The 57,671-nt window shown below is 59.9% G+C and carries 41 protein-coding genes and 2 rRNA genes (2 of these 43 cut by a window edge); 30 read left to right on the top strand and 13 right to left on the bottom strand.

Annotated elements, in window-relative coordinates; translation table 11 throughout:
• The 8 genes from HKK55_RS00020 to HKK55_RS00055 form a co-directional block, all read left to right on the top strand.
• Positions 1-467: ribosomal RNA gene (locus HKK55_RS00020) — 23S ribosomal RNA — on the top strand; it begins 2,423 nt to the left of the window's first position.
• A gap of 144 nt (positions 468-611) precedes the next feature.
• Positions 612-727, top strand: a 5S ribosomal RNA gene (gene rrf / locus HKK55_RS00025).
• Positions 728-861: 134 nt separating this feature from the next.
• Positions 862-4,308 carry an exodeoxyribonuclease V subunit gamma gene (recC, locus tag HKK55_RS00030; protein WP_169352810.1) on the top strand — a complete coding sequence of 1,149 codons (3,447 nt, stop codon included), beginning with the start codon at positions 862-864 and terminating at the stop codon, positions 4,306-4,308.
• Positions 4,308-7,988, top strand: a complete 3,681-nt coding sequence (gene recB, locus HKK55_RS00035) for an exodeoxyribonuclease V subunit beta (RefSeq protein WP_169352811.1) — start codon at positions 4,308-4,310, stop codon at positions 7,986-7,988. Before recC ends, recB begins: the two co-directional genes overlap by 1 nt.
• Entirely contained in the window at positions 7,985-10,036 is a 2,052-nt protein-coding gene (gene recD / locus HKK55_RS00040; protein WP_169352812.1) for an exodeoxyribonuclease V subunit alpha, read from the top strand. The genes recB and recD overlap by 4 nt, the downstream gene beginning before the upstream one ends.
• Before the next feature lie 161 nt (positions 10,037-10,197).
• Positions 10,198-10,773, top strand: coding sequence for a YfiR family protein (locus tag HKK55_RS00045; protein ID WP_169352813.1), 576 nt, complete (start codon positions 10,198-10,200; stop codon positions 10,771-10,773).
• The gene (locus HKK55_RS00050) at positions 10,770-12,038 is read left to right on the top strand and encodes a diguanylate cyclase (protein ID WP_169352814.1); all 1,269 of its coding nucleotides are present in this window, start codon (positions 10,770-10,772) and stop codon (positions 12,036-12,038) included. Before HKK55_RS00045 ends, HKK55_RS00050 begins: the two co-directional genes overlap by 4 nt.
• 55 nt (positions 12,039-12,093) lie before the next feature.
• On the top strand, positions 12,094-12,546 hold the full coding sequence (locus HKK55_RS00055; RefSeq protein WP_169357748.1) for an OmpA family protein: 453 nt from the start codon (positions 12,094-12,096) through the stop codon (positions 12,544-12,546).
• Positions 12,547-12,732: 186 nt separating this feature from the next.
• On the opposite strand, the gene HKK55_RS00060 is transcribed toward HKK55_RS00055, so the two are convergent.
• Complete coding sequence (locus HKK55_RS00060) at positions 12,733-13,680, bottom strand: LysR family transcriptional regulator (RefSeq protein ID WP_169352815.1); 948 nt, start codon at positions 13,678-13,680, stop codon at positions 12,733-12,735.
• Positions 13,681-13,811: 131 nt separating this feature from the next.
• Between HKK55_RS00060 and HKK55_RS00065 the strand changes: the two genes are divergently transcribed.
• The 7 genes from HKK55_RS00065 to HKK55_RS00120 all read left to right on the top strand — a co-directional run bounded on the left by HKK55_RS00065 (position 13,812) and on the right by HKK55_RS00120 (position 28,766).
• On the top strand, positions 13,812-15,338 hold the full coding sequence (locus tag HKK55_RS00065; protein ID WP_169352816.1) for a CoA-acylating methylmalonate-semialdehyde dehydrogenase: 1,527 nt from the start codon (positions 13,812-13,814) through the stop codon (positions 15,336-15,338).
• Between the two features lie 14 nt (positions 15,339-15,352).
• Positions 15,353-16,240 (top strand): 3-hydroxyisobutyrate dehydrogenase, encoded by an 888-nt coding sequence (gene mmsB / locus HKK55_RS00070; protein WP_169352817.1) that lies wholly within the window; start codon positions 15,353-15,355, stop codon positions 16,238-16,240.
• Between the two features lie 1,078 nt (positions 16,241-17,318).
• Positions 17,319-22,877 (top strand): BapA/Bap/LapF family large adhesin, encoded by a 5,559-nt coding sequence (locus tag HKK55_RS29185; RefSeq protein WP_202020918.1) that lies wholly within the window; start codon positions 17,319-17,321, stop codon positions 22,875-22,877.
• 186 nt (positions 22,878-23,063) lie between these two features.
• A complete protein-coding gene (locus HKK55_RS00105) occupies positions 23,064-24,461 on the top strand; it encodes a TolC family outer membrane protein (RefSeq protein ID WP_169352818.1) in 1,398 nt (465 codons plus the stop codon).
• Positions 24,458-26,641, top strand: a complete 2,184-nt coding sequence (locus HKK55_RS00110) for a type I secretion system permease/ATPase (protein ID WP_169352819.1) — start codon at positions 24,458-24,460, stop codon at positions 26,639-26,641. Before HKK55_RS00105 ends, HKK55_RS00110 begins: the two co-directional genes overlap by 4 nt.
• A 29-nt stretch (positions 26,642-26,670) precedes the next feature.
• A complete protein-coding gene (locus tag HKK55_RS00115; protein WP_178128867.1) occupies positions 26,671-27,858 on the top strand; it encodes an HlyD family efflux transporter periplasmic adaptor subunit in 1,188 nt (395 codons plus the stop codon).
• Between the two features lie 95 nt (positions 27,859-27,953).
• On the top strand, positions 27,954-28,766 hold the full coding sequence (locus HKK55_RS00120; protein WP_237151304.1) for a S9 family peptidase: 813 nt from the start codon (positions 27,954-27,956) through the stop codon (positions 28,764-28,766).
• A 16-nt stretch (positions 28,767-28,782) separates the two neighbouring features.
• On the opposite strand, the gene murF is transcribed toward HKK55_RS00120, so the two are convergent.
• The 3 genes from murF to HKK55_RS00135 all read right to left on the bottom strand — a co-directional run bounded on the left by murF (position 28,783) and on the right by HKK55_RS00135 (position 33,099).
• Positions 28,783-31,662, bottom strand: a complete 2,880-nt coding sequence (murF, locus tag HKK55_RS00125) for a UDP-N-acetylmuramoyl-tripeptide--D-alanyl-D-alanine ligase (protein ID WP_237151305.1) — start codon at positions 31,660-31,662, stop codon at positions 28,783-28,785.
• A 411-nt stretch (positions 31,663-32,073) separates the two neighbouring features.
• Positions 32,074-32,274 carry a hypothetical protein gene (locus HKK55_RS00130; protein WP_169357751.1) on the bottom strand — a complete coding sequence of 67 codons (201 nt, stop codon included), beginning with the start codon at positions 32,272-32,274 and terminating at the stop codon, positions 32,074-32,076.
• A 480-nt stretch (positions 32,275-32,754) separates the two neighbouring features.
• Positions 32,755-33,099 (bottom strand): cupin domain-containing protein, encoded by a 345-nt coding sequence (locus HKK55_RS00135; RefSeq protein ID WP_003212331.1) that lies wholly within the window; start codon positions 33,097-33,099, stop codon positions 32,755-32,757.
• 356 nt (positions 33,100-33,455) lie between these two features.
• Between HKK55_RS00135 and kynB the strand changes: the two genes are divergently transcribed.
• Together kynB and kynA are read left to right on the top strand one after the other, a co-directional pair.
• Positions 33,456-34,106, top strand: coding sequence for an arylformamidase (gene kynB, locus HKK55_RS00140; protein ID WP_169352822.1), 651 nt, complete (start codon positions 33,456-33,458; stop codon positions 34,104-34,106).
• Positions 34,103-34,960 (top strand): tryptophan 2,3-dioxygenase, encoded by an 858-nt coding sequence (gene kynA, locus HKK55_RS00145; protein ID WP_169352823.1) that lies wholly within the window; start codon positions 34,103-34,105, stop codon positions 34,958-34,960. The genes kynB and kynA overlap by 4 nt, the downstream gene beginning before the upstream one ends.
• Before the next feature lie 158 nt (positions 34,961-35,118).
• Here kynA and HKK55_RS00150 read toward each other — a convergent pair whose 3' ends face one another.
• The 4 genes from HKK55_RS00150 to antA form a co-directional block, all read right to left on the bottom strand.
• Positions 35,119-36,519, bottom strand: coding sequence for an amino acid permease (locus HKK55_RS00150; RefSeq protein WP_169352824.1), 1,401 nt, complete (start codon positions 36,517-36,519; stop codon positions 35,119-35,121).
• Positions 36,520-36,587: 68 nt separating this feature from the next.
• Complete coding sequence (gene antC, locus HKK55_RS00155) at positions 36,588-37,595, bottom strand: anthranilate 1,2-dioxygenase electron transfer component AntC (protein ID WP_169352825.1); 1,008 nt, start codon at positions 37,593-37,595, stop codon at positions 36,588-36,590.
• A 266-nt stretch (positions 37,596-37,861) separates the two neighbouring features.
• The gene (gene antB / locus HKK55_RS00160; protein ID WP_169352826.1) at positions 37,862-38,353 is read right to left on the bottom strand and encodes an anthranilate 1,2-dioxygenase small subunit; all 492 of its coding nucleotides are present in this window, start codon (positions 38,351-38,353) and stop codon (positions 37,862-37,864) included.
• A 2-nt stretch (positions 38,354-38,355) separates the two neighbouring features.
• Positions 38,356-39,744 (bottom strand): anthranilate 1,2-dioxygenase large subunit, encoded by a 1,389-nt coding sequence (antA, locus tag HKK55_RS00165; protein ID WP_169352827.1) that lies wholly within the window; start codon positions 39,742-39,744, stop codon positions 38,356-38,358.
• Positions 39,745-40,072: 328 nt separating this feature from the next.
• Between antA and HKK55_RS00170 the strand changes: the two genes are divergently transcribed.
• Positions 40,073-41,074, top strand: coding sequence for a helix-turn-helix domain-containing protein (locus HKK55_RS00170; protein ID WP_169352828.1), 1,002 nt, complete (start codon positions 40,073-40,075; stop codon positions 41,072-41,074).
• A gap of 147 nt (positions 41,075-41,221) precedes the next feature.
• Here HKK55_RS00170 and HKK55_RS00175 read toward each other — a convergent pair whose 3' ends face one another.
• Positions 41,222-42,097 carry a LysR family transcriptional regulator gene (locus tag HKK55_RS00175; protein WP_169352829.1) on the bottom strand — a complete coding sequence of 292 codons (876 nt, stop codon included), beginning with the start codon at positions 42,095-42,097 and terminating at the stop codon, positions 41,222-41,224.
• 114 nt (positions 42,098-42,211) lie between these two features.
• On the opposite strand from HKK55_RS00175, the gene HKK55_RS00180 reads away from it, so the two are divergent.
• The 3 genes from HKK55_RS00180 to catA are packed head-to-tail and all read left to right on the top strand — an operon-like array spanning position 42,212 to position 44,615.
• Positions 42,212-43,336 carry a muconate cycloisomerase family protein gene (locus HKK55_RS00180; protein WP_169352830.1) on the top strand — a complete coding sequence of 375 codons (1,125 nt, stop codon included), beginning with the start codon at positions 42,212-42,214 and terminating at the stop codon, positions 43,334-43,336.
• 16 nt (positions 43,337-43,352) lie between these two features.
• A complete protein-coding gene (gene catC, locus HKK55_RS00185) occupies positions 43,353-43,643 on the top strand; it encodes a muconolactone Delta-isomerase (protein ID WP_169352831.1) in 291 nt (96 codons plus the stop codon).
• Between the two features lie 42 nt (positions 43,644-43,685).
• Entirely contained in the window at positions 43,686-44,615 is a 930-nt protein-coding gene (catA, locus tag HKK55_RS00190) for a catechol 1,2-dioxygenase (protein WP_169352832.1), read from the top strand.
• 77 nt (positions 44,616-44,692) lie between these two features.
• On the opposite strand, the gene HKK55_RS00195 is transcribed toward catA, so the two are convergent.
• Positions 44,693-45,166: an Lrp/AsnC family transcriptional regulator gene (locus HKK55_RS00195; RefSeq protein WP_003212305.1), complete on the bottom strand. Its 474-nt coding sequence runs from the start codon at positions 45,164-45,166 to the stop codon at positions 44,693-44,695.
• Between the two features lie 155 nt (positions 45,167-45,321).
• Between HKK55_RS00195 and kynU the strand changes: the two genes are divergently transcribed.
• Both kynU and HKK55_RS00205 read left to right on the top strand, forming a co-directional pair.
• Positions 45,322-46,572 (top strand): kynureninase, encoded by a 1,251-nt coding sequence (kynU, locus tag HKK55_RS00200; protein WP_169352833.1) that lies wholly within the window; start codon positions 45,322-45,324, stop codon positions 46,570-46,572.
• Positions 46,573-46,692: 120 nt separating this feature from the next.
• Positions 46,693-48,099, top strand: coding sequence for an amino acid permease (locus HKK55_RS00205; RefSeq protein WP_169352834.1), 1,407 nt, complete (start codon positions 46,693-46,695; stop codon positions 48,097-48,099).
• On the opposite strand, the gene HKK55_RS00210 is transcribed toward HKK55_RS00205, so the two are convergent.
• Entirely contained in the window at positions 48,045-48,944 is a 900-nt protein-coding gene (locus HKK55_RS00210; RefSeq protein ID WP_169352835.1) for a LysR substrate-binding domain-containing protein, read from the bottom strand. The two genes, HKK55_RS00205 and HKK55_RS00210, sit on opposite strands and share 55 nt — an antisense overlap.
• A 210-nt stretch (positions 48,945-49,154) precedes the next feature.
• Here HKK55_RS00210 and HKK55_RS00215 point away from each other — a divergent pair, with 210 nt between their 5' ends.
• The gene (locus tag HKK55_RS00215; RefSeq protein WP_169352836.1) at positions 49,155-49,919 is read left to right on the top strand and encodes a sulfite exporter TauE/SafE family protein; all 765 of its coding nucleotides are present in this window, start codon (positions 49,155-49,157) and stop codon (positions 49,917-49,919) included.
• Here the strand turns inward: HKK55_RS00215 and HKK55_RS00220 are convergent.
• A complete protein-coding gene (locus tag HKK55_RS00220; RefSeq protein ID WP_169352837.1) occupies positions 49,909-50,223 on the bottom strand; it encodes a putative quinol monooxygenase in 315 nt (104 codons plus the stop codon). The two genes, HKK55_RS00215 and HKK55_RS00220, sit on opposite strands and share 11 nt — an antisense overlap.
• A gap of 158 nt (positions 50,224-50,381) precedes the next feature.
• Here HKK55_RS00220 and HKK55_RS00225 point away from each other — a divergent pair, with 158 nt between their 5' ends.
• The 4 genes from HKK55_RS00225 (at position 50,382) to HKK55_RS00240 (ending at position 54,691) form a co-directional block, all read left to right on the top strand.
• The gene (locus HKK55_RS00225) at positions 50,382-50,972 is read left to right on the top strand and encodes an NAD(P)H-dependent oxidoreductase (RefSeq protein WP_169352838.1); all 591 of its coding nucleotides are present in this window, start codon (positions 50,382-50,384) and stop codon (positions 50,970-50,972) included.
• A gap of 134 nt (positions 50,973-51,106) precedes the next feature.
• Entirely contained in the window at positions 51,107-52,003 is an 897-nt protein-coding gene (locus tag HKK55_RS00230; RefSeq protein ID WP_169352839.1) for a LysR family transcriptional regulator, read from the top strand.
• A gap of 103 nt (positions 52,004-52,106) precedes the next feature.
• The gene (locus HKK55_RS00235) at positions 52,107-53,000 is read left to right on the top strand and encodes an NAD-dependent epimerase/dehydratase family protein (protein WP_169352840.1); all 894 of its coding nucleotides are present in this window, start codon (positions 52,107-52,109) and stop codon (positions 52,998-53,000) included.
• Positions 53,001-53,245: 245 nt separating this feature from the next.
• Positions 53,246-54,691 (top strand): SulP family inorganic anion transporter, encoded by a 1,446-nt coding sequence (locus HKK55_RS00240; protein WP_169352841.1) that lies wholly within the window; start codon positions 53,246-53,248, stop codon positions 54,689-54,691.
• Positions 54,692-54,877: 186 nt separating this feature from the next.
• Here HKK55_RS00240 and HKK55_RS00245 read toward each other — a convergent pair whose 3' ends face one another.
• Positions 54,878-55,270 carry a lysozyme inhibitor LprI family protein gene (locus HKK55_RS00245; RefSeq protein WP_169352842.1) on the bottom strand — a complete coding sequence of 131 codons (393 nt, stop codon included), beginning with the start codon at positions 55,268-55,270 and terminating at the stop codon, positions 54,878-54,880.
• 249 nt (positions 55,271-55,519) lie between these two features.
• Here HKK55_RS00245 and HKK55_RS00250 point away from each other — a divergent pair, with 249 nt between their 5' ends.
• Together HKK55_RS00250 and HKK55_RS00255 are read left to right on the top strand one after the other, a co-directional pair.
• The gene (locus tag HKK55_RS00250) at positions 55,520-56,869 is read left to right on the top strand and encodes a gluconate:H+ symporter (RefSeq protein ID WP_169352843.1); all 1,350 of its coding nucleotides are present in this window, start codon (positions 55,520-55,522) and stop codon (positions 56,867-56,869) included.
• A gap of 15 nt (positions 56,870-56,884) precedes the next feature.
• Positions 56,885-57,671 carry the 5' portion of a MurR/RpiR family transcriptional regulator gene (locus HKK55_RS00255; protein WP_169352844.1) on the top strand. Its footprint extends 74 nt past the window's final position, so 787 of the gene's 861 nt are visible here — the first part of the coding sequence; the start codon lies at positions 56,885-56,887; its stop codon lies beyond the right edge, outside the window.

The following is a 57,671-nucleotide window of genomic DNA, read 5'->3' on the forward strand; positions in this document are numbered from 1 at the left end:
TACTCCGGGGATAACAGGCTGATACCGCCCAAGAGTTCATATCGACGGCGGTGTTTGGCACCTCGATGTCGGCTCATCACATCCTGGGGCTGAAGCCGGTCCCAAGGGTATGGCTGTTCGCCATTTAAAGTGGTACGCGAGCTGGGTTTAGAACGTCGTGAGACAGTTCGGTCCCTATCTGCCGTGGACGTTTGAGATTTGAGAGGGGCTGCTCCTAGTACGAGAGGACCGGAGTGGACGAACCTCTGGTGTTCCGGTTGTCACGCCAGTGGCATTGCCGGGTAGCTATGTTCGGAATAGATAACCGCTGAAAGCATCTAAGCGGGAAACTAGCCTCAAGATGAGATCTCACTGGGACCTTGAGTCCCCTGAAGGGCCGTCGAAGACTACGACGTTGATAGGTTGGGTGTGTAAGCGCTGTGAGGCGTTGAGCTAACCAATACTAATTGCCCGTGAGGCTTGACCATATAACACCCAAGCAATTTGCGTCGAAAGGCCAGATTGCGGTGTGTGAAGACGATACAAACCGAAAGTTTGCACAACACACAAATCTATTACATACCCAATTTGCTGAAGCGAGGCCAACAGGCCACGACTCAGTACCCGAATTTCTTGACGACCATAGAGCATTGGAACCACCTGATCCCATCCCGAACTCAGTAGTGAAACGATGCATCGCCGATGGTAGTGTGGGGTTTCCCCATGTGAGAGTAGGTCATCGTCAAGATTAAATTCCGAAACCCCATTTGCGAAAGCAGATGGGGTTTTGTTTTGCGCGATCGGAAAGTATCCCTGGAGCCTACCTGTCGTCTTCAATGCTAAAGTCCCTCCCTCGATTTTGCTTTTCCCAAGGAAGCCGTTATGCCGGATGCGACGTCCCTCAGCGCTGGATTCATGGTGGTTCATGGCAATCGCCTGGATGAACTGCGCAGCCTGGTGGTCAGTTGGATGCGTCGTTATCCCCTGGCGCCTCTGGAGAACGAAATCGCGCTGGTGCAAAGCAACGGCATTGCTCAATGGCTCAAGCTCGCGCTCGCCGAAGATCCAGAAGATGATGATATGGGCGGCTGCGGCATCGCGGCCGCTATCGATGTGCAACTCCCCGGTAGCTTCATGTGGCAGCTCTATCGCATGGTCTTGGGGCGGGATGAAATTCCTGCCAAATCCCTGCTGGATAAAGCCCCGCTGACCTGGCGTCTCATGCGCCTGCTCCCCGAGCTGATCGATCAGCCGCACTTCGAGCCGCTGCAACGCTTTCTGACCCACGACACCGACCTGCGTAAACGCTATCAACTGGCAGAGCGCCTGGCTGATCTGTTCGACCAATACCAGGTCTACCGCGCGGATTGGCTGGAGGACTGGGCTGCAGGTCGCCATCAACTGCGTAATGGCCGAGGCGAATCCAAGTCTCTGAGTCCCGCCAACTGCTGGCAAGCAGAACTATGGCGTGCGTTGCTGATGGACGTAGGGGAAGAGGGCATGGCCCAAAGTCGCGCCGGCGTTCATCAACGTTTCATCGAGCGCATTAACAGCCTTGATAAGGCGCCTCCGGGCCTGCCTTCCCGAGTGATTGTTTTCGGTATCTCCTCCCTGCCAGCCCAGGCCTTGGAAGCACTCGCCGGTCTTGCTCGTTTCAGCCAGGTACTGCTTTGCGTCCACAATCCTTGCCGGCATCATTGGTCCGACATCGTTGCGGATAAAGACCTACTGAGAAACGAATACAAACGCCAGGCCCGCAAGTCTGGAATGCCCGTCACCATCGACCCGCAGACTCTGCACCAGCACGCACATCCGTTACTCGCAGCCTGGGGCAAACAGGGTCGTGACTACATCAACTTGCTGGACAGCTACGACGACCCCAACAGCTACCGTTCGGCATTCCGTGATGGGCGGATCGATTTGTTCAGCGAAAGCGAACCTACTACATTGCTGAACCAACTGCAGGACGACATCCTAGAATTACGGCCACTCAATGAAACTCGTAACTTGTGGCCCGCAGTCGACCTGGAGCAAGACACGTCAATCCGCTTCCACATTGCCCACAGCGCCCAGCGAGAAGTGGAAATTCTGCACGACCAATTGCTCCAGCGCTTTAGCGAAAACCCTGAACTGCGCCCAAGGGACATCATCGTCATGGTCCCCGACGTCGACAGTTACGCCCCGCACATCCGCGCCGTGTTCGGCCAGCTGGATCGACAAGACCCACGCTTCATCCCTTTCACTCTCACCGACCAGGGCCAACGAGGCCGCGACCCGCTACTGATTGCCGTCGAGCACTTGCTCAAGCTTCCCGACAGCCGCTTCCCGGTCAGCGAAATCCTCGACCTGCTGGATGTCCAGGCTCTGCGTGAGCGCTTCGCCATCAAGGAGCGCGACCTACCGACTCTGCACCGCTGGATCGAAGGAGCCGGTATCCGTTGGGGTCTTAACGCCGAGCAGCGCGCGGGCCTCGGCTTGCCGAGTGAACTGGAACAAAACAGCTGGCGTTTTGGCCTGCGTCGTATGCTTCTGGGCTACGCCGTGGGCACAGGCGTAGCGTGTGACGGCATCGAGCCTTACGACGAAATCGGTGGCCTCGACGCTGCGTTGATCGGCCCACTGGTTGCACTGCTTGACGCTTTGCACAACGCCCACCAAACATTGTTAACGCCGGTCGCACCACGAGAATGGGGCCAGCGTTTGCAGCGCCTCATGCAACAGTTTTTCCTGCCGAGCAATGAGCACGACGACTACCTGCTGGGCCAGCTTGAGCAACTGCGAGAAACCTGGCTGGAAACCTGCGAGTCTGTCGGCTTGCAGGACGAGTTACCGCTAACCGTCGTCCGCGAAGCCTGGCTGGCTGGCCTTGACCAAGGCCGCCTGTCTCAACGCTTCCTCGCCGGAGCCGTCAATTTCTGTACGCTGATGCCGATGCGCGCCATCCCGTTCAAGCTGGTCTGCCTGCTGGGTATGAACGACGGTGATTACCCCCGTGCCCAACCTCCGCTGGACTTCGACCTGATGGGCAGCGACTACCGCCCCGGCGACCGTTCACGTCGCGAAGACGACCGCTATCTGTTACTCGAAGCGTTGCTCTCCGCCCGAGACCAGCTCTATATCAGTTGGGTTGGCCGCAGCATTCGTGATAACAGCGATCGTCCAGCCTCGGTGCTGATTGGTCAATTGCGCGACCACCTCGTCAGCGGCTGGCACACCAGCGATGACGAACCCCTGCTGGAGGCCATGACTCAAGAACACCCACTCCAGCCCTTCAGCGCCCGCTACTTTCATGAAGGCGATCCGCTGTTTAGCTACGCCCGCGAATGGCAATTGCTCCATCAAACCCCAAACGACATGAGTGACATCGAAAGCCTGGCTTCCTACGTTCAAGAAGAACCTCTGGGTCTCGGCCAGTTGCAGGATTTCCTGCGTAACCCTGTCCGACATTTTTTCAGCCAGCGCCTCAAGGTCTTCTTCGAAGCCGCCGAAGTGCCCCTGGCGGACGAAGAACCTTTTGTCCTTGATGCCCTGCAACGCTACAGCTTGAGCGACAGTTTGCTCGCTGCCGCGCTGACCCAGCCCGATAACCTTGACGAAGCCCTGAATGCCCAAGCCCTGCGCCTCCAAGGCAGCGGCCTACTACCGATGGTTGGTTTTGGTGAGTGTCTGCGTAACGAGCTAATCGAGCCTTTGCCCGACTTGCTGCAACGCTACCAACAACTGTTGGCCCTCTGGCCTACGCCGCATACCAGTGCCGAGCCTGTCAGCTTTGAGCATCAAGGTATTCAACTTGAAGGTTGGATAAGCGGCCTACACAGGCGCAGCGACGGTGGTTTGCTCAGCGTCACCACCATCCCTAACAGCATCGGTTCGATCAAGACCCGCAAGTGGCATCGCCTGGTTCGCCCGTGGGTCAATCACGTGGTGGCCTGCGCCTGTGGACTGCCATTGAGCACCGGTCTGGTGGCCAGCGATGACACCCTCCTGTTGGCCCCACTGGAACAACACACGGCACAAGAAACGCTCGGCAATTTGCTGCTCGCCTGGCAAGCCGGCATGAGTGAGCCGCTGCCCGTGGCCGTCAAAACCGCCTTCGCCTGGCTTGGCCAATCCGACCCGGTCAAAGCGCAAGTCGCCGCCAGCAAAGCCTACGAGGGCGACGGCCAAACCACTGACGGCGAGCGCCGCGAAAGCCCGGCACTCACCCGGCAATTTCCCGATTTCGCCGCCTTGGTGGCCAGTGAAGATTTCGAAGGCTGGTGCGAAACGCTGTACCGACCATTGATCACTGCGCCATGGCGATCCCTGAGCAGCGAGGAGGCCGGTTGATGAGTAGCATAAAACCTCTGGCCCTGGCGTTCCCGCTGCATGGCAGCCAACTGATCGAAGCCAGTGCCGGTACCGGCAAGACCTTCACCATTTCGGCGCTGTATCTGCGCCTGGTGTTGGGTCATGGCGGCGAAGAGTCGGGCTTTGGCCGCGAACTGCTGCCGCCACAAATCCTCGTCGTGACGTTCACCGATGCGGCCACCAAAGAGCTGCGCGAACGCATTCGCACTCGTCTGGCCGAGGCTGCTCGCTTCTTTCGCGAAGAGACCGAAGCCCCTGATGCACTGATTGCTGAACTTCGCGACCAGTACCACGTTGAACAATGGCCCGGCTGCGCCAATCGCTTGGACATCGCCGCTCAATGGATGGACGAAGCCGCGGTCTCGACCATCCACAGTTGGTGCCAGCGCATGTTGCGCGAGCACGCCTTCGACAGTGGCAGCCTGTTCACCCAGACCCTGGAAACTGACCACAGTGACTTGCTGGGCGAAGTGCTGCGCGACTACTGGCGCCTGTTCTGCTACCCGATGCACGGCGACCCGCTGAACTGGGTACGCAATAACTGGGGAGGTCCCGCCGCCCTGATGCCGAGAGTGCGAGCACTGTTCGGTAGCGAGCGGCCCACAGACGAGCCGCGTGAACCCGCCGAACTAATCAGCGCTTGCCTGCAAGAGCGTCGCGAAGCCTTGGTCGCCCTCAAGTCTCCCTGGCAACAATGGGCCATCGAGTTGCGGGAAATCTGCCTGCAAGCCGTCGCCGCCAAAGCCGTCGATGGTCGCAAGATGCAGGCCCGTTACTTCGAACCCTGGTTTGAAAAAATCAGCGCCTGGGCTGGCGACGAGTCCGTGGAACAACTGGACATTGGTACCGGCTTTTCTCGCTTGACGCCCGACGGCATGGCCGAGGCCTGGAAGGGTGACCCGCCGCACCATCCAGGCCTCGACGCCATGGCGGGCCTGAAAGCCAGCCTCGACGCTTTGCCAACCCCCGATGCCGCCGTGTTGCAACACGCGGCGGGTTGGGTCGCAAAACGCTTCGAAGAAGAAAAACGCCGGCGCGCTGAAATGGGCTTCGACGACATGCTCATTCGCCTCGACGCTGCGCTGCAGGCCAACGGTGGCGAGCGCCTGGCCAGTGTGATCCGCGAGCAATTCCCGGTGGCGTTGATCGACGAATTCCAGGACACCGATCCGGTGCAGTACCGCATCTTCGAGAGCATCTACCGCATCGAAGACAACAACCCTGAAAGTGGCCTGTTCCTGATCGGTGACCCGAAACAAGCGATCTACGCCTTTCGCGGCGCCGACATCTATACCTACCTGCGCGCCCGTCAGGCCACCAGTGGTCGACTGCATACGCTGGGCACCAACTTCCGCTCCAGCCATGCAATGGTGGAGGCGGTAAACCATGTGTTCCAGCGCGCTGAAAAAGGCCGCGGTGCGTTCCTGTTCCGTGAGCCCGACGGTAAGAATCCGGTACCGTTTCTGCCAGTGCTTTCCCAAGGCCGCAAGGAAAGGTTGCAGGTCAACGGCGAGACATTGCCGGCCCTGAACATTTGGCACCTGCCCACCGACCAACCCATCTCTGGCGTGCTCTACCGCCAACAACTGGCAGCTGCTTGCGCGAGCCAGATCGTGGCGTTGCTCAATGGCGGTCAGCAGGGCACCGCAGGATTTGTCAAAGACGACACCTTCAACGGCGTACTGCCGTCGAACATCGCTATCCTCGTACGCGACGGTAAGGAAGCCCAGGCTGTGCGCGGTGAGCTGGCCGCCCGTGGTGTGCGTAGCGTTTACCTGTCCGACAAGGATTCGGTGTTCGCCGCGCAGGAAGCCCACGACCTGCTGGCCTGGCTCAAAGCCTGCGCCGAGCCGGACGTCGAGCGCCCCCTGCGTGCCGCCCTGGCCTGCGTCACCCTGAACCTGTCACTGCCTGAGCTGGAGCGTCTGAACCAGGACGAATTGGCGTGGGAAAAGCGCGTGATGCAATTCCGCGATTACCGCGCCATATGGCGTACCCAAGGCGTGCTGCCGATGTTGCGGCGCCTGCTCCATGACTTCAAATTGCCGCAAACCCTGATGGCTCGGGGCGACGGCGAGCGGGTGTTGACCAACCTGTTGCACCTCTCTGAATTGCTGCAGCAAGCGGCGGCGGAACTGGATGGCGAACAAGCACTGATCCGCCACTTGGCCGAACACCTGGCGCTCTCGGGCCAGGCGGGCGAAGAGCAAATCCTGCGTCTGGAAAGCGATGAGCAACTGGTCAAAGTGGTGACCATTCACAAGTCCAAGGGCCTGGAGTACGACCTCGTGTTTCTGCCATTCATCTGTTCGGCGAAACCCGTGGACGGCAGCCGTTTGCCATTGCACTACCACGATGAAAACGGCAAATCCCAAGTCAGCCTCAGGCCAACCGTCGATTTGATAGCCCAAGCCGACGATGAACGTCTGGCCGAAGATCTGCGTTTGTTCTACGTCGCGCTGACCCGGGCAAAACATGCCTGCTGGCTCGGTGTCGCCGACCTCAAACGCGGCAATAACAACAGTTCGGTGTTGCACTTGTCGGCCTTGGGTTATCTGCTCGGTGGCGGCGCTTCCTTAGGCGAGTCTGCCGGCCTCGCCCGCTGGTTTCTCGATTTGCAGGAAGGCAGCCCCGCCATTCACTACGCTGAAATGCCTGAAGCCGAAGCTATCGTGTTCCACCCACCGCGCAACGAAGCCACCTTGCTCGCGCCCTTGTTGCCCAAACGCAAGGCTGCAGAAAACTGGTGGATTGCCTCCTACAGCGCCCTGCGGATCGGTGAAAGCATGAGCGCCGCCAGCCTGGAAGCGCCGGAAAGTCCACAAGCCCAAAAGCTGTTCGACGACGAACGCCTCGATCCGGATGCCCCGCGCGAAGTGGCAGCGTCTGGTGGTGACATTCATCGTTTCCCACGTGGGCCCAACCCCGGGACGTTCCTCCATGGCCTGCTGGAATGGGCCGGCGGCGAAGGCTTCAACGTCACACCCGAGGCCCTCAAAGACGCCGTCGCCCGCCGCTGCAATCGGCGCGGCTGGGAAGGCTGGATCGATACCCTGAGCGGCTGGCTCGGCTACCTGCTGCAAGCGCCGTTACGGTTAGGCAATGGCCAGCCGCCGGTGAGTCTGAGCGGCTTGCGGCACTACCAGGTCGAGATGGAGTTCTGGTTCGCCAGCCACAAAGTCGATGTCCTCGCGCTTGATAAGTGGGTGTGCCAACACACCCACAATGGTGTTTCCCGAGTGGCCGCCGAACCGGTATTGCTCAATGGCATGTTCAAGGGTTTTATCGACCTGACTTTCGAACATGACGGCCGCTACTACGTGGCCGACTACAAGTCCAACTGGCTCGGCCCCGACGATTCGGCCTACACCATGCAGGCCATGGAACTGTCGATCCTCGATCATCGTTACGACCTGCAATACGTCCTTTACCTGCTGGCCCTGCATCGTCAGCTCAAGGCGCGGCTGGCCGACTACGATTACGACCGTCACATCGGCGGCGCGCTTTATCTGTTCCTGCGCGGCACCCATTCAACGAGCCAGGGCGCTTATTTCACTCGACCACCCCGAGAGCTGATTGAAGGTCTGGATCTATTGTTCCAAGGTAAACCGCTACCGCCCAAAGCCGAGCCAGCCTGGGAACAAGGAGTCCTGCTATGAGCCTGTCGATGCTACCGCTGGAGGAACTGACGCCCCTTAGTCGCGCTGCCGATCTGCTGCAACTGCTCGAGCGTTGGGTCGAGCGTGGCTGGCTGCGTGCGCTGGATAAAGCCTTTGTCGGCTTCCTCCATGAACTCGATCCACAGGCTGATCCGCTGGTGTTGCTGGCGGCGGCGCTGACCAGTCACCAACTGGGTCACGGCCATGTTTGCCTGGACCTGTTCGAAACCCTCAAGGCACCGGACTTTGCTCTGTCTCTGCCGCCAGAAGGCGACGTGCAAACCGGCGTCATGCTACTGCCGTCGCAATTGCTCGACGGTCTGGACGGCGCCCATTGGTGCCATGCCTTGGCTGCCAGCCACTTGGTGGCGCTGGCGGTTGATGGCAGTGAGTCGGCACACAGCCGGCCTTTGGTGCTATCGGGAAAACGCCTGTATTTGCGTCGCTATTGGACCTACGAGCGGCGTATCGATACGGCGTTGCGCCTGCGTCTTGCCACTTCGGAAAGCATCGCCACCGACTTGCCCCAACGCTTGAACGGCTTGTTTGACCAGGCCACGCCAGGTGCGGTCGTCGACTGGCAAAAGCTCGCCTGCGCCCTGGCCACCCGGGGTGCATTCAGTATCGTCACCGGCGGCCCAGGTACCGGCAAGACCACCACTGTGGTGCGGCTGCTCGCACTGTTGCAAGCGCCGGCGGTGGAGAATGGCAGCGCGTTGCGCATTCGTCTGGCGGCACCCACCGGCAAGGCGGCTGCTCGCTTGACCGAGTCCATCAGCCAGCAGGTACTGTCGTTGAAGGTGCCTGACGCGGTGCGGGAAAAAATCCCTACTCAGGTCACCACTGTTCACCGTTTGCTGGGCAGTCGGCCCGGCACCCGTCACTTTCGCCATCACCTGGGCAATCCATTGCCCCTGGATGTATTGGTGGTCGACGAAGCCTCGATGATCGACCTGGAAATGATGGCCAATCTGCTGGACGCCTTGCCGCCCCATGCCCGTCTGGTGCTGCTCGGTGACAAAGACCAACTTGCCTCCGTTGAGGCAGGCGCCGTCCTCGGTGATTTATGCCGCGACGCCGAAGCCGGCTGGTACAGCCCGCAAACCCGCCAATGGCTGCAAGCGGTCAGTGGTGAAGACCTCAGTGCCAGTGGTCTGCAGGAAGACCTCGACGGTACGCATCCATTAGCCCAACAAGTGGTGATGCTGCGCTACTCCAGGCGATTCGGCGAAGGCAGCGGCATCGGCCAACTGGCGCGCTGGGTCAACCAGCAGAACGCCGAAGAGGCCCGCAAACTGCTGGCCGCTCGCAGCCACGCGGACTTGTTTTGCGTCAGCCTCAAGGGCGAACACGACCATGCTCTGGAACGCCTGGTACTGGACGGGCAGGGTAACGGTGCTCACGGTTATCGCTATTACTTGAACCTGCTGCGCACTTCACGCCCGAGCCCGGATACGCCGCGAGAAGATCCACGCTGGACCGACTGGGCTCGCCAACTGTTGCAAGCCTTCGATGCTTTCCAGTTGCTGTGTGCGGTGCGCAAGGGTCCTTGGGGTGTCGAAGGCCTGAACCAGCGCATCACCGCCGCCTTACTCAAAGCCCGGCTGATCGACAATGATCAGCAATGGTACGAAGGGCGTCCGGTGTTGATGACCCGCAACGACTACGGCCTGGGCTTGATGAACGGCGATATTGGCATCGCCTTGAAACTGCCTGAAAGCGACGGCGGGCCGCAAGTCTTGCGCGTGGCTTTTCCACGCAACGATGGCCAGGGCGGCGTGCGCTTTGTGTTGCCCAGCCGGCTCAATGATGTGGAAACCGTCTACGCCATGACCGTGCATAAATCCCAGGGTTCCGAGTTCGCCCACACCGCGTTGATCCTGCCGGATGCGTTGAATCCGGTACTGACCAAGGAGCTGATTTATACCGGCATAACTCGCGCCAAAGATTGGTTCAGCCTGATCGAACCCCGTGGTGGAGTCTTCGAAGAAGCGGTGCGACGCAAGGTGAAACGGTTGAGCGGGCTGATGTTGGAGCTGGGCACTTGAATTGCACAAAAACTGACTGATGAGTCACTGTTTAATTGTACTTCAGGCGTATGATTTTTCTGAGAAAATGGGGGAATCCTCCGAGGCATTGCCCCGTGGGATATCCTGCCGTTGTGCTATCGTTGCGGCATCATCCTGAGAAGATCAAAGAGAATCGCTGCATGAACGTGGCTGTTTCGCCCACAGAGCGTCGTTTGAGCTGGAGACGAATGCTGCTGTTGGCGGTTCTGTGGGTATTTACGCCGGTCACGTTGGCGCAAACGCCTGCCCCCGCCAGCATGGCCGACCAAAGGGCCCAAGCGGTGACGCAAGTGGTGCTCGGGATTCTCAGTTATGCCCGCTGGCCGGTGGAGCCTGCGCAGTTACGGCTGTGCATTGTCGGACCGACTCAATACACCGATGACCTGATCAAAGGCGCGACCCAGGCCACCGGTCGTCCGGTGTTAGTCCAGCGCCTGCTGGCCGGCCATCCCGACATCGCCAACGCCTGCGACGCGGTGTACATCGGTCAGTTGACCAGCGATGAACGCAGCCGTCTGTTCACCTCGTTGACCGGTCGTCCGGTGCTGAGCATCAGCGAAGGCGGAGGCCAATGCACGGTGGGCAGCCTGTTTTGCCTGCGCGTCGGTGATGAGCAAGTGTCGTTCGAGGTCAATCTCGACTCCGTCGCCCGCAGCGGCGTGCGTATTCATCCCAGCGTGTTGCAACTGTCCCGCCGTCGAGCACCGGAATCATGAGTCCCGCCAAGGCACCTGTGCGACCGACTCTGCGCTCCGTGCTGAGGCGCGGGCACCTGAGTGTGGCGTTGATGGCCGTGAGCATGGCGAGTGTTTCCTTGACCTTGCTCGGTGTGCTGGCCTTGCGGGTCTATGCGGATCACAACCTGCACCTGATCGCTCGCTCCATCAACTACACGGTGGAAGCTGCCGTAGTGTTTAGCGACAGTGCTGCAGCCACTGAAGCCTTGGCCCTGATCGCCTCGACCGAAGAGGTGGCCCAGGCCGAAGTCTTTGATGCCAACGGCAAACTCCTGGCTCATTGGCAACGACCGGAAACCGGAATGTGGTCCAAGGTCGAATTGGGGCTGGCGCATACCCTGCTGGAGCAGCCCATCAGCCAGACGATCATGCACCAGGGCAAAGCCATCGGCAGCATTCACCTGAGTGGTCATGGCGGTAGCTTGTTGCGCTTCTTGCTCAGCGGCCTGGCGGGGATTCTGGTATGCACGGCCCTCAGCGCCTGGGTCGCCCTGTACCTGGCGCGGCGCATGTTGCGGGGCATTACGGCGCCACTGCACAGCCTTGCCAAAGTGGCTCACGCCGCTCGCAGTGAGCGGGCCTTTGACCGTCGCGTACCCCCAGCGCAAATTGCCGAGCTCGATAGCCTGGGCAACGACTTCAATGCCTTGCTCGACGAGCTGGAAAGCTGGCAGACCCACCTGCAAAGCGAAAACGAAACCCTTGCCCACCAGGCGACCCACGACAGCCTGACCGGGCTGCCCAACCGGGCGTTTTTCGAAAGCCGCTTGATTCGTGCCCTGCGCAGTGCAACTAAACTCAATGAGAAAGTGGCCGTACTGTTTCTCGACAGCGACCGCTTCAAGGACATCAACGACAACTTCGGCCACGCTGCAGGCGACGCAGTATTGGTGGCAGTGGCCCAACGCGTTCGCGCGCAGCTACGTGAAGAGGACCTGGTCGCGCGCCTGGGCGGCGACGAGTTCGCGATCCTGCTGACCCCGCTGCACAAGATCGAAGATGCCCAGCGCATCGCCGACAAGATCCTCGCCAGCATGGACGCGCCGATCCCGTTGCCGGGCAATACCGAGGTGTTGACCTCTCTCAGTATCGGCATCGCCGTCTACCCTGATCATGGTGCCACTCCCGGCACCTTGCTCAACGCTGCCGATGCGGCGATGTACCAGGCCAAACGCCTTTCCCAGGGCGGTCAGCAAACGGCAGAGCCGGAGCACCCCACCGTCCCTATTCAGCACAGGAGTTGATCCCTTGTTCTCTAACACCCAGAGTTCTTCGCGCTTTTTATTTATCACCTTGCTCATGGCTCTGTTGGCCCTGGGCGGTTGCCAGACGGCGCCACCCAAAGGCCTCACTCCGGCGCAGATCGTCGTACTCAAGCAGCAAGGTTTCGAGCTGACCGACGAAGGCTGGGCCTTTGGTCTATCGGGGAAAGTACTGTTTGGCAGTGACATCGAGAGGCTGAATAAGCCCAGCACCGGCATCGTCGAAGGCATCGGCAAGGCCTTGGTCAGTGCGGGTATCGAGCGCGTGCGCGTTGATGGCCACTCCGATGCCTCGGGCAAGGAAAGCTATAACCAGCAACTGTCCCTGCGCCGTGCGAAAAGCGTAGGCAAGGTATTGACCAGCGTGGGCATGAAGGAAGAAAACATTCAGCTACGAGGGCTGGGCAGCAGCCAGCCGGTGGCGTCCAACACCACGACAGCAGGCCGTACCGAGAATCGGCGGGTGTCGATTGTGGTCATTGCTGACTAAACAGACGCCCCTCGAGTCTGATATGAAATGCGATCAATGTGGGAGCGGGCTTGTGTGGGAGCGGGCTTGCTCGCGAATACGTAGGGTCAGTTAATACATGTGCTGACTGATACACCGCTTTCGCGAGCAAGTCGAATCGTCGCACCGCCGCTCCCACATTTAGTCTGTGGTTGCCGGCAACACCGCTTAATCCGCAAATCTCATCTCCCGTGTCTCCCCCATCAACAACGGCCGATTCTGCTCCGTCACCTCCCTGATGTAATCCCACAACAGCGTAATCCGCTTCAACTTCCTCAAGTCTTCCCGGCAGTACATCCAGAACTGCCGTGTGATATTGATTTCCTCCCCCAGCACCGGCAGTAACCGCGGATCCTGCGCCGCCAGAAAACACGGCAGGATCGCCAGCGACCGCCCCTGCTGCGCCGCCACGTATTGGGCGATCACGCTGGTGCTGCGCAAGCTGGCACTGGCGCCCGGAACCACGTTGGCCAGGTACAGCAGCTCTGAGCTGAACGCCAGGTCATCGACATAGCTGATAAACGGATGGTCGGCCAAATCTGCCGGACGGCGGATCGGTGGGTGTTGGTCCAGGTATTCCTGGGTCGCATATAGCTGCAGTTTGTAATCACATAGCTTGCAGCACACATAAGGCCCGTGTTCCGGCCGCTCCAGGGCGATGACGATGTCTGCTTCGCGTTTGGACAGGCTGATGAAGTGGGGCAGCGGCAGGATGTCCACCGAGATCGCCGGGTAGGTATCGACGAAATGGCTCAGTTGCGGGGTGACAAAGAAGCTGCCGAAACCCTCGGTGCAGCCCATGCGCACGTGACCCGACAACGCCACGCCGGAGCCGGATACCTGTTCACACGCCATGTGCAGGGTGCTTTCGATGGATTCCGCATAACCCAGTAAACGCTGGCCTTCGGTGGTGAGGACGAAACCGTTGGTCCGGGATTTTTCGAACAACAAAGTACCCAGGGACACTTCCAGCGAACTGATGCGCCGCGACACGGTGGTGTAGTCCACCGCCAGGCGCTTGGCTGCAACGCTGGCCTTGCGGGTGCGGGCGACTTCGAGGAAAAACTTCAGGTCATCCCAGTTCAGGGAGCCCAGGGAGGTGATGTTTTTTTGCATATTGGACCGGCTTTTATGTGCGTTCTTATTAGAAGTTTGCACATCTATACTCCAAAAACAGTCCGAACGCCTCATCCTCAAGGCGATTCACGCCTTGGTTCTCTGCATAACTACAAGATTTGGAGACCCGCATGAACGCATCGCTTACGTCTGCCGACACCACCGTGAAACAGGTCAAGCTGCTGATCAACGGCGAGTGGGTCGAGTCCAAGACCACCGAATGGCAAGACATCGTCAACCCGGCCACCCAGCAAGTGCTGGCCAAGGTTCCTTTCGCCACTGCATCCGAAGTCAACGCTGCCATCGACGCTGCCCATCGCGCCTTCCAGACCTGGAAGCTGACGCCGATTGGTGCGCGCATGCGCATCATGCTCAAGCTGCAAGCTTTGATCCGCGAGCACTCCAAGCGCATCGCCGTGGTCCTCAGCGCCGAGCAAGGCAAGACCATTGCCGATGCCGAAGGCGATATCTTCCGTGGCCTGGAAGTGGTGGAGCACGCGTGCTCCATTGGCACCCTGCAAATGGGCGAATTTGCTGAAAACGTCGCGGGCGGTGTCGACACCTACACCCTGCGTCAGCCGATTGGCGTGTGCGCCGGTATCACCCCGTTCAACTTCCCGGCGATGATTCCCCTGTGGATGTTCCCGATGGCCATCGCCTGCGGCAACACCTTCGTACTCAAGCCTTCCGAACAGGATCCGCTGTCGACCATGCTACTGGTGGAGCTGGCCGTTGAGGCCGGTGTTCCAGCGGGCGTACTCAACGTGGTTCATGGCGGCAAGGACGTGGTAGATGCGCTCTGCACCCACAAAGACATCAAGGCCGTGTCCTTCGTCGGTTCTACCGCCGTGGGCACTCATGTCTACGACCTGGCCGGTAAACACGGTAAGCGCGTGCAGTCGATGATGGGCGCCAAGAACCACGCCGTGGTGCTGCCGGATGCCAACCGCGAACAAACCCTCAACGCTTTGGTCGGTGCCGGTTTCGGCGCAGCCGGCCAGCGTTGCATGGCGACCTCGGTAGTGGTGTTGGTGGGCGCAGCCAAACAATGGCTACCGGACCTCAAGGCCCTGGCGCAGAAACTCAAGGTGAACGCTGGCAGTGAAGCGGGCACCGACGTAGGTCCGGTGATTTCCAAGCGGGCCAAGGCGCGCATTCTGGACCTGATCGAAAGCGGCGTGAAAGAAGGCGCCAAGTTGGAGCTGGATGGCCGCGACATCAAGGTCCCGGGCTTCGAGCAAGGCAACTTCGTCGGCCCGACCCTGTTCTCCGGTGTGACCACCGATATGCAGATCTACACCCAGGAAATCTTCGGCCCGGTGTTGGTGGTGTTGGAAGTCGACACCCTGGATCAGGCCATCGCCCTGGTCAACGCCAATCCGTTCGGCAACGGTACCGGCCTGTTTACCCAAAGCGGGGCGGCGGCGCGTAAGTTTCAGAGTGAAATCGATGTCGGCCAGGTCGGTATCAACATCCCGATTCCGGTGCCGGTCCCGTTCTTCAGCTTCACCGGTTCCCGTGGCTCGAAGCTCGGTGACCTGGGCCCGTACGGCAAGCAAGTGGTGCAGTTCTACACCCAGACCAAAACCGTCACCAGCCGCTGGTTCGACGACGACAGCGTCAACGATGGCGTCAACACCACCATCAACCTGCGCTGATCGAGGAGACGACCATGAAGATTGCATTTATCGGCCTGGGCAACATGGGCGCGCCAATGGCGCGCAACCTGATCAAGGCCGGCCACGCGCTGAACCTGTTCGACCTCAACCAGACGGTGCTCAATGAGTTGGCCGAACTGGGCGGCACCATCAGCGCTTCACCGCGTGATGCCGCCCAAGGCGCGGAACTGGTGCTGACCATGCTCCCGGCGGCGGCCCATGTGCGTAGCGTGTGGCTTGGTGATGACGGCGTGCTCGCCGGCATCGGCAAAGGCGTACCGGCAGTGGATTGCAGCACCATCGACCCGCAAACCGCGCGTGATGTGGCTGCTGCTGCGGCTAAACACGGTGTGGCCATGGCCGATGCGCCGGTCTCGGGCGGCACCGGCGGTGCCCAGGCCGGTACACTGACTTTCATGGTCGGCGCTACCCCGGAACTGTTCGCCACCCTGCAACCGGTGCTGGCGCAGATGGGCCGCAACATCGTCCATTGCGGCGAAGTCGGCACCGGGCAAATCGCCAAGATCTGCAACAACCTGCTGCTGGGCATCACCATGGTCGGCGTCAGCGAAGCCATGGCCCTGGGCGATGCGCTGGGCATCGATACAAAGGTGCTGGCCGGGATCATCAACAGTTCAACGGGGCGTTGCTGGAGTTCCGACACCTACAACCCATGGCCGGGCATTATCGAGACGGCGCCGTCGTCTCGTGGCTATACCGGTGGTTTTGGTGCGGAACTGATGCTCAAGGATCTGGGGCTGGCCACAGAAGCTGCTCGTCAGGCGCACCAGCCGGTGATTCTCGGTGCCGTGGCGCAACAGTTGTATCAATCGATGAGTCAGCGTGGGGAAGGTGGTAAGGACTTCTCAGCAATCATCAACAGCTATCGCAAGCCCCAATAGGGGATTTTTCCGAGAACCCGCGTCGGGCGGGTTCTCGGGTTTTTGGTGCTGCAAGCAGGCCCGACGTTCCCTGAGTCTCCGTCGCACCTGTGCGATACGTTCAACGCCCTCCCCAGATCAGCGACAGCCGCCGTGCTTCTTGTGAGCCGCTGTTGTCTATAGCTGAACATTCCGAAAGAACTAAAAGCAGAGAACCTTGTCGCTTGTGATTTATATAGTGATTGCGGGATTGTATCGGGGTTGTATCACTAATTTACTATCTAGTTCGAAGTGCTTTGAGTGAATTGTTAAGGTACTGAAATAAAATATTACAAATACCCGATATGTCAGTGAAAACAGTGATTCTGTTCATTGGGTATGAGTTCAAGTAAATCAAAGGGCATGCCTCATTATCATCTTATGATAATGAGCGTGTGGGTTGTTTGACGCCGATGTGCCATGAGTTCACAGGCTAAACACTCGTATTTAGTGAGTGTTTATATGGCGTTTATTTTCCTCTTTGATGTTGAGTAGCACCCCGCTAGTATCGCCTTGGAGAGCGTAGGCACCCTTGTTGCGCCTCGATAATTACCCACTGGCTGGCTGTAATTTCTTCAAGTTGTGCAGGTGTGTCTGAGATGGTTGACGAATGGATACGTACATCAAGTCTTTCCGGGTTTTCGACCGAACAGGTTGTCAGGGCCAGGGAGTTCGATAGATCACAAATCCTTGCCCGTCGCCTCTGTTCATTACTTCACCTCTGGGCTCGTGGCCGGCCTGTTTCCATGGCCTCCCCGCAGTCCACGATCTCTCTGCATGACCTCATGATAATGGCGCAACGTACGACAAAAGCGCCATCACAATGCCCCTCAATCTTCACGCTTACGCCACGCTTTGGGGCCTCCACGCTTTGCACGCGAAGGGGGGGGCGCCTGCAACTGCGTGAAGAGACCGGTGTGGGCTGAAACTACTAATCCTTGGTTAGTCTTTCAATAACACGAATTAAAAGTTGAGTGCTCGGCGGTAATTCCCGCTGTGAGGTATTCGCTCGCGCTGAAATCTGTGTGTCCATGTTTATCGAAGAGAAAACGGGTGTGAGATGAAAAATATAACAATTGTCGATAAGGCAACAGGAGCGGCAACGGAACATACGTTTGGCAATGCCAGCCTGAAGGGCACAAGCATTGTCAAACTACCCGTTGGGCCTGAAAGCGTTCAGTCCTTTCAGCAGTCTGGCCAGAACTTGGTGGTAACTCTGAAGTCTGGAGAAATCGTCACTATTCAGAACTTTTTTGTGGTGGGTGCTGACGGTGCGGCTAACCAGTTGGTACTTGAAAGTGCCGATGGAACCTTGTTGTTAGGCAACTATTCCTCGCCCTATTCAGGTTTTACATTCAGCGAGATTTCCACACTCGACGATCTGGCCGCGGCAGGCATAGTGGCAGATAGCGCGGTACCGGACTGGGTACTCTGGGGCCTGGGCCTTCTCGCCGTGGGTGGTGCGGCGGCCGCAATCAGTGGCGGCGGTGGAGGTGGTGGCGGTGGCGGGAGCGTTACGACAGCACCGGGCGCGGCGACTGGTTTATCGGTCAGTGCCGACGGCAAGAGTGTCATCGGTAAAGGGCAACCGGGCACTACGGTGACCATCAAGGATGCTGCCGGCAATGTGGTTGGCTCCGGCCCTGTGGGCGCTGACGGTAACTTCCAGGTCAACCTGGATGTGCCGCGTACCAACGGCGAGACCCTGGAGGTCACCCTCAAGGACGCCCAGGGCAACCAGTCACCGCCCACTTCCGTGGTTGCAGGCGACACGACTGCGCCTGGCGCCCCCACCGGGTTGGCTGTTAGCGCTGATGGCGCCACCGTCAGCGGTAAGGGCGAGCCAGGTTCCACCGTCACGATCAAGGACGCCAACGGCAATGTGATCGGTACTGGCACTGTCGGTGCTGACGGTAACTTCCAGGTCCCGCTGGGCACGCCACAAACCAATGGCGAGACGCTGCAGGTCACTCTCAAAGATACCGCTGGCAATGAATCGCCGGCTGGCACCGTCAGCGCCGGCGACACAACCGCGCCTGCCGCACCGACAGGTTTGGCCGTCAGCGCGGACGGCACCACCGTCAGCGGCAAGGGCGAACCAGGTTCAACCGTCACGATCAAGGATGCCAACGGCGCCGCTGTCGGCACTGGCACCGTCGGTGCTGACGGTAACTTCCAGGTCACATTGGAAACGCCGCAGACCAATGGCGAAACCCTGCAGGCCACCCTCAAGGATTCGGCGGGCAATGAGTCACCGGCCAGCACCGTTGTTGCCGGTGACACAACCGCGCCTGACGCGCCGACCAATCTGGCCATCAGTGGCGACGGCACCACCGTCAGCGGCAAGGGCGAGCCAGGTTCCACCGTCACTATCAAGGACGTCAACGGCAATGTAATCGGCACTGGCGCGGTCGGGGCGGACGGTAATTTCCAGACTCCGCTCACCACGCCGGTGGCCGAAGGCGAAAGCCTGCAAGTCACACTTGGCGATGCCGCTGGCAATCAATCACAGCCAGGCAATCTGGTGGTCGCTGACATCGTGACACCGCTGGCGCCCACTAACCTGGCGGTCAGCGAAGACGGCGCGTCTCTTAGCGGTAATGGTGCGTCATCTCATGCTGTCACCATTCTCAACGATGCCAACGAGGTGGTCGGTACCGGCACGGTAAATGATGACGGGACCTTCGCAATCGTCCTGAATGCCTTGCATATCAATGGCGAAAGACTGAGGGTGTTCCTCAAGAATTTTGCCGGCAAAGAATCCCTTCCAGGCACTGCATTCGCGGCAGATGGCGTTGCGCCTGACGCGCCTACAAACCTGGCTGTCGGGGAAGACGGCAGCACGGTCACAGGCAAAGGCGAACCTGGGGCGATCGTTACCGTCAAGGATGCCGATGGCAACGTGATTGGCACAGGCACTGTGGGGGACGATGGCAATTTCGTCGTCACCTTGAGCACGCCTCAGGTCAACGGTGAAACGCTGGGAGTGACATTGAAGGATGCGGCGGGGAACGAGTCCGCTCCGACTACGGTAATTGCGCGCGACATTGATGATGGCGATGCTGACGCTGACGCTGACGCTGACGCTGACGCTGACGCCGACGCCGACGCCGACGCCGATGCCGATGCGGATGCCGATGCTGACGCGGATGCTGATGCTGATGCTGATGCTGATGCTGATGCTGATGCTGATGCGGATGCGGATGCGGATGCTGACGCCGACGCCGACGCTGATGCTGATGCTGATGCTGATGCGGATGCGGATGCGGATGCGGATGCGGATGCGGATGCTGACGCTGATGCTGATGCTGATGCTGATGCCGATGCCGATGCCGATGCCGATGCCGATGCCGACGCGGATGCTGACGCGGATGCTGACGCTGACGCTGATGCGGATGCGGATGCGGATGCCGATGCCGATGCTGATGCTGATGCTGATGCTGATGCTGACGCCGACGCCGACGCCGATGCTGATGCCGATGCCGACGCGGATGCTGACGCCGACGCTGATGCTGATGCTGATGCTGATGCTGATGCCGATGCCGATGCCGATGCCGATGCCGACGCGGATGCTGACGCCGATGCCGATGCCGATGCCGATGCCGATGCCGACGCGGATGCTGACGCTGACGCTGACGCTGATGCTGATGCTGATGCTGACGCTGACGCCGATGCGGATGCGGATGCGGATGCGGATGCGGATGCGGATGCTGACGCCGACGCCGACGCCGATGCCGACGCGGATGCTGACGCTGACGCTGACGCTGATGCGGATGCGGATGCCGATGCCGATGCCGACGCGGATGCTGACGCTGATGCTGATGCTGATGCTGATGCTGATGCCGATGCCGATGCCGATGCCGACGCGGATGCTGACGCTGATGCTGATGCGGATGCGGATGCCGATGCCGATGCCGATGCTGACGCTGACGCCGATGCTGATGCTGATGCTGATGCTGATGCTGATGCTGATGCTGATGCGGATGCGGATGCGGATGCGGATGCTGACGCCGACGCTGATGCTGATGCTGATGCTGATGCTGATGCTGATGCTGATGCGGACGCCGATGCGGACGCTGACGCCGATGCCGATGCCGATGCCGATGCCGATGCCGATGCTGACGCCGATGCTGATGCTGATGCTGATGCTGATGCTGATGCTGATGCTGATGCGGATGCGGATGCTGATGCTGATGCTGATGCGGATGCGGATGCTGATGCTGATGCGGATGCGGATGCGGATGCGGATGCGGATGCTGATGCGGACGCCGATGCTGACGCTGACGCCGATGCCGATGCCGATGCTGACGCTGACGCTGACGCCGATGCTGATGCTGATGCTGATGCTGATGCGGATGCGGATGCGGATGCGGATGCGGATGCCGACGCCGACGCCGATGCCGACGCCGACGCGGATGCTGACGCCGACGCCGACGCCGACGCCGACGCGGATGCCGACGCCGACGCGGATGCCGACGCCGACGCGGATGCCGACGCCGACGCGGATGCCGACGCCGACGCGGATGCCGACGCCGACGCCGATGCCGACCTCGACGCCTTCGACGATCTCGCCACCGCCGAAGTAACCATCAAACCCGTCACATCCAACACCGGCCTGGCCGATATGCGTGTCTTCACCCTGCTGGGTGTCGGCGGCATCGTCCTGGGCGATCACACCAAGACCCAGGAGTTCTCGGTCACCGAGGGTTCTTCAGGCACGCTGAACCTGGAGTTTGCCCAGGCGGATCTGGTCTCGCTGCTGGGTGGCGGTTTCAGTGCCATTCTTGAGGTGAGCGATGGTGCGGGCGGCTGGTTGCCGGTTCAACAAGGCAGCAACGGTTCGGGCTTGCTCGACCTGCTGGGCCTGTTCGGCCAAAGCACCACCGCTAAAATTGAAGGGCTGGAGGCTGGGCAATATCGCTTCACCCTCAAGCTGGATCCGGGCTTGGTCAGCATTGGTGCCGGGGCTACGGCCAAGTTGAGTGTCACCAACGAAAGCCAGACCGACTTCACCGGTGTAGCGGGTCCTGATGTCGTCGGCAACGTCATCACCGATCCAGGCTTTGAAGGCAAACCGGACGTTCCGGGTAATGGCGGACCGGTGAAGGTTCAGGTCGAAGTCGGCGGTGAGTTCGTCGATGCCGATGCCACCACCGGGACCGTGCTGCAGGGGCAATATGGTCAACTGACCATCTTCGCCAACGGCGCCTACAAGTACACACCGAATGGCGAAGTTGCCAACATCGGCAAAGTGGATGCCTTCGAGTATCACCTGGTCAATGGCGCAGGAGGCTCGGCGGCGGCAACCTTGTATGTGCGGATCGACAGCCCGAGTGTCGATGTCACCTGGAGCACCACCGATCCAGCGGCGCCAGGGGTGATCGCTACGGTCGCCAATGATGACCTGGGTACGGCGCAGATCGACATCGTCAACGTGGTAAGCGAAGCCGACTTGGCGGGCCTGACCTACAACCTGCCACTGATCGGTACAGGTACCGGGACCGGGGCAACGATTGTGGTTGCGGCAGACACCACCGCCAACCTGGGAATCAGCGTCAGCGCCACCGGCCTGTCGTTACTGCCAGACACCACGGTGAACCTGCAGAAGCTGATCGATGGCGTATGGACCACGCAGCAGACCACGACCCTGGCAACGCATACGTTCACCGGGCTGGATGCCGGTTCGTATCGACTGACCGCGTCGACCGGTTCAGTGCTGTCGCTGAGCGCGATCACGGTGGCCCAGAAACTGACCACCACCTTCCTGACCCAGTTCGTGGCCGGTGAGATGACCAATGCTACGGGCAACCTGCTGGGTGACAGCCTGTCCGGGCCGGATGTACTCGGTTCGCCGCTGACGGTTCTCAGTGTGCTGGTCAATGGGGTGTACGTGATTCCTGGTCAGACGGGGACGAAGGTCGACGGTGAACACGGGACATTGACCGTGTTTGCCGATGGCAAATACGTCTACACCCCGCATGCCGGGCTGGCGCTGGATGAGATTGGCCAGGTGGATAAATTCACCTACAAGCTCACCACGCCGACCGGTCAGGAAGACACGGCCGATGTGTACATCCGCATCGACTCGCCAGACCGCGACCTGGTCTGGGACGACGCGAATCCGGGTTCGCCCGCCACTGAAGGCGCCGGTTTTGCCGCTGCCAGCAGTGACGTGGTGGATCAGGCCGTATCGGGCGATGACAGTGCCGGTTCCGAAGGCAGTGCCGACGGTGACGCCAACGACCCTGTGGTGGTTGACGACACTGACTTCACCCACGTCGGCGGTGTTGCAGGGGCGGATGGGTTGCTGTGGGAGGGTGGTGATGCAGCCATCAACCTCACCGACCTGATCGGCAAAGTCAGCGGTGTGCAGAGCATCGACCTGAACGACGTCAGTGCGGTTGACCTGACCTTGAGCCTGGAAGACCTGGTGTCCATCACCGGCCCTGAGTCGGATCGTTTGATGATCCAGGGCGATGATCAAGACAGCGTGCACCTGACAGGCGACTGGTCTGCAGGCGTGACCCAGGTAGAGAACGGTCTGGAGTACGTGATCTACACCAGCCAGGAAGATGAGACCCATCAGCTCTGGGTACAAAGCGGCATCAGCGTGGTGTAACCACGCACCCGACGGCCGGGCCGCAAGGCCCGGTTTTCCTCACCAACGGTATTACAACGATGGGCCGTGACTGGCGTCAGTCACGGTCCGTGGTTGTACCCATCAGGTTTGATAACAAGTAGGGGACTTGAAGTGAGGCATAAGAGTCTGGCCAAACAGCTGTCTGCGGTTTGCGTTGCAGCGGCAATGACTGTGTTGGTATTTGAGCAGGTCATGGCCAAGTCGTTTATCGACGACGAAGAAAGCGTCAACATCATCAGCCCCAGTGACTTGGGCACGAATTTACCGGGTGGTTCTACGGGTGTCAGCGCACCGGTGGCACCGCAACGCGTCATACCGAAAAACATCGACCTGACACGGGCTATTCAGTTAGCCGTGGAGTGGCACCCGGCCATTTCCGAGGCGATCGGTCAGCTGTATCAGCAAAACGAGAACGTGAACATCGCCCGTTCCGGTTACTACCCGCAAGTGAGCGGCGGCTTCAATTCTGGCTACGACAGCGGCCTGAGCGGCAACGGCCAAAGCCGAGCCTTTTCATTGTCGGCGTCGCAGATGCTCTATGACTTTGGCAAGGTGTCCAGCTCGGTGGACAGCGCCCTGGCCCGGGTCAGTGGCAGCCAGGCGGCGGTCTTGCTGTCAATCGACCAAGTGACGCGTGATACCTCGTTTGCCATGATCGAATTACAGCGCTCGCAACTGTTGGTAACGCTCGCTCGCGAGCAGATCGACGGCATTTCGGCGATTGCAGAACTGGCAAAAAAGCGCAGTGACATGGGCGCCAGTACCCGTTCGGATCTGATCCAGGCACGCTCGCGGGTCGAGGCGTCGCAAGCGACGCAATTGCAATTCCAGGCGCAGTTCAATCGCTGGCGCAGCACCTTGAGCAGCTTGCTGGGGGCGCAGTCGCCGGTGAGCGTTTCGCCTGGTTTTCCGGCAAGCCTGGAGCAGTCTTGCCAGGGCGTGGTGCCCGATGAAGCGGTCACTCCGACGTTATTGATCGCCCAGGCGCAACGGGTTGATGCCTTGGCGCTGATCGCCCAGGCGCGGGCCGAAGCGCTGCCGACTGTATCGCTGGATCCGTCGGTGACCCACTACCTGGACAACAACGACGACAGCAACATCCCCGGCGGACGTGATCGGAACCGTTATGGCGTGTTCCTCAATGTGAAGATGCCGCTCTACCAGGGCGGTGCGATCACTGCGCGCAAGTCCGCCGCACAACAAGCCCTGCGTTCTGCCGAAGCGGCCAACGATGCCGCTCGTCTTGCTGTACGCCAAGGCCTGCTGGAGGCGCGGGATCAGATTTCCAGCCTGACTCAACGCCTGTCCACCCTGGATTTTCGTGAGCGCAGCATCTCCGAGACCCGCGACCTTTACCGTCAGCAGTACCTCGAACTGGGCACCCGGCCGCTGCTGGATTTGCTCAATGCCGAGCAGGAAATCCACCAGGCCCGCATGGACCGGGAAAACACCGCAGCTGACCTGCGCCGCCTGAAAATCGATTGCCTCTACAACACCGGCGGGTTGCGCACCGCGTTCCATCTAGATAACAGCACCTTGCAAGGTGTGGAGATTCGGCCATGAATGATGCCGTGATGCTTGAGGGCGACATGAGCGCAGTGGAAGCGGCACTCAAGCCGGTGCCTGGGTTCGATTACGAAGTGTGGCTGGAGGCGGTGCTGAGCATCGCACGGCATTACCGCCTGGAGTGTTCGGCGCAAAGTGTGAGGCTCGCCGCGCAGTGGACCGAAGGCGCTTCGGTGGAAGACGTGGTGCGGCAGATGGCCCGCCAGGCCGGATTGAATTGCGCGATCGCCGACTTCAGCGCCTCGACCCTGATGCAACGGCAACTGCCGATGATCCTGCAGTTCAGTGACGGCCAGGTTGGCGTCCTGGAAACCCTGGGCGATGGCGAACACGTCGGCATCGCCTACAGCGGCGACGGCGGTCTGCAAAGCCGTCTCAGCTATCAGGAGCTGCTCGACTCGGCGCGCAAGAGCGTGATTCTGCGGCCCATAAGTGCCGTGCGCGATACCCGCGTCGATGACTACATCAAACCCTATGAGAAGGACTGGTTCAAAGGCATCGTGCTGCGGGACATGCGGCCCTATGGCTATGTGATGCTGGCGTCACTGGTGACCAGCGTGCTCGGGCTGGCCGGGGTGCTGTTTTCCATGCAGGTCTACGACCGGGTGATTCCGGCCGAGTCGATGCCCACCCTGTATGTGTTGTTCGGCGGCGTGATGCTGGCGCTGGTGTTCGATTTCATCATGCGCATCACCCGCGTGCGCATCACCGACATGCTCGGCAAACGAGCGGACATGCGCGTGTCCGACCTGGTGTTCGGGCATGCCATTCGCCTGCGCAACAGCGCCCGGCCGAAGTCCACCGGCTCGTTCATTTCCCAGCTCAAGGAGCTGGAGCAACTGCGTGAACTGATCACCTCCAGCACGGCTACGGCCTTGGCGGACTTGCCGTTTTTCCTGCTGTTCCTGGTGATTTACTGGTTGATCGCCGGGCCCTTGGTCGCGGTGCCGCTGGTGGCGGTGCTGTTCCTGGTGGTGCCGGGTTTGTTGTCGCAGAAAAAGCTCGCGGCGCTGGCCAGCCAATCGATGCGCGAAAGCTCGTTGCGCAGTGCCATGTTGGTGGAGACCATCCAGGGCCTCGACGATATCAAGGCACTCCAGGCCGAGCAGCGCTTCCAGCACCAATGGAATCACTACAACGCCACCTGCGGCGACGCCAGCCTGCGCCTGCGCATGTTGACCAACAAGCTGGTGGCCTGGACCAACAACGTGCAAGGCTCAGTGTTTGCCGTGGTGGTGGTGTTCGGCGCACCGATGGTCATGGCCAGTGACATGACCACGGGTAGCCTGGTGGCGGCCTCGATTCTGGCCTCACGCATGATGGCGCCGATGTCGCAGATCACCCAAGTGCTGACCCGCTGGCAGCAGGCCAAGGTGGCTCTGCAAAGCCTGAACCGGATCATGGAGTTGCCGGTGGACCATGCCGAAGGCAGCAAACGCGTGCACTTGCCGGTGGTGCGCGGTCACTACGTCCTCAACCAGGCGGCATTCCAGTATTCTGACGATGCGCCGGTGCCGGCCTTGCTCGTAGCGGATTTGCAGATCCAACCGGGTGAGCGCATCGCCATTCTCGGCCGTAACGGTGCGGGCAAATCCACCTTGCTGCAGGCGTTGGCCGGCATGCTCGACCTGAAGAGCGGCAGCGTCAGCCTCGACGGGGTTGCCCTGGGCCATATCGACCCGGCGGACGTGCGCCGGGATGTCGGCCTGATGACGCAAAACTCGCGTCTGTTCCACGGCACCCTGCGGGATAACCTGATCATGGGCGCGCCCCACGCGTCCGATCAGGAGATTCTCCAGGCGCTGGTGCTGACCGGTGCGGCGGACTTTATCGGCAAGTTCGCCGACGGCATGGACCACCTGATTCTGGAAGGTGGCCTCGGGCTTTCGGGCGGGCAGCGCCAATCCTTGCTGTTGTCGCGCTTGATCATCCGCCAACCGCATATCGTTCTGCTGGACGAACCCACCGCCTCTCTGGATGAAGCGACCGAACGCCAATTGATCCACAACCTGGACAAATGGGCGGCCCACCGCACGCTGATCATCGCCACCCACCGCATGAGTGTGTTGAGCCTGGTGAACCGGATCATCGTGGTCGACAACGGGCAGATCCTGGTCGATGACACCAAGGACAATGCGATCGCCCGGCTTTCCAAACCCAAGGGGAAGAATCAGTGAAGACCCATGAGCGCAAAAGAATCCCCCTGCTGGGCCTTGAAGACGAGGGCGCCCAACACTACAACGACGGCATTGATGACAACACGGTGGTGCGCTCGACGCGGGTGGTCTTCTGGGTGTTTGCCCTGTTGATCGCATTTGGCGCTTGGGCTTACTTCTTTGAGGTGGATGAAGTCTCCACGGGCAGTGGCAAGGTAATTCCGACCTCCCGTGAGCAGATCATTCAGTCCTTGGAAGGCGGCATCGTCACCGAGTTGAACGTGGCGGAGGGCGATATCGTCAAGAATGGCCAGACCCTGGCAAAGCTCGACCCGACCAAGACCGAATCCAACTTCGATGAAAGTGCCTCCAAATACCGAGCATCCCTGGCCAGCGTCGCGCGTTTGCAGGCGGAGGTAGACAGCAAAGCCCTGGTATTCCCTGCCGCACTGCAACACCATCCCGCGCTGATCCGTGCCGAAACCGACTTGTTCAACACCCGGCGCAGAGGGCTGGAAGACGCTCAGGCTGGCGTGCGTTCATCACTGGGGTTGGTGCGCAGCGAGTTGGAAATTACCGAGAACCTGGCCAAGGTTGGCGCCGCCAGCAATGTTGAGGTCTTGCGTCTCAAACGCCAGAAAGCCGAGCTGGAATTGAAGCTGACCCAGGCCCGCTCCGATTACATGGTGCGTGCCGGTGAGGATCTGGCCAAGGCCAATGCCGACGTCGAGACACTGTCCTCGATCATGCGCGGTCGTTCGGATTCTGTGACCCGCTTGACCTTGCGCTCGCCGGTTCGCGGTATCGTCAAAGGTATCGAAGTCACCACCATTGGCGGGATCATCCCCCCGAATGGGCGCTTGATGCAGATCGTTCCCCTGGACGAACAACTGCTGATCGAGGCGCGTATTTCGCCGCGGGACATCGCCTTTATCCATCCCGACCAAGTGGCCAAGGTCAAGATCACGGCCTACGACTACGCGATTTATGGCGGTATGGACGGCAAGGTGGTGACCATCTCGCCCGACACCATCCAGGACGAAGTCAAACCTGAGGTGTTCTACTACCGGGTGTTTATCCGCACCGACGCCGACACCTTGAAGAACAAGGCCGGCAAGTCGTTCTCCATCGTGCCGGGGATGATCGCCTCGGTGGATATCAGGACTGGCCAGAAAACCGTTCTCGACTACCTGATCAAACCCATGAACCGCGCGCGCGAAGCGTTGCGCGAGCGCTAGCAGAGGGCCGGCGGGTGGGGAAAATTCTCAGGTTTTTAGTGTTCGGGTTGGGGCTTGTCGCTGCGCCTTGCGTGCTGGCGCTCGACGACAGCTCGATGCCGTTACTGTGGAACACGCCTGCCGACAAGGCCACCTGCAATGATCCGGATTCGGCATTGTGGGTCGAGTTTGCCCAGGATGAGGATTGCATTCGCTATTTCGCCGGGGCTTCCCTTGATCATGCGCCGGTGGTGATCGTGATGTTCCATGGTGATCGAAACATCGAGATGCACCGGGCGCCCGAGGCGATCCGTGGCAACACCTTGGCTGCCAAGGTGCAGCAGGCAAAAGCACTGAGCAAACGAGCTGGCGTACCGCTGGTGATCGTCGCGCGGCCTGGCACCTATGGCTCCAGCGGCAATCATGGACAGCGGCGTCAGGCCCGGGAATTCATTGCGCTGAATGGCGCACTGGATGAGCTGCGTGAACGCTACGGCATCGGTCAGTTTGTTTTGTTGGGCCACAGCGGTGGCGCCACAGTGGCGGCTGCGTTGTTGACCCTGGGGCGCGACGATGTGAAATGCGCAGTGATGACCTCCGGCGCGTTCGCCCTGGTGCAGCGTGCGCAGATGATCCGCCAGAACAAAGGCCTGCCTTCCAGGCCGGGGCGCGATACCAATGGATTACTCCACCCCTACGATCCTGGCCAGCACATCGACGGCATTGTTGCGGCGCCCAAACGGCAGTTGTTCGTCGTGGGTAACATCGACGATCAGGTTGCGCCGTTCGTGTTGCAGGAAGGTTTTTTTAGGGCGCTGATTAAGGCGGGGCACCAGGCGCAGTTGATCAAGGCGGATGCCGTGGCACCTGCGTTTCATCAACTGCGCAATGATATCGGGCTCAAGACGGCGGCCAGTTGCGCGAAGTAAAATTGGCCTTGGTGGGTTACCCGGCCAGCACTGCTTGCTCAGTCGTCCTCAACCACTCGCACAACTGTGACAATCCAGTCCCTCCCGAGCTTTTCACCAGCACCCAATCCCCTGGGTGAAACCACTGCGCCGGGTTCTGCATCAAGGCCTGGTTCAGTGCCTTGGCGTTCTCGAACCACTGGACCGACAGCTCTGCGCGCAACTCGAGGTACAGCGCGTGCATCAACGGGCCGCACAACAGCACATGGCGTGGAGCTGCCATGCGCAGTGGTGTGGCCAGCTCCAGGTGATAACGCTGGGTGTCCGGACCGAGTTCCAGCATATCCCCCAATACCAGCACCCGGTGCCGCGAGGTCACGGGAAGATCGGCCATGGATTGCAGCGCCGCGGCCATGGAGCCGGGGTTGGCGTTGTAGGCATCGTTGATCAACTGGAAATGACCACCCGCGCACTGGATCTGCATAACATTGCCACGCCCTTCAACGGGTTCGAACCCGGTCAGGACTTCGAGCGCCTGGCAAGCTTCCAGGCCCGCCGCGAACAACGAAGCCAGCACCGCCAGCGCGTTGAGTACCATGTGCCGGCCACGGGCTCGGAGGGTGAAGTTGAGTGCCTCTGGGCCTCGTTGCGCCTGGACGTAAACCAGATCCGATTCGCTGCGCCAATCCAGAAGGCGCAGATCTGCATCAGCGTGTTCGCCATAACTGACCACCTGAAGGCGCGCGGTTTCTGCTGCCTGGGCGAACAGCTCGTAATACGGCATGTCCCGGCTGAGCACCGCGTGGCCTCCCGGTGCCATGGAGCGGAAGATCGCGCTTTTCTTGCGGGCCAGGTTCTCCAGCGTGCCGTGGTACTCCAGGTGCGCGGGGGCCAGGCCGGTGACGATAGCGATGTGTGGGCGCACCAGTTCCGAGTTGATGGGCATCCGTCCAACGGCCATTTCCAGGACCCAGAGCTTCGCCTCTGGGGGCATGCTCGCCAGGTTCCAGGCAATGCCGTGAGGCAGGTTGGCGTTGGCCTCGGTTTGCCCGACCTCGCCCCAGTGTTTCAAGGCATGGGTGAGCATGGCCACCACCGTGGTTTTGCCAAAGCTGCCGGTCACGCCGAATACCTGTCCGCTAAAGTGCTGTCGGGCGTGCCTGCCCAGCTGCAACATTGCTTCGCTGGTGTCGGCGACTTGCAGCACCGGCAAGCCACTGTTCAGATAGGGCGTCGGGTCCACACACAGGAACGCTGAGGGCCGCCGTTCAGGCGTGGCCTGTGCCCAACGCAAGGCCGATTGCACCTCATTCGGGCCGACCTTGGTGGGGTGGCGGCTGAGCATGCGCCCTGGCTTGAAGAATTGCATGGAGGGCGTCAAACCCGCGGCTCGCCAGTCCGATGGGGGCTGCTGGGCCCACGTTCCCTGTGTTACATGCGCCAGGGTCGTGGCGTCCCAGGTCCAGTCGGATGTGGCTTGCGTCGGTGGAGGCAGGCTCACTTGCGGCGCACCGTCCAGCAGGTATCGGTGATAGGCAATCAGCCCGGAAAGGTAGTGCTCGACGTCGTCGATGCGCACCCGGAACGCGTGATGCCGAATGAAGAACGCGCCGGCGATGCGTGCCGGGTTGGCGAAATACATCGCCATCTCCGGCCAGAAATAACCGTTGAGCAGGTAACGGGCGCGATGATGCAAGGCCCGATAGAACGCGTGCAGATCAATGTCCTGGAGCAGGTGCTGTACAGATGGCTGTTGTGCGATCCGTTCCAGCATTTGCTGCGCGGCCATCATCAATTCGAGCAAAGTAGGGAAGGTGGTAATGCGCTGCTGGACGAAACCCAGGTAGCCCGCGACGTTGTTCAGGCCGAAGCGGAAGTATTTTTCGTCGGGGCGATAGCGCGTCAACTCGTTCACGCAGTAGCTGAGCCAGTGATCGTGCTCGCGCCAGTGCTCTTTGCCGATGAAGTAATCGAAGGCCTTTTCCACGACGTTGAGCCAGCGTTCATTGCGGGTCAGCCCATAGAGGCGCATCAGCCCGAACGCGGCCTCACCGTCGTAATAGATGATGCGAAACGGCTCTTTGACGCTCAAATCCTGGGCATGCAATACGTGTACGAAAGCGCCGGTGTCGGGGGCCTGCATCCAGGCCATACCGTTGGCGAGGGCTTCCAGCAGCGGCAGGTACTGGCGGGTGCCGGTCACTTCGCTGTACTTGACCAGGGCCAGCAGGCACACCGCGTTGCCGCCCAGCTTGATCTCGTTGCCGGTGTCCACCAGGAAGGCGGCCACGCTGCCGTTGGGCAGCAGGTTGGGCCTGATCAGCGTCTGGGTCAGGTAGTCCAGTGACCGTTGAATCGCAGCCTTCAACGTCTCGTCACCGTTCAATGCCCATGCCTCGATCATCGCGTACGTGCTGCTGGCGTGGCGTAGGGTGTTGTAGTTTTTGATCGGTCGGTCGAAGCAGGGAAAGTAGCCGTAGACGAACTGGCCGCTGTCCTGCATCTGTTCCCCCAGATACGTGGCAGCGGTGCAGATGGGCAGCCTGACGTCGTCAGGTTCCAGGGCGGCCAGGGTACGCCAGCCGAGTTCTGCCGCGTTGCTGTTGAGCCGGTGGGCCACGCCGTCCTCGGCACAAAACACGCCCGCCGTGTCGAACAGATAAATTGTGGTGTCGGGTTGCAACGTGCTTACTGCATTCAGCGCCGCCGGTCCTGAAAATCGGCGTTTGGCGTAGACGGAAAAATTCCCGGCATTGAAGCTCGCATGCGCAATATTGTTGCCGCCGTAGAGGATTGCGTTGGCGTTCAGCTCTTGTTCGGTGAGGGCTATTTGCAGGGTCCTGTCGAACGCAATGCCCCGCCTGAAGTAATTGCGCTTGTGGCGCTTGAGGCGCTCATTGAATCCTTCCCAGCTCATAGGTGTCACGTTGATCGCACGTTCGACGCGAATCCACGTACGTTCGGGTTTATTAACCGACGGTATTAAGCGCTGATCATGGATTCGCTGGAGTTCATTTACCCCTGTTTCCCATGCCTTTTCGAAGTTGTTGGCAGTGACGTGAAAAACATGCCCACGTTTTGTGCTGTCGCTGATCGAGAGAAATAAGGTGCAGGGTTTTTCCGTATCCGATGAGACAGCCAACTCATCGGTGTATTTACTCAGGAGAGCATAACAAGCGAGCAATTGCTGTTTCACAGGCATGGGATGTCCGTTAATAAAATTACTTGAGGGCGGGTACGTACTTATAGTTGAATGACCCGTCAATAAAAGACAAGGGCGGATTTATGTCTAATGTTAGAATGTGAGAATATTAGTCCATGTTATATATCAGGAACAGGTGGGTGAATCTTCGCGCGTCGGCTCTATTGCGACGGGGTTGATTTGCCTCTCATATTGTTGGAGGTGGTCTCTGATCAGTTTGCGAATAACCTGAGAAATAGTAAGGTCAACTTCCTCCGACAGGGTCTCTAACCTTTGTTTGGTTGGGGAGTCGATGAGTATGGTCAGGCGCGTAGTTTTTTCAGACATTTTCTTGATCCTTCTGTAAAGCGCGGGCTCGACTGCCGCGTGCAGCAACTGCATGGTGAAGTGGTGAATACTTGACGCAAACCAATAGCGTTGTAATTCGGTTTGTTGAAAGTCTAATTCAAACACTTGGTGTTTTCTACGGAGGCGAGGAGAACGTTGTCATACTGTGAAGTTGGCCACCTTTCCCCAGCCTTTTATTATCATTTGGTTATAATCATATGAAACTCTTGTATTAACTAGGCTTCAAGAAAATTATACGAAAAGGAAAGTGATGTCAAAAGGCAATACTATCTAGCACTAAAGTAGTGGTGGGCGCCTTATGATTAATTTGTTAAAACGTTATTTTCATTGATCATAGGATTCTGCACGAACACTAATCATAAAATATCTTGTCACAAAGTAACAGTTGCTTATCTGAAGACGCAATGATTTTTGGCACGAAAAAGGGGCCTGGCGGCCCCTTTTCATGGAAGGTCTGTCTCAGGCAAAAACGAAGTACTTGCGCACGGTCTCGACCACCTCCCAAGTGCCTTTCATGCCGGGCTCGACCACAAAAATATCACCGGCCCTCAAGTGAATCGGCTCCAGGCCGTCCGGGGTAATCACGCAGTAGCCTTCCTGAAAGTGGCAGTACTCCCATTTCACATATTCCACCCGCCATTTGCCCGGGGTACAGATCCAGGTGCCCATGATCTTGCTGCCGTCTTCGCTGGTATAGGCGTTGAGGTTGACGGTGTGCGGATCGCCTTCGAGTTTTTCCCATTTGCAGGCATCCAGTACCGGCAGGGGGTGGGTGTCGCGCAGAACAGTAATCGGCTTGGACATGGTGACTCCGAGGCAAGGAAACAGAAGTCGAACCCTATAGCGGCGGGCTGTTTGCCGGTGGTCTGAACTCGACATCGGGATGCCCAGAAACGCAGGCGTTTACACATCGTTAAATCGCCGCTAATTCCTGTGGGAGCCGGGCTTGCCCGCGATGGCGGAGTGTCAGGCCAAGGAGATGCAAGCTGTGCCGGCCTCATCGCGGGCAAGCCCGGCTCCACAGGGTGAAACTTCCATTCAGCAATCGGCCATTTCTTCGCAGTAAGTGCGAAAGACTTCCTGATTTGCGCTGGAATTCGCAAGAATATTTATGGCTGGCCCTCGTATCATTCTCCCTAGGAACGACCGAGAGCCTTGTGATGAATCCAATAAAAACGTGGTGGGACATCAGCCCGCCCTTGAGTGCCGCGACCCCGACCTGGCCCGGTGATACGCCGTTTCAGGAAGAGCGGGTCTGGCAGTTTGGCCCGGAGTGCCCGGTGAATGTCGGGCGTATCACGCTGTCACCCCACACCGGCGCCCATGTCGATGCGCCGCTGCACTACAGCGCAGACGGCGCGCCGATTGGTGAGGTTTCGCTGGATGTGTACCTCGGCCCGTGTCGGGTGCTGCATTGCCTGGACAGTGGCGCACTGGTGCAGGCGCATCAGTTGGAAGGGCGCCTGGAGAATCTGCCGGAACGCGTCCTGCTGCGGACCTATCAACAGGCCCCGCTGGCCACCTGGGATGAGCATTTCACCGCCGTCGCGACAGAAACCGTCGAGTTGTTGGCCGGCCTTGGCGTGCGCTTGATCGGTATCGATACGCCGTCCCTGGACCCGCAACAATCCAAGACCATGGATGCCCACAACGCGGTTGCCCGTCATGGCATGGCGATTCTCGAAGGCATTGTCCTCGACGACGTGCCCGAGGGCGATTACGAGTTGATCGCGCTGCCGCTGCGTTTCGCCAACCTCGATGCCAGCCCGGTGCGGGCTATTCTGCGTCCGCTCAAGGAGTCCACGCGATGAGCCAATGTCCTTTCTCTCCCGACTATCAACCCCCGGAAGAATGGCATGACGCCGAGCTGAATTTTTCCGAGTCCATGAGCTACGGCGACTACCTGGACCTGGGCAAAGTGCTCAGCGCCCAGCACCCGCTGTCGCCGGACCACAACGAGATGTTGTTCATCATCCAGCATCAGACCTCGGAGCTGTGGATGAAGCTGATGCTCCACGAACTCAAGGCCGCCCGTGAACACGTGCGCCAGGGTGAGTTGGCGCCAGCGTTCAAGATGCTGGCGCGGGTGTCGCGGATCTTTGATCAACTGGTGCATGCCTGGGCAGTGCTGGCGACCATGACGCCGTCGGAGTACAAGGCGATCCGCCCGTACCTGGGGCAGTCGTCCGGGTTCCAGTCGTTCCAGTACCGTGAAATCGAATTCATCCTCGGCAATAAGAGCCCAGCGCTGCTGCGGCCCCACGCCCATCGCCCGGAGTTGTTGAAGGAGCTGCAAGTGGCGATTGCCACGCCGTCGCTGTATGACGAAGCGATCAACCTGATGGCCAAGGCGGGTCTGACCATCGACCCGAAACGTGCCGAGCGCGACCCGACGGCGGCCACGGTTCACGATGATTCCGTGGAGGCAGCGTGGCGCGAGGTTTATCGCGATCCGAGCCGTTATTGGGACCTGTACCAACTGGCCGAGAAGTTTATCGACCTGGAAGATTCGTTCCGCCAATGGCGCTTCCGCCACGTCACCACGGTGGAGCGGATCATCGGCTTCCAGCCAGGTACCGGCGGCACCGAAGGCGTGGGTTACCTGCGCAAGATGCTCGATACCGTACTGTTTCCGGAGCTGTGGCGGGTACGTTCTTCGTTGTAATCCGGTCCCAAAAAAGCCCCGGCACTCACTGAGTGCCGGGGCTTTCTATTTGGAATGCAATCAACTGTGGGAGCTGGCTTGCCTGCGATGACGGACTATCTGGCAGCTCATCAGTGCTTGACCCACCGCTATCGCAGGTAAGCCTGCTCCCACAAGGTTTAGCGTACGATCACGGCCTTGGCGTTGTTCATACGCACCCGATATGCCACATAGATAATCCCTACCCACACCGGTATCGCATACACCGACGCCCGCACACCTGGAATCGCGAGCATCACGCAGATGATCATCAGCATGAACGCCAGGCACAAGTAGTTGCTGAACGGGAACCAGAAGGTCTTGAACGACGGCACCAGGCCTTGCTCGCCCATGGCCTTGCGGAACTTGATGTGGGTCAGGCTGATCAGCGCCCAGTTGATCATCAACGAGGCAACCACCAGCGCGAACAACAGCTCCAGCGCATCGTGCGGCGCGACGTAGTTGATTACCACGCACAGCAGCGTCACCAGTGCCGAAATCCCCAGGGCCCGCAGAGGCACGCCTTGCTTGTTCAGCTTCAACAGCGCTTTGGGCGCATCGCCTTGTTCCGCCAGGCCGAACAACATGCGGCTGTTGCAGTACACGCCGCTGTTGTACACCGACAGCGCGGCGGTCAGCACCACGAAGTTGAGGATGTGCGCGGCGGTGTCGTTACCGATCAGCGAGAAGATCTGCACGAATGGGCTGCCGCTGTAGGCATCGCCGGACGCGCCGAGGGTTTGCAGCAGTTGGTCCCATGGGTACAACGACAGCAGCACGGTTAGTGCGCCGACGTAGAAAATCAGGATCCGGTACACCACCTGGTTGATCGCCTTGGGGATCACCTTGCGCGGCTCGCTGGCCTCGGCGGCAGTGATACCCACCAGCTCCAGGCCGCCGAACGAGAACATGATGAAGGCCATGGACATCAACAGCCCCATGCCGCCATTGGGGAAGAAACCGCCGTGGTCCCACAGGTTGCTCACCGAGGCTTGCGGGCCGCCGGTGCCGCTGAACAGCAAGTAGCAGCCCAGCAGGATCATGCCGATGATCGCCACCACCTTGATGATCGCGAACCAGAACTCGGTCTCGCCGAAGAACTTCACGTTCAGGGTATTGATCAGGTTGACCGCGATGAAGAACACCACGGCGCTGGCCCAGGTCGGAATTTCCGGCCACCAGAACTGGATGTACTTGCCGACCGCCGTCAGCTCGGCCATGCCCACCAGCACATACAGCACCCAGTAGTTCCAGCCCGCCAGAAAGCCCGCGTAACTGCCCCAGTACTTGTGGGCAAAGTGGCTGAAGGAACCTGCCACTGGCTCTTCAACAATCATCTCGCCGAGCTGGCGCATGATCAGGAAGGCAATGAACCCGGCAATCGCATAGCCGAGGATCATCGACGGCCCCGCCGACTTGAGTACCCCGGCCGAACCGAGGAACAAGCCCGTACCAATCGCCCCACCCAGGGCAATCAGTTGAATATGCCGGTTCTTCAGGCCGCGCTTGAGGCCCACCGGGTTAACCATGTCATCCGCCATTCACGTTCCCTTCTACTTGTTTTTTTCAGGGTTGATTGCACGCCGAACCAGCCCCCACTGCTGAGGGGTCAGATATTACTCTCGGTAAACTTTTCGTAATACAGTGAAACGCCATCAAGTCCCTGATCCAGCAGCCAGTTTTTGATGGATTCGACCATCGGCGGCGGACCGCAGACGTACATATCCGCCGAACTGTCCCGCAGTTCGGCCAAATCGAAATGTTCGGTCAAGTAGCCGCACTTGCCGCTCCAATCGGGAGTGGGATCACTCAACACCTCGGTGTAGCGAAACCCCGGGATTTTTTCAGCATAGGCGCCAATGCGCGCGGTCTCACACAAATCAGCCGCGCCACGGACGCCGTAATACAAGTGCACCGGCTGCTCGCAACCACGTTCGGCAAGCTCATCCAGCATGCCCAGCAGTGCCGACAACCCGGTACCGCCGGCCACCAATACCAACGGTTTGGCCACATGGCGCAGGTAGAACGCGCCCAGCGGAGCCTCCAGCAACAACTCATCGCCTACCTGGCAGCGCTCTCGGATGTAGTTGCTCATCACACCGTCCGGCAGCAGACGGATCAGGAACTGCAACTGATTGCCCGGGCGATTGGCGAAAGAGTAGGAGCGCCGGCTGTCGGTACCGGGAATAGACAGGCGGGCGTATTGGCCCGGCAGGAAGTCCAGCGACTGGTCCAGTTGCAGATACAGGATCGCGGTGCTGCTCGAGACCTGCTGCACCTGGCTGACCGTGCTGCGAATCTGCACCGGCCCCGGCGCGTTACACAGGCTGGAATCAAAATCGAAGTAAAACGCCGCGTCGGATGTGACCCGGGTTTGGCAACTGAGCATTTTGCGTTGTTGCAGGTCAACGCTGGAGAGGGCTTCCTCGTCGACGTAATCCTGGCTGTAGTCGCCGGATTCGCAGCGACCCTGGCAGGTGCCGCAGACCCCTTCGCGGCAATCCAGAGGGATCTTGATGCCGTTGCGCAAGGCCGCATCCAGCAGGATTTCATGGGCGCCGATGGGGAAAAACAGGGTTTTGCCGTCGGCAAAACTGAAGGCCACTTTGTGATTCATCCGCAGTGCTCCGCGTATATAGGGTTGATGGCTGACGAGTCGCGATGAGCGGGCGCAGGACCTGTGGCGAGCGGGCTTGTTGTGGTTGTGGCGAGCGGGCTTGCCCGCGTTGGGCTGCGTAGCAGTCCTAATAAGGTCATCACGGTGCATCCGGCAGATATGGTGCGACAGATTTCAGGGCCGCTTCGCGCCCCAACGCGGGCAAGCCCGCTCGCTACAGCAAGCCCCATAGCCACAACAAGCCCCCTCGCCACAAAGCTCGCGCGTCAGAGGTGATAAAAATCCAGCACCGAGTTGATGGTGTCGTTGAGCAGCAACGCATGCTTGCGGGTGATCAACCAGCTGTCGCCATCGGGTTTCAAGGTGTAGGTGGCGTTTCCGTAGAACTGCTCCGAAGTGGCTAACCGATAGAACAGCGTGTGCCAGTTCAGCCGTACTTCCAGCATCCCGTCTGCCTGCTCGGCGATACGCACGTTATTGATCAGGTGCAGGGTGCGCGGCATCGGCGTGGCGGAGGCGGCCTTGCCGGTGCGCAGGCGGAACACCCGGTCTTCCAGGCCCGAACGGTTGGCGTAGTAGATCAGCGACATCTCGCGCTTGGGGTCACGGGTGTAGACGTGCTCCGAGTCCCATTGCGGCAGGTGGAATTCACTCTGCGGGTCGAACAGCTGCACATAGGCGTCCCAGTCCTGGGCATCGCACAGTTCGGATTTGCGGTAGAAAAACTGCTCGATCCGGTATTGCAGTTGCGCATTCATCATCACACCTCACGCAGTTTCAAGGATTGGGCGTCGAGACCGTCCAGCAGGAACTTCTGCCAGTTGCGGTGCTGGTTGACGTACAGCCCTTCGTGGGTGAATTCGGTGCCGGTCATGGCCGGCTGGATGCCGATAGCTTCGCTGTTACGGGTCGGGCCGGTTTCCCAGCGGTGGCTGCCGCGAGAGATGTCGCTCCAACGTTCCAGGCGGCCCTGGAAACCACGTTGGGCTTCGCGAAACTCCACCAGATCGTCGGGTGTACCCATGCCGGAAACGTTGAAGAAGTCTTCGAACTGGCGAATACGGTTTTCCCGGTCGGCGTCGGACTCGTTTTTCACCCCCAGGCACTGGCTGATGATCTCGGTCTTGTTCCACGCTATCGGGCGGATGATCCGCAGCTGCGAGCTGATCTGGTCGAGGAAAAACAGGCTCGGGTAGATGTTCAGGTTGCGCAGGCGATGCATCATCCATTCGGCCTTGTCCTGGCCGTGTTCTTCCACCAGGCGCGGCATGATGGTGGCGTAGCCGGAGCGCACCGACGGGTTGGGCATATCGCTGAACAGCACGCTGTGGCCGTTGTTGAAGGCGAACCAGCCGTCATCGGTATTGGCGTCGCCGGCCCCGAGTTTGCTGTAGTCCAGGGTCGTACCTGTACCTGCACCGTTCTCGGTGTTGACCTGCTGGCGATGTTGCACCGTGGCCACGTAGTTATAGTGCACGGTGCTGACGTGGTAGCCATCCAGGCCATTTTCGTTCTGCAGTTTCCAGTTGCCGTCGTAGGTGTAGGCCGACTTGCCAGGCAGCACTTCCAGCTCGCCGGTGGCGGACTGGGCGACCATCATGTCGAAGAACACTTTGGCGTCGCCGAGGAAGTCTTCCAGGCTATTGGTGCCGTTGACGTCGAGGCTGATGAAGACAAACCCCTTGTAGCTCTCGATCCGCGCCTTTTTCAGGCCGCGAGTCGCCTTGTCGAAACCTTCCGGATATTCCCCCGGCGCCTTGACCTTCACCAACCGGCCATCGCTTTTGTAGCACCAGGCGTGGAACGGGCAGGTGAAGGTGGACTGGTTGCCCTTGCCGACCCGGGTCAAGGTGGTGCCGCGATGCTGGCAGGCGTTGATCAACGCATTGAGCTGGCCTTCGCCGTCGCGGGTGATGATCATCGGTTGGCGCCCGGCGCGCATCGTCACGAAGTCGTGGTTGTTGGCCAGTTCGCTTTCATGACAGGCGTAGATCCAGTTCTTTTCGAAGATCAGCTCCATCTCCAGATCAAACAGTTCTGGCTCAGTGAACATGTCCCGGGCGATGCGGAATACTTGGTCTGCCGGACGAAAATCCAGGCAGCTTTCAATAAAGGTTTTCCACTGTTCGACGCTTCTTGCACCACTCATGGGAGGCACCTTGTTGTGTGGCTAATCGGTGGTCCATTAGAGGCAGCTGCACAGGGGATGGGCTATCCGCTTAGTGGGGGAAGGTGGGCCGAATAATTGAATGCGGTGAGTCACAACTACCCACGGCGGTGCACCGGATCGACGCAATGAGCTACTGTCTTGGGAGGTAACCTGGCTGGGTAGGTCGGAAAAATCCGCTTCCTATCCACATAGTCGACGGTTGCTAGCCGCTGAGTGGAAACGCCACTTGCCTGGCGCAGAACTTGCCTTGATCTACCTGGACGCGCCGTCAGAGCGCGCTGGCCACAACCGCCGTGGGTGCACTGTGATGAGTAGCGATACACGCGATATCCGTATTGATCGTTTCGACCTTGAAGGCGCCCGCAGCTGGATGTCCGGCATTTGCGGGCCGCATCGGCTGGAGACGGCCACGCCTGAGCGCATCCGCTTTCATCACAGCGCCAATGTGTTCAAGTCCCGCGCCACGACGTTGGGGATCATTGAATACGGCACCGACGTGACTATCGATATCGAAGACGCCGAGCATTTCAGCAGCTACAGCCTGAGCCTGCCGCTGGTGGGTGAGCAGGAGCTGAGTAAGAACGGCGAGCGGCTGAGCTCCAATCGCGACCAGGGCGTGATCATCTCGCCTAACGAACATCAGGTGCTGGCGATCTCCGGCGACTGCCGAAAATTACAGGTGGTGATCACCCGCGCGGCCATGAGCGAATCCCTGGAAGGCCTACTGCAACGACCGATTGAAGCGCCGCTGCGCTTCGAGTCGGTGATGGATGCAGTGGAGGGCGCTTCGGCGTCGTGGTGGAGGATGGCGCGGTACTTCATTGCAGAACTGGAACGCAGCAGCGAGCTGTATGACCAGGCGGCGTTCACTCGCGACCTGGAAAGCTCATTGATCAAGGGCCTGATTCTTGCCCAGCCGAATAACTACTCCGAAGAACTGCGGGACGTCCTCGGGGTGAAGCTGCCGCACTATCTGATCCGCGCTCGCCAGTACATCCACGACAACGCCCGCGAGGCGGTACACCTGGAAGATCTTGAAGCGGCAGCTGGCGTGTCGCGGTTCAAGCTGTTCGATGCCTTCAGGAAGTACTTTGCGTTGTCGCCCATGGCCTATCTGAAGAAATATCGACTGGGGGCAGTGCGCCAGGAGATCTTGGAACACGGCTCAACCCGCACCATCTCCGAGATCGCCCTGGGCTGGGGCTTTACTCACCTGGGACGGTTCTCGGCGGAGTACCGCAAGCTGTTCGATGAGTCGCCGAGCATGACCTTGCAGCGCAATGATGCGCGGCGCATGCGTGGTGCCTGAAAACCATGGAGATCAATTGTGGGAGCGGGCTTGCTCGCGAAGGCGGTGGGTCAGTCGAATATGTATCAACTGACCCACCGCCTTCGCGAGCAAGCCCGCTCCCACACAAGCCAGCTCCCACATGGGATTTATGGCGCCTGCAAGCTCTCAGATCAACTCTTCCACCAATTGCAGGCAATGGCTGAGCCCTGGCGACTGATCATTGATCCGCCGGCTGAGAATGATCGGCGAGGTCGCGGTGGTCTCTACAATCGGCGTATAGCCAATGTCTGCTCGATGCAGCACCTGCACCGAGGCCGGTACCAGCGTCACCCCCATGCCTGCGCCCACCAGGCCGATGGCGGTCTGCAATTCATTGGTCCACTGCGCCACCTTGAGGCTCAAACCGTGGGCGTCGAACAACGCGATCACATGGTCGGCGTAACTGGGGCGCGGGTTGCCGGGGTAGAGCACAAAGGGCTCTGCGGCCAATTGCGCAAGGGTCGCCGGGGCGGCCAACAACGGATGCCCGGCGGGCAACACCGCTACCAAACGATCCTCCACCAATACCCGCTGCACGATGGCCGGATCGTCGATGCGAATCCGCCCGAAGCCCACATCAATCCGCCCGGCCTTGAGCGCTTCGACCTGTTGCAACGTGGTCATCTCCGACAACCCCAATTCCAGCTCAAGGCCATCGTGGGTGCGCAGCCGGCGTATGAGTTCCGGCAATACGCCGTACAGCGTCGACGGCGCAAAGCCGATGCCGAGCCAGGTTTTTTGCCCCAGGCCAATGCGCCGGGTGTTGTCGCAAACCTTGCCCAATTGCTCCAGCAGCACATTGGCGTGCTCATAAAAAAACCGTCCGGCTTCGGTCAGCCGCAACGGCCGGCCACGCTCCAGCAAGATCACCCCGAGTTCGTCTTCCAATTGCTGGATCTGCCGGCTCAAGGGCGGCTGGGCGATGTGCAGGCGCTCGGCGGCGCGGGTGAAGTTGAGGGTTTCTCCCAGCACCTGAAAGTAACGCAGATGGCGCAGTTCCATAACGACTCCTTTCATACCTCAGGGGTATTGTTCGAGACCCATTCTATATTGGAAGCCAGCAAAGATACGGCACAGAATCGAGCCAAATCTATAAAGAACCCAACGGGTATTGCCATGCCGATTTGCGCCATCGAGTCGATCGAGACGATCATCGTCGACCTCCCCACCATCCGCCCGCACAAACTGGCGATGCACACGATGCAGAACCAGACCCTGGTAATCATCCGCGTACGCTGTGCCGATGGCATCGAAGGTGTGGGTGAGTCCACCACCATCGGCGGCCTGAGCTACGGCAATGAAAGCCCCGACAGCATCAAGGTCAACATTGACCGGCACTTCGCCCCACTGCTGATCGGCCAGGACGCGAGCAATATCAACGCGGCCATGTTGCGCCTGGAACGCAGCATTCGTGGCAACACCTTTGCCAAGTCCGGCATTGAAAGCGCTTTGCTTGATGCCCTCGGTAAACGCCTGAGTTTGCCGGTAAGCGAACTGCTCGGCGGGCGGGTGCGTGATGCGCTGCCGGTGGCCTGGACCCTGGCCAGCGGCAACACCGAAAAGGACATCGCCGAAGCCGAGAAGATGCTCGACCTGCGTCGCCACCGGATCTTCAAATTGAAGATCGGTGCCGGCGAAGTCAGCCATGATCTGGCTCACGTCATCGCCATCAAAAAGGCTTTGGGTGACCGCGCGAGTGTACGGGTCGACGTCAACCAGGCGTGGGATGAGGCGGTGGCTTTGCGGGCCTGCAAGGTGCTGGGCGACAACGGTATCGACCTGATCGAACAACCCATTTCCCGCAACAACCGTGGCGGTATGGCTCGGCTCAATCTGTCGAGCCCGGCGCCGATCATGGCCGACGAATCCATCGAGTGTGTCGAAGACGCCTTTAACCTGGCCCGCGAAGGTGCGGCGGCGGTGTTCGCCCTGAAAATCGCCAAGAACGGTGGCCCCCGTGCGGTGTTGCGCACAGCGGCGATTGCCGAAGCGGCCGGTATCGGTCTGTACGGAGGCACCATGCTCGAAGGCGGTATCGGCACGCTGGCCTCGGCCCATGCCTTCCTCACGCTGAACAAGCTGGCGTGGGACACCGAACTGTTCGGGCCGCTGTTGCTCACCGAGGACATCCTCACCGAGCCGTTGGTGTACCGCGATTTCCACCTGCATGTCTCGACCGCACCAGGCCTGGGCCTGGCCATTGATGAAGAGCGTCTGGCGTTCTTCCGTCGCGATAAATAACCCGAGGAAACCTGCCATGTTGTTCCACGTAAAAATGACCGTGAACCTGCCTCTCGACATGAACCCCGAGCGTGCGGCCGGGCTCAAGGCTGAAGAAAAGGCCCTGGCTCAGCGTCTGCAACAAGAGGGCAAATGGCGCCACCTGTGGCGCATCGCCGGGCTGTATGCCAACTACAGCGTGTTCGATGTCGACAGCGTGCAAGAACTGCATGACCTGCTGATGCAACTGCCGCTTTATCCCTACATGGCCATTGAGGTGAATGCCCTGTGCCGGCATCCGTCGTCGATCCATGAGGATGACCGCTGAGCCTGTTTTCCACACTAATAACGACAAGATGAGGATTGCACCATGTCCATCCGACTTTCCCAGACTGCCCATGCCCAACAGTTTCTCGAAGAAGCCAGCGGCAACCTCAATGACGCTGGCAACCCGCGGGCCAAGGCGCTGATCTACCGGATCCTGCGGGACACGGTGAACATCATCGAAGACCTGGAAGTGACCCCGGAAGAGTTCTGGAAGGCGGTCAACTACCTCAACGAACTGGGCAAGAATCAGGAAGCCGGGCTGCTCGCTGCCGGCCTGGGCCTGGAGCATTACCTGGACATGCTGATGGATGCTGCAGACGAGGAGGCCGGCAAATCTGGCGGCACCCCGCGCACCATCGAAGGCCCGCTATACGTAGCGGGTGCGCCGCTGTCCAAGTACGAAGCGCGGCTGGATGACGGGCAGGACCCGGGTGTGCCGCTGTTCATGCAGGGGCAGGTGCGCGACACCGACGGCAAGCCGTTGGCGGGCACGATTGTCGATGTGTGGCAGGCCAATACCGGTGGCACGTATTCGTGGTTTGACGGTACACAGTCGGAGTTCAACCTGCGTCGGCGGATCGAGACGGATGCCCAGGGCAACTACCGTTTTCGCAGCATCGTGCCGTCAGGTTATGGCTGCCCACCGAGCGGGCCAACTCAGCAACTGTTGGACCAGTTGGGGCGGCATGGGCAGCGGCCGGCGCATATTCACTTCTTTATTTCGGCACCGGGTTATCGGCACCTGACGACGCAGATCAACCTGTCGGATGATCCGTATCTGCATGATGATTTTGCCTATGCGACGCGCGATGAGTTGATTGCCGAGATTCGTTTCAGTGACGACGCCAACCTGGCGAGGGAGTTTGGGGTTGACGGGCAGTTTGCGCAGATTGATTTTGACTTTGAGTTGCAGCCGGCGGTGGCGCCTGTAGAGCAGAAGCGGATGCAGCGGGTGCGCGCCCTGGAAGACTGAGCGCGGTTAAAAATGTGGGAGCGGCGGTGCGACGATTCGACTTGCCCGCTCCCACATTGGTTATGTGGTGTGCCTGGCTACTTGCGCACCACCAGATCCAACAAATCATCCCGATCCTTGATCTTCTGCAACACAATCTCCGAGCGAATATCCATCACCCCCGCCGTGCGGTTCAGGTGGTTCACAATAAAATCCGAAAAATGCTTCAGGTTGCGCGCTTGCACCCGCAGCACATAGTTGCTGGCGCCGGTGATCACATAGGCACTGGCCACTTCCGGCCAACCTTGGACCTTCTTGATAAACGTCTCATGCCAGTCCTCAACATCCTGGCGCAACGACAAGTGGACGATGGCTTCCAACTCAATCCCCAGTTGCTCGGCATTCAGTACCGCACGATAACCACTGATGATTCCCTCACTCTCCAGCAGCCGTAAACGTCGCAGGCAGGCGGAGGGCGACAGCGCGACTTTCTCCGCCAGTTCCTGGTTGCTGATACGGCCATCCTGTTGCAGGAAATGCAGGAGGCGCAGGTCGGTGGCGTCGAGAATCATGGTTAGAATAAATCCGCGTGTTTGGAGGTTAAATTCGAATTTCCTACGTCTTAATTAGCGCGTTACCTACCACTTTGCACGAAAATTCTCTAAAGCTTCGTTCATTATTTGGGCCATCGTTACCCACAGCGACACCCACAAGAACAGGATCGACCATGACTACCCGAAATCATTGCCGGGCCCTCGATGCCCAAGACCCGCTGGCTCCCTTGCGCAATCAGTTCGCGCTGCCCGACGGGGTGATCTACCTCGACGGCAACTCACTCGGCGCCCGCCCGGTGGCCGCTTTGGAGCGGGCGCAAGCAGTGATCGCCGAGGAATGGGGCAATGGTTTGATCCGCAGTTGGAACAGCGCCGGTTGGGCTGACCTGTCGCAGCGCCTGGGCAATCGTCTGGCGCCGCTGATTGGTGCTCGTGACGGCGAAGTGGTGATCACTGATACCACCTCCATCAACCTGTTCAAGGTGCTGAGCGCTGCATTGACCGTGCAGCGTAATCGCGCGTCGAACCGCAAGGTGATCGTCAGCGAAGCCAGCAACTTTCCCACCGATCTGTACATCGCCGAAGGCCTGGCTGAATTGCTGCAACAAGGCTATTCCCTGCGCCTGGTGAATAGCCCTGACGAGCTGCCCCAAGCCATCGATCAAGATGTGGCGGTGGTGATGCTCACCCACGTCAACTACAAGACCGGCTATATGTACGACATGCAGAGCCTGACTTCCCTGACCCATGAATGCGGCGCCCTGGCGATCTGGGACCTGGCGCATTCGGCGGGCGCGGTGCCGATCGATCTGCATCAGGCTGGCGCGGATTACGCGATTGGCTGCACGTACAAATACCTCAACGGCGGGCCGGGCTCCCAGGCGTTTGTGTGGGTCAACCCCGCGCTGGTGGATGTGGTCAGGCAGCCGTTGTCGGGCTGGTTCGGGCATACCCGGCAGTTCGCCATGGAATCGCGTTATGCCCCGAGCCAAGGCATCGCCCGCTACCTGTGTGGTACTCAGCCGATCACCTCACTGGCAATGGTGGAATGTGGCCTGGATATTTTCGCCCAGACCGACATGGCCAGTCTGCGCACCAAGTCGTTGGCACTGACTGACTTGTTCATCGAGTTGGTGGAAGCGCGCTGCGCCGCGCATGAATTGACGCTGATTACGCCGCGTGAACACGCCCGGCGCGGCAGCCACGTCAGCTTCGAACACCCCGAAGGCTACGCCGTTATCCAGGCCTTGATAGCCCGTGGCGTGATTGGTGATTACCGCGAACCACGCATCATGCGGTTTGGTTTTACCCCGCTGTACACCAGCTTTACTGAGGTGTGGGATGCCGTGGAAATTCTCGGTGAGATTCTCGACCACAAGACCTGGGACCAGCCGCAATTCAAAGTTCGTAATAGCGTCACCTGAGGAGTAACACAAAACCAATGTGGGAGCGAGCAAGCCCGCTCCCACAGGGGAATTGTGTTCCCACAAAGTTCAGTGCATGCAGTAAGACAGTGCAATCACAATAATAAGGGGGCACGCCACGTGACCACGCCAGACAACGGCTTTGCAGCAATAACCAACCGCGAGTTGGGCCTCAGGCGCCAGCTCACTTCCGGCCAGATGAGCATGATCGCCATCGGTGGCGCCATCGGCACTGGGCTGTTCATGGGCAGTGCCTACGCCATCGGGTATGCCGGGCCCAGCGTGTTGGTCAGCTACGCCATTGGTGCGCTGATTACCTTGCTGTTGATGGGCTGCCTGGCGGAGATGACCGTCGCGCATTCCACCTCGGGTTCCTTCGGCGCCTATGCCGAGTTCTACATCAGCCCACTGGCCGGGTTCCTGGTGCGTTATGCGTACTGGGCGGCGATTGTGCTGGCGGTGGGCGCCGAGGTCACGGCGGTGGCGATGTACATGAAGTACTGGTTCGCCAACGTGCCGGAATGGGTGTGGATCGTCTCGTTTTCCAGTGTGCTGATCGTGCTCAACGCCATCAGCGTCAAGACCTTCGGCAATTTTGAGTACTGGTTTTCCACGATCAAGATCAGCGCCATCGTCGGCTTCATCATCCTCGCGGTGTATGTGGTATTTGGCTCGGGTAACCCGGATTACGGTGTGCAGAACTACACGGCCCACGGCGGATTTTTCCCCCACGGCCTGAGCGGCATGTGGATCGCTGTGATCGTATCGATCTTCAGCTACTTGAGTGTCGAGATGATCGCCGTGGCCGCCGGTGAAGCGGCAGACCCGGAGCAGGCGGTGAAGAAGGCCTTTCGCGCCACCATCGTGCGGCTGGTGGTGTTTTACCTGCTGACCCTGGCGCTGATGCTCGCCATCGTGCCGTGGAATCAGTCGGGCCATACCCAAAGCCCGTTCGTCACGGTGATGCAGACCATCGGCATTCCCGGCGCTACGGGGGTGATGAACTTCGTGATCCTGATTGCGGCGCTCTCGGCGATGAACAGCCAGCTCTATATCACCACTCGCATGATGTTCAGCCTGTCCCGTGCCGGCTTTGCACCAAAATCCATGGGCGCCTTGAGCAAGAGCGGGATCCCGTTGAACGCTTTGCTGTTGTCCAGCTCGGGCATCGCCCTGGCGACCTTGTTGAACGTGGTGTACCCGGAAAGCTCGTTCACCTTGATGATGGCGATCTCCATGTTTGGCGCGATCTTCACCTGGTTCATGATCTTCCTGACCCACTTGTTTTTCCGCCGCTACCGCAAGCGTAACGGTGGGGCGAAGTTGTCCTTTGAACTGCGGCTGTTCCCTTACAGCACGCTGTTGGGGCTGGTGCTGATGGGCGCGGTGATGATCACCACTTACTTCACCGAGGCCTTCAAGATGACGTTGGTGTTTGGGGTGCCGTTCCTGCTGATTCTGTCGGCGGTGTATTACGTGTTCTTCCGCAAGGGTTCTGCCAAGGCATCGAGCAAGGCCCTGGCGTAACCGGGCAGTTGTTCAAACGAGCGGGCGCATAACAGCAACGTGCGGCAGGCCCATTCCTCATTCAGGGGCTGGGCCTTGAAGTGGTGTTTCCGAGGGCTGCGATCCAGTGCCGCTTGCGGCACAATTCCCAGCCCGGCGCCCCGGGTAACCATACGAATGACGCCATCAAATCCGTCCGCCCGAATGCGCGTTTGCAAGCGAAAACCGGCGTGCAGCGCCTGTTCTTCCAGGTACACCGCCAGGGCGCTGTTGGCGGCCAACCCCACATAGTCGTGCCGCAAACTGTCGATAAAACTGACGTTAATACTGGCGGCCAGCGGATGCCCCAGCGGCATGATCAGCACCAGAGGGTCATCGCGAAAGGGCAGGGTCTGCAAACCGTGGGTATCCACCGCATCGGAAATAATCCCCAGGTCCGCCGCACCCTGGCGCAAGGCATGGGTGATCCGCAGGCTGGGCAGTTCCTGCAGGTCGATATCCAGGTTGGGATGCGCGCAGAGAAAGTCCGCCAACAGTTCCGGCAGGTATTCGCTGAGTGCGGTGGTGTTGCACAGCAGGCGCACTTGGCCTTTGACGCCGTTGGCGTATTCCGCGAGGTCCTGCTGCAGGCGTTCGGCCTGTTGCAGCATCAGCCGCGCATGCCGGGCCAGAGCGTTGCCGGCAGCGGTTGGCGTTACGCCCCGGCGACCGCGTTGAAGAAACTCGGTGCCCAGTGACGCCTCCATCGCCCGGATCCGCGCACTGGCCGCTGCCAGGGATAAATGACTGCGACTGGCCCCGGCGGTGATGTTGCCGGTGTCGAGGATGTGCAGGTAGAGGCGCAGGTCGATCAGGTCAAAGTGCATGGCTGTGGGAGTCCGTTGAACAAAGGGTGTTTGCACTGACGCTTTCGCGAGCAAGCCCGCTCCCACATTCGACCGCATTCCAACAGATGCACTCGGTCGAATGTGGGAGCGGGCTTGCTCGCGAAGGCGTCATCAGCCTCACGCAAAACAAGAGGCAACCTCAGTATATGGCGAATGTTCAACCATGAGCCCACCCCATAAAATCAGCCCATGAATACCTTCCTCGCGTTCTATCAAAACCTCGGCCCGGTACTGACACTGCTGGTCATCGGCACCTTCCTACTGGCAGGCACCGTCAAGGGCATCATCGGCCTCGGCTTGCCCACGGTGGCCATGGGCATGCTCGGTCTGGCTATGTTCCCGGCGCAGGCTGCGGCCTTGCTGATCATCCCATCTACCGTCACCAACCTCTGGCAACTGGCGTTCGGCGGGCATTTGCGCGGGCTGCTCAAACGTCTGTGGCCAATGTTGTTGCTGATCTTTCTCGGCACCGGGCTTGGCACACTCTGGTTGGGCATGGCCGGTGGGCATTGGGTGGTGCGGGCGTTGGGTGGGGCATTGCTGGTGTATGCCTTGAGCGGGTTGTTCTTGCCGGCGTTCAAGGTCAGCCCGGCCACCGAGCGCTGGCTGGGACCGGTGTGCGGTCTGGTGACGGGCGTCATCACCTCGGCCACCGGTGTCTTCGTGATTCCGGCCGTGCCGTACCTGCAAGCCCTGGGCTTGAACCGTGATCAGTTGGTGCAGGCGCTGGGCTTGTCGTTCACCGTTTCAACCCTGGCGCTGGCGGCGGGGTTGTTCTGGCGCGGCACCCTCGGCGGTGGTGAAATCAATGCTTCGCTGTTGGCCTTGGTGCCGGCGCTATTGGGCATGTGGCTGGGGCAAGTGCTGCGTCAACGGATCAGCGCCGTGCTGTTCAAGCGGGTGTTCTTTGTCGGCATGGCGCTACTGGGCGGCCACTTGCTGATCAGCGGTTAGCGGAGGAGGTGCTGAGCATGTCGATGGCGCGGATATCAAAATCCTGCTCCAGAAACGCCATGCGCTGGTCATGGAAATGCTTCATGTGCGGCAGGCTGGAATGCACATCCAAAGCGGCCTTGGACGCCCAGATTTCATAGAAGATAAACAGCGTCGGGTCCTGCTGGTCGCGCAGCATGTGGTACTCGATGCATCCCGGTTCCGCGCGGCTGGGTTCGACGTAGGCGCGAAACAGCGCTTCAAAGGCGGCGGCCTTTTCCGGGCGGGTCTTGGCGTGGAGGATAAAGCCTACAGGTTCAGTCATTGGGGTGAATCCTCAAAAAGTGTTTAAAAATTCTAAGGCAACAATCCCCCTTTGATTCGTGCCGATAAGTCAAATGTATTTTGCCCCGCCAGCGCTTATTCCAAAGAACTGTTGTGGATACCCTGCCTTCAGACATTTTTAATCTTTAGGCCCTTCCCATGAAAAAAGTCCTGCTGCTCAACGGCGGTAAAAAGTTCGCCCACTCCGACGGTCGCTACAACAACACCCTGCATGACGCCGCCCTGGCGGTGTTGGACCGTGGCGGCGCGGACGTCAAAGTCACCCATATCGACGAAGGCTACGACCTGGCCGAAGAAGTCGCCAAGTTCGTGTGGGCCGACGTGATCATCTACCAGATGCCAGGCTGGTGGATGGGCGCACCGTGGATCGTCAAGAAGTACATGGACGAAGTCTTTACCGAAGGCCACGGTAGCCTCTACGCCAGTGACGGCCGCACTCGCTCCGACTCCTCGCAGAAATACGGCAGCGGCGGCCTGTTGCAGGGCAAGCAATACATGCTGTCGCTGACCTGGAACGCCCCGCAGCAAGCCTTCGACGACCCTACCGACTTCTTTGAAGGCAAGGGCGTGGACGCGGTGTACTTCCCGTTCCACAAGGCCAACCAGTTCCTCGGCATGACCGGCCTGCCGACCTTTCTCTGCGTGGACGTAATGAAACGCCCGGCCATCGAGGCCGATGTGGCGCGTTATGAGCAGCATCTGGCGCAGGTGTTTAACCTTTCGGTGTAACCTGTAGCCGCTGCCGCAGGCTGCGATAAGGGCCGAAGGACCTTCAGCGATGTGAAGACTTGCGCCGACTTCGTCGGCGATCGCAGCCTCGTGCCTCGGCAGCGGCTACAGTGACCCGATAGAGAGGATTCACGTTGAAAGCCCGATCCGATGAGCTACAGATCTTCGTCTGCGTGATTGAATGCGGGTCGATTTCCGCCGCCGCCGAACAGGTCGGGCAAACGCCCTCGGCGGTCAGCCGGACCTTGTCGCGGCTGGAAGCCAAGCTTGAGACCACCTTGATCAACCGCACCACGCGACGCATGGACCTGACCGAAGAGGGCAAGTACTTCTTCGAACGCGCGAAGGTGATCCTCGAGCAAATGGATGACCTGGAAGAGCGGCTGTCCTCGCGTCAGCAAACCCCGTCCGGACGCTTGCGGATCAACGCCGCGTCGCCGTTCATGCTGCATGCGATCGTGCCGTACATTGCCGAATTTCGCGGCCTGTACCCGGACATCCAACTGGAACTCAACAGCAACGACCTGATCATCGACTTGCTGGAGCAGAGCACCGACATCGCCATTCGCATCGGCACCCTGGCGGACTCGACATTGCACGCCCGCTCCCTGGGTTGCAGCCCGCTGCATATCCTCGCCAGCCCGGCTTACCTGGAGCAGTACGGGACACCGACGACCGTGGCCGAACTGGCCGAGCACACGCTGCTCGGTTTCACCCAGACCGAAACCCTCAACCATTGGCCGTTGCGCCATGTGCACGGCGACCGCTGGCAGATCCAGCCAGGCATCGCCGCCTCCAGTGGTGAAACCCTGCGTCACCTGGCACTGGAAGGGCAGGGCATCGCATGCCTGTCTAACTTCATGACCATCGACGACATCAATGCCGGGCGCCTGACGCCGATCCTGGCGCAGTTCAACAGCGGTTATCGCCAGCCGATCAACGCGGTGTACTACCGCAACTCGCAGTTGGCCTTGCGCATCCAGTGTTTCCTGGACTTTATCCAGGGCAAGTTGGCGAACTACGCCAGCTGATTCGTGACGCCTGCGCAAGATTGAATTGGGTAATACGGACTTATTCGGCACGGGTAAGTCCGCAATACTTGCTCCATTACTGACTCACGCAGGAGTTTTCTCCATGAACGTATTCGTTACCGGCGCAGCCGGCTTTATCGGCGGTTCCATTGCTACCGGCCTGGTCAAGGCGGGTCACACCGTTACCGGCCTGGTGCGCAGCGCCGAACAGGCCCAGGAAATGACCGCACTGGGCATCACCCCAGTGATCGGTACCCTGGACGACAGCGCCATGCTGACCGAACAGGCTAAAAAGGCTGATGCCGTGATCAACGCTGCCAGCAGCGACCATCGCGGCGCCGTCGAAACCTTGCTGGCCGCCCTGCGCGGTTCCAACAAGCCGTTCCTGCACACCAGCGGTTCGAGCATCGTCGGCGACGCCTCGGGCGGCAAGTCCAGTGATGTCATCTACTTCGAAGACAACCTGCCGGAGCCGACGGTCGACAAGGCCGCCCGCGTGGCCATCGACAACCTGATCCTGGCGGCGGCGAAGGACGGAGTGAACTCGGCCGTGATCTGCAACACTCTGATCTACGGTCACAGCCTGGGGGTCAAGCGTGACAGCGTGCAGTTGCCGCGTTTGCTCAAGCAAGCCCGTAAAAGTGGCGTGGTGCGCCATGTTGGGCCTGGTCAGAACATCTGGTCCAACGTGCATATCGAAGACGTGGTTGCCCTGTATCTGCTGGCGCTGGAAAAGAACGTCCCCGGCACCTTCTACTTTGTTGAAAGCAGCGAAGCGGCCTTCGTCGACATGACCACCGCCATCGCCGAAGCCCTGAAGCTGGGTAAACCGCAGGATTGGCCACTGGCCGATGCCGAAGCCGAGTGGGGCTATGAAATGGCCAACTATGGTTTGGGTTCCAACAGCCGGGTGCGGGGCAAGCATGCTCGTGAGTTGTTGGGTTGGGTACCCAAGCGTACGTCGGTTGTGGAGTGGATTCGCAACGAGATGGTTTGATGTTCCTTGTAAACATCACCCCTGTGGCGAGCGGGCTCGCCCGCGTTGGGCTGCGCAGCAGCCCCAATAATCAGATCACCTCATTCTTTCAGATGGATGGGGGATAGACTCTGGGGCTGCTACGCAGCCCAACGGGGGCAAGCCCCCTCGCCACAGGTCATTCACCGCGTCCTAAAGATCTAGCCCCACCTCACTCAATTCCGTACCATCCCCAGCCTTATCCCCCGCAACTCCCCGGTAACCCCATGAACTTCACCCGTCTGCGCGCCGACGCCCTGGCCGGACTCACCACGTCTTTTGCCTTGCTGCCCGAATGCATCGCCTTCGCCCTGGTAGCCCATCTCAACCCGCTGATGGGCCTTTATGGCGCGTTCATCATCTGCACCCTGACCGCGCTGTTCGGTGGCCGGCCGGGGATGGTGTCTGGTGCAGCCGGGTCGATGGCGGTGGTGATCGTGGCGCTGGTGGTGCAACACGGCGTGCAGTACCTGCTGGCCACGGTGTTGCTGGGCGGGTTGATCATGATCGCCTTCGGCCTGTTGCGCCTGGGCAAGCTGGTGCGCATGGTGCCGCACCCGGTGATGCTCGGCTTCGTCAACGGCCTGGCGATCATCATTGCCTTGGCCCAGCTTGAGCATTTCAAGAGCGGTGAAACCTGGCTCAGCGGCACGCCGTTGTACGTGATGAGCGGACTGGTAGCCGCGACCATGGCCATCGTCTACCTGCTGCCGCGCCTGACCCGTGCGGTGCCGCCGGCGCTGGTGGCGATTCTCGGTGTGGGCCTGGCCGTGTATCTGTTGGGCCTGCCCACCCGAACCCTGGGCGACATGGCCCACATCGCTGGCGGCCTGCCAACGTTCGCGTTACCGCAGATTCCCTGGACCCTGGAAACCCTGCAGATCATCGCGCCTTACGCGATCCTCATGGCGATGGTTGGCCTGCTGGAAACCCTGCTGACCCTCAACCTCACCGATGAAATCACTGAGACCCGTGGCTACCCGGACCGTGAAAGCATGGCCCTCGGCGCCGCGAATATGGTCTGCGGACTGTTCGGCGGCATGGGCGGTTGCGCGATGATCGGGCAAACCGTGATCAACCTCAGTTCCGGCGGGCGCGGGCGGTTCTCCGGAGTGTTCGCCGGGATCATGATTCTGCTGTTTATTCTGTTTCTGTCACCGCTGATCGAGCGGATCCCGCTGGCGGCGCTGGTGGGGGTGATGTTCGTGGTGTCGCAGCAGACCTTTGCCTGGGCGTCGCTGCGGGTGATCAACAAGGTGCCGCTCAATGACGTGCTGGTGATCATGGCGGTGACGGTGATCACGGTGTTCACCGACCTGGCGACGGCGGTGCTGTGCGGCATCATCATTGCTGCGCTCAACTTCGCCTGGCAGCAGGCGCGTGAGCTGTACGCCGATGAACACCTGGAAGCCGACGGCAGCAAGCTGTATCGCCTGCACGGCACGCTGTTCTTCGCCTCGACCACACCGTTCCTCAACCAGTTCGACCCGGCCAACGACCCCGCCCAGGTCACGCTGGATTGTCGTCACCTGAGCTTCGTCGACTACTCGGCCATCGCCGCCCTGATGACCCTGCGCGAGCGCTACGCCAAGGCCGGCAAGCATTTGCGGGTGCTGCATTTGTCCGAGCGCTGCAAGAAGCTGCTCAAGCGTGCCCGGGTTCAGCACGACTGATGGGTTTTGTAGCGGCTGCGTAGCCGATCGCAGGCTACAGGGTGGTGGTGTTTATGTAGTCGCTGCCGAGGCACGAGGCTGTGATGGGTTTGGTGCGGCATTCCGACGAAGCGGCCCCAAGGCGGCGGTCCTGCGGCCCGCATCGCAGCCTCATTCTTCGGCAGCGGCTACAAGTACATATGCACGTTACGGCCCGACCAGGTTTTCCAGTTCCTGGGCACGGGTGCGGGTCATGTCCAGCAGGCAGCCAGAACCGTTGACTTGATCAATGGTGCCGCCGGTGGCTGAGCCGGCGAAGGCGCAATTGGCATCCCGGTATTTGAGCCACATGCGCTGCACATCCTGCAGTTGCTGCTTGCGCTTGCCTTCCTGGGCAGCCAGGGCGGTTTTGTATGCCTTGTTCAGGCGCTCATCCTGCACTTTGGTTTCGGTGGCGTTGCAGTCGACCATGGCGGCGGTGGTGTTGGCGCCATCCATGCAGGTTTTCAGCGCCGGGCTGTCGGCGGCCGAGGCATTGGTGCACAGGGCCAGAAGCAGGGCGCTGGCGGCGAAGGGAGCAAGCAGTGATCTACGGTTCATTGTTGGTTTTCCTGATCATGAGTTGATGCGCAATCTAAGACTCAACGCGTGCCGTTGAGTTTCCAGTACCCCGGCGATCTTCATGTAAGAACGCCCCCCTTATTTTCATTCCCGGCCCCTAGGCATATCCCAAAGCGACGCCGCTTGTCTGTGGGCGAAAATTACTTTCATGAAAATTGAAAATTTCCATCTTTAATGATTTATGAGTTTCACAACTAATTCGACGTGACCCTTTCCGAGGAGTACCGCATGGCCGCATCACCGGGCATTTGGCTGCTGGCTTACGCCGCTATCGCCATCATTGCATTGATCGTGCTGATCGCACGTTACCGGCTCAACCCCTTTATCGTCATCACCCTGGTGTCCATTGGCCTGGCGCTGTTGGCCGGGATGCCGGCGGATACGATCATGGGTTCCTACGAGGCCGGCGTCGGCAAAACCCTGGGGCATATTGCGCTGGTGGTGGCCCTGGGCACCATGCTCGGCAAGATGATGGCCGAGTCGGGTGGCGCCGAGCAGGTGGCGCGCACGCTGATCGACCGATTCGGCGAGCGTAACGCCCACTGGGCCATGGTGTGCATTGCCTTCCTGGTAGGGCTGCCGCTGTTTTTCGAGGTCGGTTTTGTGTTGCTGGTGCCGATTGCCTTTACCGTGGCGCGGCGCGTTGGCGTGTCGATCCTGATGGTCGGTTTGCCGATGGTCGCCGGCCTGTCGGTGGTGCATGCGCTGGTGCCGCCGCACCCGGCGGCGATGATGGCGGTATTGGCTTACAACGCGTCGGTAGGGCAAACCGTGCTTTACGCGATCCTGATCGGTATCCCGACCGCGATCATTGCTGGCCCTGTGTATGCCAAATTCATCGTGCCGCGCATTCACCTGCCGGCGGAAAACCCGCTGGAACGTCAGTTCATCGACCGAGAACCGCGCACCTGTTTGCCGAGCTTCGCCCTGACCATGGGCACCATCCTGTTGCCGGTGGTGCTGATGATGATCGGCGGTTGGGCCAACCTGATTTCCACCCCGGGCACCGCTTTCAACCAATTCCTGCTGTTTATCGGCAACTCGGTGATCGCCCTGCTGGTGGCGACCCTGGTGAGTTTCTGGACCTTGGGCCTGGCCCAGGGCTTCAACCGCGAGTCGATCCTCAAGTTCACCAATGAATGCCTGGCGCCGACCGCCAGCATCACCTTGCTGGTGGGCGCCGGCGGCGGTCTTAACCGGATCCTGGTGGATGCCGGTGTGACCAACGAAATCCTCGGTCTGGCCCACGCGTTCAATCTGTCGCCGCTGGTGATGGGCTGGTTGTTCGCCGCGCTGATGCGCATTGCCACCGGCTCGGCCACTGTAGCCATGACCACCGCGTCGGGCGTGGTAGCACCGGTCGCCCTGGGCCTGGGTTATCCCCACCCGGAATTATTGGTATTGGCCACCGGCGCCGGCTCGGTAATCTTTTCCCACGTGAATGACGGCGGCTTCTGGCTGATCAAGGAATACTTCAATATGACGGTGATCCAGACCTTCAAGACCTGGACCGTGCTGGAGACCCTGATTTCGCTGGTCGCCTTCGGTCTGACGTATGGTCTGTCCTGCATTCTGTAACCCGGAGTTAACGTGATGGACATCCTCTACCAGATCCGCGCCCGCCAGGATTCATTCAGCGCCGGTGAAGGGCGTATCGCCAAGTTGATGCTGGAGGGTGTCGGCTTTGCAGCGTCCGCCAGCCTGGAAGAGTTGTCCCTGCGGGCCGAGGTCAGCACCGCCACCTTGTCGCGGTTCGCCCGCAGCGTCGGTTGCCGCGACTTGCGTGACCTGCGTCTGCAACTGGCCCAGGCCAGCGGCGTTGGCAGTCGCTTCTTGGACCCGGCAGGCTTGCCGGAACAGTCGGCGTTTCATCGACAGATTCTCGGTGACATCGAGGCGACCTTGCGTCAGCACCTGTCCGGGTTCAATCAGCACAGTTTTGTCGATGCCGTGAACCTGCTGGGCAAGGCGCGGATGATTCATGCGTTCGGCATGGGCGGCCCGTCGAGCGTGGGCAGTGATGAGTTGCAAGTGCGCCTCGTACGTCTGGGTTATCCCATTGCAGCGTGCCACGACCCGGTGATGATGCGCGTGACCGCCGCCACTCTGGGGCCGGAGCATGCGCTGATCATCTGCTCGCTGACCGGCCTTACTCCGGAACTGCTGGGTGTGGTGGAACTGGCCCGTAACTACGGAGCCCGTATCGTCGCCATCACCCTCGCCGATTCACCGCTGGCGCAATTGGCAGACGTGCTACTGCCGCTGCAACTGGCGGAAACCAGTTTTATCTACAAGCCCACGGCAGCGCGCTACGGAATGCTGCTGGCCATCGACGTGCTCGCAACCGAGCTGGCCCTGGCCATGCCGGACGACAACCAGG

It is taken from the genome of Pseudomonas sp. ADAK18, assembly GCF_012935695.1.
Classification (GTDB): Bacteria; Pseudomonadota; Gammaproteobacteria; order Pseudomonadales; family Pseudomonadaceae; genus Aquipseudomonas.

Bases quoted from the DNA above. Each gene is read 5' to 3' on its own strand.
- recC (WP_169352810.1), top strand. From the start codon at position 862: ATGCCGGATGCGACGTCCCTCAGCGCTGGATTCATGGTGGTTCATGGC.
- recB (WP_169352811.1), top strand. From the start codon at position 4,308: ATGAGTAGCATAAAACCTCTGGCCCTGGCGTTCCCGCTGCATGGCAGC.
- recD (WP_169352812.1), top strand. From the start codon at position 7,985: ATGAGCCTGTCGATGCTACCGCTGGAGGAACTGACGCCCCTTAGTCGC.
- HKK55_RS00045 (WP_169352813.1), top strand. From the start codon at position 10,198: ATGAACGTGGCTGTTTCGCCCACAGAGCGTCGTTTGAGCTGGAGACGA.
- HKK55_RS00050 (WP_169352814.1), top strand. From the start codon at position 10,770: ATGAGTCCCGCCAAGGCACCTGTGCGACCGACTCTGCGCTCCGTGCTG.
- HKK55_RS00055 (WP_169357748.1), top strand. From the start codon at position 12,094: ATGGCTCTGTTGGCCCTGGGCGGTTGCCAGACGGCGCCACCCAAAGGC.
- HKK55_RS00060 (WP_169352815.1), bottom strand. From the start codon at position 13,680: ATGCAAAAAAACATCACCTCCCTGGGCTCCCTGAACTGGGATGACCTG.
- HKK55_RS00065 (WP_169352816.1), top strand. From the start codon at position 13,812: ATGAACGCATCGCTTACGTCTGCCGACACCACCGTGAAACAGGTCAAG.
- mmsB (WP_169352817.1), top strand. From the start codon at position 15,353: ATGAAGATTGCATTTATCGGCCTGGGCAACATGGGCGCGCCAATGGCG.
- HKK55_RS29185 (WP_202020918.1), top strand. From the start codon at position 17,319: ATGAAAAATATAACAATTGTCGATAAGGCAACAGGAGCGGCAACGGAA.
- HKK55_RS00105 (WP_169352818.1), top strand. From the start codon at position 23,064: ATGACTGTGTTGGTATTTGAGCAGGTCATGGCCAAGTCGTTTATCGAC.
- HKK55_RS00110 (WP_169352819.1), top strand. From the start codon at position 24,458: ATGAATGATGCCGTGATGCTTGAGGGCGACATGAGCGCAGTGGAAGCG.
- HKK55_RS00120 (WP_237151304.1), top strand. From the start codon at position 27,954: ATGCCGTTACTGTGGAACACGCCTGCCGACAAGGCCACCTGCAATGAT.
- murF (WP_237151305.1), bottom strand. From the start codon at position 31,662: ATGAGCTGGGAAGGATTCAATGAGCGCCTCAAGCGCCACAAGCGCAAT.
- HKK55_RS00130 (WP_169357751.1), bottom strand. From the start codon at position 32,274: ATGTCTGAAAAAACTACGCGCCTGACCATACTCATCGACTCCCCAACC.
- HKK55_RS00135 (WP_003212331.1), bottom strand. From the start codon at position 33,099: ATGTCCAAGCCGATTACTGTTCTGCGCGACACCCACCCCCTGCCGGTA.
- kynB (WP_169352822.1), top strand. From the start codon at position 33,456: ATGAATCCAATAAAAACGTGGTGGGACATCAGCCCGCCCTTGAGTGCC.
- kynA (WP_169352823.1), top strand. From the start codon at position 34,103: ATGAGCCAATGTCCTTTCTCTCCCGACTATCAACCCCCGGAAGAATGG.
- HKK55_RS00150 (WP_169352824.1), bottom strand. From the start codon at position 36,519: ATGGCGGATGACATGGTTAACCCGGTGGGCCTCAAGCGCGGCCTGAAG.
- antC (WP_169352825.1), bottom strand. From the start codon at position 37,595: ATGAATCACAAAGTGGCCTTCAGTTTTGCCGACGGCAAAACCCTGTTT.
- antB (WP_169352826.1), bottom strand. From the start codon at position 38,353: ATGAATGCGCAACTGCAATACCGGATCGAGCAGTTTTTCTACCGCAAA.
- antA (WP_169352827.1), bottom strand. From the start codon at position 39,744: ATGAGTGGTGCAAGAAGCGTCGAACAGTGGAAAACCTTTATTGAAAGC.
- HKK55_RS00170 (WP_169352828.1), top strand. From the start codon at position 40,073: ATGAGTAGCGATACACGCGATATCCGTATTGATCGTTTCGACCTTGAA.
- HKK55_RS00175 (WP_169352829.1), bottom strand. From the start codon at position 42,097: ATGGAACTGCGCCATCTGCGTTACTTTCAGGTGCTGGGAGAAACCCTC.
- HKK55_RS00180 (WP_169352830.1), top strand. From the start codon at position 42,212: ATGCCGATTTGCGCCATCGAGTCGATCGAGACGATCATCGTCGACCTC.
- catC (WP_169352831.1), top strand. From the start codon at position 43,353: ATGTTGTTCCACGTAAAAATGACCGTGAACCTGCCTCTCGACATGAAC.
- catA (WP_169352832.1), top strand. From the start codon at position 43,686: ATGTCCATCCGACTTTCCCAGACTGCCCATGCCCAACAGTTTCTCGAA.
- HKK55_RS00195 (WP_003212305.1), bottom strand. From the start codon at position 45,166: ATGATTCTCGACGCCACCGACCTGCGCCTCCTGCATTTCCTGCAACAG.
- kynU (WP_169352833.1), top strand. From the start codon at position 45,322: ATGACTACCCGAAATCATTGCCGGGCCCTCGATGCCCAAGACCCGCTG.
- HKK55_RS00210 (WP_169352835.1), bottom strand. From the start codon at position 48,944: ATGCACTTTGACCTGATCGACCTGCGCCTCTACCTGCACATCCTCGAC.
- HKK55_RS00215 (WP_169352836.1), top strand. From the start codon at position 49,155: ATGAATACCTTCCTCGCGTTCTATCAAAACCTCGGCCCGGTACTGACA.
- HKK55_RS00220 (WP_169352837.1), bottom strand. From the start codon at position 50,223: ATGACTGAACCTGTAGGCTTTATCCTCCACGCCAAGACCCGCCCGGAA.
- HKK55_RS00225 (WP_169352838.1), top strand. From the start codon at position 50,382: ATGAAAAAAGTCCTGCTGCTCAACGGCGGTAAAAAGTTCGCCCACTCC.
- HKK55_RS00235 (WP_169352840.1), top strand. From the start codon at position 52,107: ATGAACGTATTCGTTACCGGCGCAGCCGGCTTTATCGGCGGTTCCATT.
- HKK55_RS00240 (WP_169352841.1), top strand. From the start codon at position 53,246: ATGAACTTCACCCGTCTGCGCGCCGACGCCCTGGCCGGACTCACCACG.
- HKK55_RS00245 (WP_169352842.1), bottom strand. From the start codon at position 55,270: ATGAACCGTAGATCACTGCTTGCTCCCTTCGCCGCCAGCGCCCTGCTT.
- HKK55_RS00250 (WP_169352843.1), top strand. From the start codon at position 55,520: ATGGCCGCATCACCGGGCATTTGGCTGCTGGCTTACGCCGCTATCGCC.